Source organism: Streptomyces sp. NBC_00390 (genome assembly GCF_036057275.1).
GTDB lineage: Bacteria > Actinomycetota > Actinomycetes > Streptomycetales > Streptomycetaceae > Streptomyces.
The window spans coordinates 7,153,246-7,207,945 of record NZ_CP107945.1 but is presented as its reverse complement, the minus strand read 5'-3'; the positions used below and the strand labels follow the sequence as shown (position 1 = coordinate 7,207,945).

58 protein-coding genes (2 of these 58 running past the window's edge) are annotated in these 54,700 nt (G+C 71.5%); 31 read left to right on the top strand and 27 right to left on the bottom strand.

The annotated features are described in order from the left end of the window. From OHS70_RS32000 to OHS70_RS31985, 4 genes are all read left to right on the top strand, one after another. Positions 1-557: the 3' portion of an ABC transporter permease gene (locus tag OHS70_RS32000; protein WP_328403204.1), read on the top strand. 2,011 nt of this gene lie to the left of the window's left edge; the window shows 557 of its 2,568 coding nt (coding positions 2,012-2,568); its start codon lies beyond the left edge, outside the window; its stop codon occupies positions 555-557. A 91-nt stretch (positions 558-648) separates the two neighbouring features. Next, positions 649-1,077 (top strand): GNAT family N-acetyltransferase, encoded by a 429-nt coding sequence (locus OHS70_RS31995; protein WP_328403202.1) that lies wholly within the window; start codon positions 649-651, stop codon positions 1,075-1,077. Between the two features lie 161 nt (positions 1,078-1,238). Beyond that, positions 1,239-2,702 (top strand): hemolysin family protein, encoded by a 1,464-nt coding sequence (locus OHS70_RS31990; RefSeq protein ID WP_328403200.1) that lies wholly within the window; start codon positions 1,239-1,241, stop codon positions 2,700-2,702. Next, positions 2,699-3,712, top strand: coding sequence for a hemolysin family protein (locus OHS70_RS31985; RefSeq protein WP_328403198.1), 1,014 nt, complete (start codon positions 2,699-2,701; stop codon positions 3,710-3,712). The genes OHS70_RS31990 and OHS70_RS31985 overlap by 4 nt, the downstream gene beginning before the upstream one ends. A 374-nt stretch (positions 3,713-4,086) precedes the next feature. Here OHS70_RS31985 and OHS70_RS31980 read toward each other — a convergent pair whose 3' ends face one another. Then, entirely contained in the window at positions 4,087-5,100 is a 1,014-nt protein-coding gene (locus OHS70_RS31980) for a maleylpyruvate isomerase family mycothiol-dependent enzyme (RefSeq protein ID WP_328403196.1), read from the bottom strand. A gap of 59 nt (positions 5,101-5,159) precedes the next feature. Between OHS70_RS31980 and OHS70_RS31975 the strand changes: the two genes are divergently transcribed. From OHS70_RS31975 to mug, 3 genes are read left to right on the top strand one after another with little or no spacing between them, the layout of a single operon-like run. Next, positions 5,160-5,957 (top strand): SGNH/GDSL hydrolase family protein, encoded by a 798-nt coding sequence (locus OHS70_RS31975; protein WP_328403194.1) that lies wholly within the window; start codon positions 5,160-5,162, stop codon positions 5,955-5,957. 59 nt (positions 5,958-6,016) lie between these two features. Next, complete coding sequence (gene purB, locus OHS70_RS31970; RefSeq protein WP_328403192.1) at positions 6,017-7,459, top strand: adenylosuccinate lyase; 1,443 nt, start codon at positions 6,017-6,019, stop codon at positions 7,457-7,459. A gap of 17 nt (positions 7,460-7,476) precedes the next feature. Further along, a complete protein-coding gene (gene mug / locus OHS70_RS31965; RefSeq protein ID WP_328403190.1) occupies positions 7,477-8,034 on the top strand; it encodes a G/U mismatch-specific DNA glycosylase in 558 nt (185 codons plus the stop codon). Here the strand turns inward: mug and OHS70_RS31960 are convergent. Beyond that, positions 8,012-8,446 (bottom strand): hypothetical protein, encoded by a 435-nt coding sequence (locus tag OHS70_RS31960; protein ID WP_328403188.1) that lies wholly within the window; start codon positions 8,444-8,446, stop codon positions 8,012-8,014. The two genes, mug and OHS70_RS31960, sit on opposite strands and share 23 nt — an antisense overlap. A gap of 494 nt (positions 8,447-8,940) precedes the next feature. On the opposite strand from OHS70_RS31960, the gene OHS70_RS31955 reads away from it, so the two are divergent. Beyond that, positions 8,941-10,098 (top strand): ROK family protein, encoded by a 1,158-nt coding sequence (locus tag OHS70_RS31955; RefSeq protein WP_328403186.1) that lies wholly within the window; start codon positions 8,941-8,943, stop codon positions 10,096-10,098. A gap of 96 nt (positions 10,099-10,194) precedes the next feature. Here the strand turns inward: OHS70_RS31955 and OHS70_RS31950 are convergent, their stop codons facing one another. After that, on the bottom strand, positions 10,195-10,959 hold the full coding sequence (locus OHS70_RS31950; protein ID WP_328403184.1) for a GntR family transcriptional regulator: 765 nt from the start codon (positions 10,957-10,959) through the stop codon (positions 10,195-10,197). Positions 10,960-11,228: 269 nt separating this feature from the next. Next, positions 11,229-12,113 carry an RNA polymerase sigma-70 factor gene (locus OHS70_RS31945; protein ID WP_328403182.1) on the bottom strand — a complete coding sequence of 295 codons (885 nt, stop codon included), beginning with the start codon at positions 12,111-12,113 and terminating at the stop codon, positions 11,229-11,231. 159 nt (positions 12,114-12,272) lie between these two features. Between OHS70_RS31945 and OHS70_RS31940 the strand changes: the two genes are divergently transcribed. From OHS70_RS31940 to OHS70_RS31925, 4 genes are all read left to right on the top strand, one after another. After that, positions 12,273-13,103 (top strand): alpha/beta fold hydrolase, encoded by an 831-nt coding sequence (locus OHS70_RS31940; protein WP_328403180.1) that lies wholly within the window; start codon positions 12,273-12,275, stop codon positions 13,101-13,103. A gap of 301 nt (positions 13,104-13,404) precedes the next feature. Continuing rightward, complete coding sequence (locus OHS70_RS31935) at positions 13,405-14,982, top strand: alkaline phosphatase D family protein (RefSeq protein ID WP_328403178.1); 1,578 nt, start codon at positions 13,405-13,407, stop codon at positions 14,980-14,982. Positions 14,983-15,207: 225 nt separating this feature from the next. Further along, complete coding sequence (locus OHS70_RS31930) at positions 15,208-15,990, top strand: DUF7825 domain-containing protein (protein ID WP_328403176.1); 783 nt, start codon at positions 15,208-15,210, stop codon at positions 15,988-15,990. Between the two features lie 118 nt (positions 15,991-16,108). Then, on the top strand, positions 16,109-17,509 hold the full coding sequence (locus OHS70_RS31925; RefSeq protein ID WP_328403174.1) for a GNAT family N-acetyltransferase: 1,401 nt from the start codon (positions 16,109-16,111) through the stop codon (positions 17,507-17,509). Here OHS70_RS31925 and OHS70_RS31920 read toward each other — a convergent pair. Beyond that, positions 17,445-18,644 carry a trans-sulfuration enzyme family protein gene (locus OHS70_RS31920; protein WP_328403172.1) on the bottom strand — a complete coding sequence of 400 codons (1,200 nt, stop codon included), beginning with the start codon at positions 18,642-18,644 and terminating at the stop codon, positions 17,445-17,447. The two genes, OHS70_RS31925 and OHS70_RS31920, sit on opposite strands and share 65 nt — an antisense overlap. A gap of 59 nt (positions 18,645-18,703) precedes the next feature. Between OHS70_RS31920 and OHS70_RS31915 the strand changes: the two genes are divergently transcribed. The 3 genes from OHS70_RS31915 (at position 18,704) to OHS70_RS31905 (ending at position 21,829) form a co-directional block, all read left to right on the top strand. Beyond that, complete coding sequence (locus tag OHS70_RS31915; RefSeq protein ID WP_328403170.1) at positions 18,704-19,192, top strand: Lrp/AsnC family transcriptional regulator; 489 nt, start codon at positions 18,704-18,706, stop codon at positions 19,190-19,192. 48 nt (positions 19,193-19,240) lie between these two features. Beyond that, entirely contained in the window at positions 19,241-20,923 is a 1,683-nt protein-coding gene (locus tag OHS70_RS31910) for a DUF885 domain-containing protein (protein WP_328403168.1), read from the top strand. 120 nt (positions 20,924-21,043) lie between these two features. Further along, positions 21,044-21,829 carry an ATP-grasp domain-containing protein gene (locus OHS70_RS31905; RefSeq protein WP_328403166.1) on the top strand — a complete coding sequence of 262 codons (786 nt, stop codon included), beginning with the start codon at positions 21,044-21,046 and terminating at the stop codon, positions 21,827-21,829. 72 nt (positions 21,830-21,901) lie between these two features. On the opposite strand, the gene OHS70_RS31900 is transcribed toward OHS70_RS31905, so the two are convergent. Then, complete coding sequence (locus tag OHS70_RS31900) at positions 21,902-22,423, bottom strand: rhodanese-like domain-containing protein (protein WP_328403164.1); 522 nt, start codon at positions 22,421-22,423, stop codon at positions 21,902-21,904. 94 nt (positions 22,424-22,517) lie between these two features. Here OHS70_RS31900 and OHS70_RS31895 point away from each other — a divergent pair, with 94 nt between their 5' ends. Then, a complete protein-coding gene (locus OHS70_RS31895) occupies positions 22,518-22,964 on the top strand; it encodes an Lrp/AsnC family transcriptional regulator (protein ID WP_328403162.1) in 447 nt (148 codons plus the stop codon). 10 nt (positions 22,965-22,974) lie between these two features. On the opposite strand, the gene OHS70_RS31890 is transcribed toward OHS70_RS31895, so the two are convergent. The 3 genes from OHS70_RS31890 to OHS70_RS31880 all read right to left on the bottom strand — a co-directional run bounded on the left by OHS70_RS31890 (position 22,975) and on the right by OHS70_RS31880 (position 28,214). Further along, the gene (locus OHS70_RS31890) at positions 22,975-26,292 is read right to left on the bottom strand and encodes an AAA family ATPase (protein WP_328403160.1); all 3,318 of its coding nucleotides are present in this window, start codon (positions 26,290-26,292) and stop codon (positions 22,975-22,977) included. Beyond that, complete coding sequence (locus OHS70_RS31885) at positions 26,289-27,455, bottom strand: exonuclease SbcCD subunit D (protein WP_328403158.1); 1,167 nt, start codon at positions 27,453-27,455, stop codon at positions 26,289-26,291. Before OHS70_RS31885 ends, OHS70_RS31890 begins: the two co-directional genes overlap by 4 nt. 132 nt (positions 27,456-27,587) lie before the next feature. Next, positions 27,588-28,214 (bottom strand): YigZ family protein, encoded by a 627-nt coding sequence (locus OHS70_RS31880; RefSeq protein ID WP_328403156.1) that lies wholly within the window; start codon positions 28,212-28,214, stop codon positions 27,588-27,590. A gap of 62 nt (positions 28,215-28,276) precedes the next feature. Here OHS70_RS31880 and OHS70_RS31875 point away from each other — a divergent pair, with 62 nt between their 5' ends. Continuing rightward, entirely contained in the window at positions 28,277-28,684 is a 408-nt protein-coding gene (locus tag OHS70_RS31875; protein WP_328403154.1) for a CoA-binding protein, read from the top strand. A 64-nt stretch (positions 28,685-28,748) separates the two neighbouring features. Here the strand turns inward: OHS70_RS31875 and OHS70_RS31870 are convergent, their stop codons facing one another. Together OHS70_RS31870 and OHS70_RS31865 are read right to left on the bottom strand one after the other, a co-directional pair. Next, positions 28,749-29,303 (bottom strand): YbaK/EbsC family protein, encoded by a 555-nt coding sequence (locus OHS70_RS31870; RefSeq protein ID WP_328403152.1) that lies wholly within the window; start codon positions 29,301-29,303, stop codon positions 28,749-28,751. 44 nt (positions 29,304-29,347) lie between these two features. After that, positions 29,348-29,920, bottom strand: coding sequence for a helix-turn-helix domain-containing protein (locus OHS70_RS31865; RefSeq protein ID WP_328403150.1), 573 nt, complete (start codon positions 29,918-29,920; stop codon positions 29,348-29,350). 93 nt (positions 29,921-30,013) lie between these two features. On the opposite strand from OHS70_RS31865, the gene OHS70_RS31860 reads away from it, so the two are divergent. After that, the gene (locus OHS70_RS31860) at positions 30,014-30,880 is read left to right on the top strand and encodes an EamA family transporter (RefSeq protein WP_328403148.1); all 867 of its coding nucleotides are present in this window, start codon (positions 30,014-30,016) and stop codon (positions 30,878-30,880) included. Between the two features lies 1 nt (position 30,881). Here the strand turns inward: OHS70_RS31860 and OHS70_RS31855 are convergent, their stop codons facing one another. Next, positions 30,882-31,619 (bottom strand): acyltransferase, encoded by a 738-nt coding sequence (locus OHS70_RS31855; protein ID WP_328403146.1) that lies wholly within the window; start codon positions 31,617-31,619, stop codon positions 30,882-30,884. Between the two features lie 131 nt (positions 31,620-31,750). Between OHS70_RS31855 and OHS70_RS31850 the strand changes: the two genes are divergently transcribed. Next, positions 31,751-32,281 (top strand): gamma carbonic anhydrase family protein, encoded by a 531-nt coding sequence (locus OHS70_RS31850; RefSeq protein ID WP_328403144.1) that lies wholly within the window; start codon positions 31,751-31,753, stop codon positions 32,279-32,281. 37 nt (positions 32,282-32,318) lie between these two features. On the opposite strand, the gene OHS70_RS31845 is transcribed toward OHS70_RS31850, so the two are convergent. Both OHS70_RS31845 and OHS70_RS31840 read right to left on the bottom strand, forming a co-directional pair. Next, positions 32,319-32,984, bottom strand: a complete 666-nt coding sequence (locus OHS70_RS31845; RefSeq protein WP_328403142.1) for a DedA family protein — start codon at positions 32,982-32,984, stop codon at positions 32,319-32,321. A gap of 254 nt (positions 32,985-33,238) precedes the next feature. Beyond that, entirely contained in the window at positions 33,239-33,676 is a 438-nt protein-coding gene (locus OHS70_RS31840) for a DUF4442 domain-containing protein (RefSeq protein WP_328406056.1), read from the bottom strand. A gap of 109 nt (positions 33,677-33,785) precedes the next feature. On the opposite strand from OHS70_RS31840, the gene OHS70_RS31835 reads away from it, so the two are divergent. Beyond that, positions 33,786-34,808: a hypothetical protein gene (locus tag OHS70_RS31835; RefSeq protein ID WP_328403140.1), complete on the top strand. Its 1,023-nt coding sequence runs from the start codon at positions 33,786-33,788 to the stop codon at positions 34,806-34,808. A 77-nt stretch (positions 34,809-34,885) separates the two neighbouring features. Here the strand turns inward: OHS70_RS31835 and OHS70_RS31830 are convergent, their stop codons facing one another. The 3 genes from OHS70_RS31830 to OHS70_RS31820 form a co-directional block, all read right to left on the bottom strand. Further along, positions 34,886-35,740: a spermidine synthase gene (locus OHS70_RS31830; RefSeq protein ID WP_328403138.1), complete on the bottom strand. Its 855-nt coding sequence runs from the start codon at positions 35,738-35,740 to the stop codon at positions 34,886-34,888. 19 nt (positions 35,741-35,759) lie between these two features. Beyond that, on the bottom strand, positions 35,760-36,944 hold the full coding sequence (gene tuf / locus OHS70_RS31825) for an elongation factor Tu (protein ID WP_328403136.1): 1,185 nt from the start codon (positions 36,942-36,944) through the stop codon (positions 35,760-35,762). A 356-nt stretch (positions 36,945-37,300) separates the two neighbouring features. Further along, positions 37,301-37,999, bottom strand: a complete 699-nt coding sequence (locus tag OHS70_RS31820) for a DNA alkylation repair protein (RefSeq protein ID WP_328403134.1) — start codon at positions 37,997-37,999, stop codon at positions 37,301-37,303. Between the two features lie 49 nt (positions 38,000-38,048). Here OHS70_RS31820 and OHS70_RS31815 point away from each other — a divergent pair, with 49 nt between their 5' ends. The 5 genes from OHS70_RS31815 to OHS70_RS31795 all read left to right on the top strand — a co-directional run bounded on the left by OHS70_RS31815 (position 38,049) and on the right by OHS70_RS31795 (position 41,575). Further along, positions 38,049-38,753: a TVP38/TMEM64 family protein gene (locus OHS70_RS31815; RefSeq protein WP_328403132.1), complete on the top strand. Its 705-nt coding sequence runs from the start codon at positions 38,049-38,051 to the stop codon at positions 38,751-38,753. Between the two features lie 159 nt (positions 38,754-38,912). Next, positions 38,913-39,788 carry an undecaprenyl-diphosphate phosphatase gene (locus tag OHS70_RS31810; RefSeq protein WP_328403130.1) on the top strand — a complete coding sequence of 292 codons (876 nt, stop codon included), beginning with the start codon at positions 38,913-38,915 and terminating at the stop codon, positions 39,786-39,788. A gap of 63 nt (positions 39,789-39,851) precedes the next feature. Beyond that, complete coding sequence (locus tag OHS70_RS31805; protein ID WP_328403128.1) at positions 39,852-40,037, top strand: hypothetical protein; 186 nt, start codon at positions 39,852-39,854, stop codon at positions 40,035-40,037. Positions 40,038-40,115: 78 nt separating this feature from the next. Then, the gene (locus OHS70_RS31800; protein ID WP_328403126.1) at positions 40,116-40,331 is read left to right on the top strand and encodes a hypothetical protein; all 216 of its coding nucleotides are present in this window, start codon (positions 40,116-40,118) and stop codon (positions 40,329-40,331) included. Positions 40,332-40,396: 65 nt separating this feature from the next. Further along, complete coding sequence (locus tag OHS70_RS31795) at positions 40,397-41,575, top strand: methyltransferase (RefSeq protein WP_328403124.1); 1,179 nt, start codon at positions 40,397-40,399, stop codon at positions 41,573-41,575. 3 nt (positions 41,576-41,578) lie between these two features. Here the strand turns inward: OHS70_RS31795 and OHS70_RS31790 are convergent, their stop codons facing one another. Continuing rightward, positions 41,579-42,196, bottom strand: a complete 618-nt coding sequence (locus OHS70_RS31790; RefSeq protein WP_328403122.1) for a flavin reductase family protein — start codon at positions 42,194-42,196, stop codon at positions 41,579-41,581. 67 nt (positions 42,197-42,263) lie between these two features. Between OHS70_RS31790 and OHS70_RS31785 the strand changes: the two genes are divergently transcribed. Together OHS70_RS31785 and lnt are read left to right on the top strand one after the other, a co-directional pair. Next, entirely contained in the window at positions 42,264-42,722 is a 459-nt protein-coding gene (locus OHS70_RS31785; RefSeq protein ID WP_328403120.1) for a nuclear transport factor 2 family protein, read from the top strand. 174 nt (positions 42,723-42,896) lie between these two features. Next, on the top strand, positions 42,897-44,543 hold the full coding sequence (gene lnt, locus OHS70_RS31780; RefSeq protein WP_328403118.1) for an apolipoprotein N-acyltransferase: 1,647 nt from the start codon (positions 42,897-42,899) through the stop codon (positions 44,541-44,543). Here the strand turns inward: lnt and OHS70_RS31775 are convergent. Next, entirely contained in the window at positions 44,458-45,372 is a 915-nt protein-coding gene (locus tag OHS70_RS31775; protein WP_328403116.1) for a Gfo/Idh/MocA family protein, read from the bottom strand. The genes lnt and OHS70_RS31775 overlap by 86 nt on opposite strands. Before the next feature lie 41 nt (positions 45,373-45,413). Beyond that, the gene (locus OHS70_RS31770) at positions 45,414-46,646 is read right to left on the bottom strand and encodes an FAD-dependent monooxygenase (RefSeq protein WP_328403114.1); all 1,233 of its coding nucleotides are present in this window, start codon (positions 46,644-46,646) and stop codon (positions 45,414-45,416) included. An 81-nt stretch (positions 46,647-46,727) separates the two neighbouring features. On the opposite strand from OHS70_RS31770, the gene OHS70_RS31765 reads away from it, so the two are divergent. From OHS70_RS31765 to OHS70_RS31755, 3 genes are all read left to right on the top strand, one after another. Further along, positions 46,728-47,357 carry a TetR/AcrR family transcriptional regulator gene (locus OHS70_RS31765; protein ID WP_328403112.1) on the top strand — a complete coding sequence of 210 codons (630 nt, stop codon included), beginning with the start codon at positions 46,728-46,730 and terminating at the stop codon, positions 47,355-47,357. Between the two features lie 40 nt (positions 47,358-47,397). Continuing rightward, positions 47,398-47,910 (top strand): DinB family protein, encoded by a 513-nt coding sequence (locus tag OHS70_RS31760; protein ID WP_328403110.1) that lies wholly within the window; start codon positions 47,398-47,400, stop codon positions 47,908-47,910. 95 nt (positions 47,911-48,005) lie between these two features. Next, positions 48,006-48,464: a hypothetical protein gene (locus tag OHS70_RS31755; protein ID WP_328403108.1), complete on the top strand. Its 459-nt coding sequence runs from the start codon at positions 48,006-48,008 to the stop codon at positions 48,462-48,464. Positions 48,465-48,485: 21 nt separating this feature from the next. Here the strand turns inward: OHS70_RS31755 and OHS70_RS31750 are convergent, their stop codons facing one another. The 7 genes from OHS70_RS31750 to OHS70_RS31720 form a co-directional block, all read right to left on the bottom strand. Then, a complete protein-coding gene (locus tag OHS70_RS31750; protein ID WP_328403106.1) occupies positions 48,486-48,959 on the bottom strand; it encodes a hypothetical protein in 474 nt (157 codons plus the stop codon). Between the two features lie 123 nt (positions 48,960-49,082). Next, on the bottom strand, positions 49,083-49,766 hold the full coding sequence (gene ung / locus OHS70_RS31745; protein ID WP_328403104.1) for a uracil-DNA glycosylase: 684 nt from the start codon (positions 49,764-49,766) through the stop codon (positions 49,083-49,085). 83 nt (positions 49,767-49,849) lie between these two features. Then, the gene (locus tag OHS70_RS31740; protein ID WP_328403102.1) at positions 49,850-51,430 is read right to left on the bottom strand and encodes an ABC transporter substrate-binding protein; all 1,581 of its coding nucleotides are present in this window, start codon (positions 51,428-51,430) and stop codon (positions 49,850-49,852) included. Between the two features lie 127 nt (positions 51,431-51,557). Further along, positions 51,558-52,319: an SDR family oxidoreductase gene (locus OHS70_RS31735; protein ID WP_328403100.1), complete on the bottom strand. Its 762-nt coding sequence runs from the start codon at positions 52,317-52,319 to the stop codon at positions 51,558-51,560. A 17-nt stretch (positions 52,320-52,336) separates the two neighbouring features. Further along, positions 52,337-53,098: a 3-oxoacyl-ACP reductase FabG gene (gene fabG, locus OHS70_RS31730; protein WP_328403098.1), complete on the bottom strand. Its 762-nt coding sequence runs from the start codon at positions 53,096-53,098 to the stop codon at positions 52,337-52,339. A gap of 203 nt (positions 53,099-53,301) precedes the next feature. Next, positions 53,302-53,685: a DUF3037 domain-containing protein gene (locus tag OHS70_RS31725; RefSeq protein ID WP_328403096.1), complete on the bottom strand. Its 384-nt coding sequence runs from the start codon at positions 53,683-53,685 to the stop codon at positions 53,302-53,304. Continuing rightward, complete coding sequence (locus tag OHS70_RS31720; protein WP_328403094.1) at positions 53,682-54,536, bottom strand: HipA family kinase; 855 nt, start codon at positions 54,534-54,536, stop codon at positions 53,682-53,684. The genes OHS70_RS31725 and OHS70_RS31720 overlap by 4 nt, the downstream gene beginning before the upstream one ends. A 101-nt stretch (positions 54,537-54,637) precedes the next feature. On the opposite strand from OHS70_RS31720, the gene OHS70_RS31715 reads away from it, so the two are divergent. Next, a protein-coding gene (locus tag OHS70_RS31715) for a Rieske (2Fe-2S) protein (protein ID WP_328403092.1) crosses the window boundary here: on the top strand, positions 54,638-54,700 show its 5' end (the start). It continues 387 nt past the right edge of the window; the window shows 63 of its 450 coding nt (coding positions 1-63); the start codon lies at positions 54,638-54,640; its stop codon lies beyond the right edge, outside the window.

Below are 54,700 nucleotides of genomic sequence, written 5' to 3'. Positions count from 1 at the left end.
TGCCGGGAGGCCAGGAGGCGGCGGTCTACGTCAATGCGGCGGACGGGAGCGACCCGGCCGAGCTGCGCAAGGGGCTGGAGTCGGCGCTCGACCCCTATCCGCAGGTGCAGGTGCGGGACCAGGCGGACTACAAGGAACTGGTCCGACGGCAGATCTCGGTGATGCTCTATCTGGTGTACGCGCTGCTGGGTCTGGCCATCATGATCGCCGTGCTGGGCGTGGTGAACACGCTCGCGCTGTCGGTGGTCGAGCGGACCCGCGAGATCGGGCTGCTGCGGGCCATCGGGCTGTCCCGCGTCCAGCTCCGGCGGATGATCCGGCTGGAGTCCGTGGTGATCGCCGTCTTCGGTGCGCTGCTGGGACTCGCGCTCGGTGTGGTGTGGGGCGTGGCCTTGCAGCAGGTGCTGGCGCTCGAGGGGATGGCCGGGTTCGCCGTGCCGTGGGTGACGATGGTGGCCGTCGTGGTCGGATCGGTCGTGGTGGGCCTCGTCGCGGCGGTGCTGCCCGCCCTGCGGGCCTCCCGGATGGACGTGCTGACCGCCATCGCGCACGAATAGCCGCCGCGCCGCGGTGAGTTCAGGGGCGGGGGCCGTCTCGCAGTGCGGAACCCACTGGCCGGTCCGGGCCGACAGGTGCTTGGCTCCGGTCATGACCGACCTGCACCTGCGCACCGCCCAGGCCGCCGACGCCGAGGCCGTCCTCGCCTTCTGGAAGGAGGCTGCCGAGGGCACGAGCATTACCGACGACGTGGACGGAGTGGCCCGGCTCATCGCACGCGACCCCGAGGCACTGATCCTGGCCGAGCGCGACGGCCTGCTGGTCGGCTCTGTGATCGCGGGCTTCGACGGGTGGCGCTGCTCCCTGTACCGCCTCGCAGTGCTTCCCTCCCACCGGCGGCAGGGGATCTCGGCGGCCCTGCTCGACGCGGCGGAGCGGCGGTTCCACGCGGTGGGCGGCAGGCGCGGCGACGCCATGGTGCTGGAGGCGAGCGAGCTCGCTCATCAGGCGTGGGCGTCGGCCGGCTACCACCGCGAGGACCACTGGCGGCGCTGGGTGAAGCCGTTCGCCCAGGCGTAGCAGGCAGGCACCGACCGGACCGCTTTACCGACCCTTTACCATGGGTGGATCATTCACTTCCGGCATGAAAGGTGTGAGCGTCCGCCCATGGGCGAGCCTCCCAGTAGCAGATATCGAGCGATCCTCCTCCCGCTGTCCGACGATGGGACGGAGGTGGACCGATGACCGAAGTGCTCCTGCTCTTCGTGGCTGTGCTGCTCGCGCTCGCCTGCGGAGGCTTCGTCGCGGCGGAATTCTCGCTCACCACGGTCGAGCGCGGTGAGCTCGAACGGGCGGTCGAGCGCGGCGAGCGCGGTGCGAGTGGCGCGCTGAAGGCCGTACGCAGCCTCACCTTCCAGCTCTCCGGCGCCCAGCTCGGTATCACCGTCACCAATCTGGTGGTGGGCATGCTCGCCGAGCCGTCGGTCGCCAAGCTGATCCGCGGGCCGCTGGAGGCACTCGGCTTCTCGGCCTCGGTCGCCTCCTCGGCCGCGCTCGTGATCGGCACGGCGCTGTCGACCGTGGTGCTCATGGTCGTCGGCGAGCTGGTCCCGAAGAACTGGGCGATCTCCTCGCCGCTGGCCGTCGCCAAGGTGGTGGCCACCCCTCAGCGGGTCTTCACGGCTGCCTTCCGGCCCCTCATCACCCATCTCAACAACACGGCGAACCGCACCGTGAAGCGTCTGGGGCTGGAGCCGACGGAGGAGCTGGCGTCCGCGCGCAGCCCCAAGGAGCTGATCGCGCTGGCCAGGCACTCCGCCAAGGCGGGGGCGCTGGAGGCGGACACCGCCGAGCTGTTCGTCCGCACCCTCCATCTGGCCGAGCTGACAGCGGAGAACGTCATGACCCCGCGGGTCCAGGTCACGGCGCTCGACGTGCTCGCGACCGCGGAGGACGTGGCCAACGCCACGCGGGCGACCGGACTGTCGCGCTTCCCCGTGTACCGGGGCAGCCTCGACGCCGTCGTCGGCATCGCACACATCAAGGACGTACTGGCGGTCCCGGCCGAGCATCGCCCCCGGCACCGGGTCTCGGAACTGCTGCGCGAGCCGCTGCTCGTACCGGAGACGCTGACCGTGGACCGGCTGCTCGACCGGCTCTCCGGCAGGTCGACGATGGCGGTGGTCATCGACGAGTACGGCGGCACGGCCGGTGTGGTCACGCTGGAGGACATCGTCGAGGAGGTCGTCGGCGAGGTGCGCGACGAGCACGACCCGCACGAGACACCGGATCTGGCTCCGGCGGGCAAGGACACGGACGGCCGCAACCTGTGGTCGGCGGACGGGGCTGCCCGCACCGACCAGCTGGCCAGCATCGGACTGCGGGTGCCGGACGGCCCGTACGAGACGCTGGCGGGACTGGTGGCGACCGAGCTGGGACGTATCCCGGTCCAGGGCGACCGTCTCGACATCGACGGGTGGCAGCTCGACGTGGGGGACGCCACGGGCCGGCGGGCTGCACGGGTGCTGTTGCACGCGCCGCTGAAGCCGGTGCAGGACACGGCAGCCGGGACGGACCGGTCCGAGCGCGGCGGCCGCTTCGGGCGGGGCGGGCGCATCGACCGGGCGGGTGCCGCGGACCAGGCGGACGGGACCGGCGGAAGCGACGGGACCGGACGCGGGCGCAGTGAGGAGGCCGGACGATGATCGCGGTCCAGCTCTTCATCGGTTTTCTGACGCTGGTCGTCAACGCCTTCTTCGTCGGCGCCGAGTTCGCGCTGATCTCCGTGCGGCGAAGCCAGATCGAGCCGGAGGCACAGGCCGGCAACCGGCGCGCACGCAGCGTGCTCTGGGCCCTGGAACATGTCTCGGTGCTGCTGGCCGCCGCCCAGCTGGGCATCACGGCGTGCACCCTCGTGCTCGGCATCGTCGCCGAGCCGGCCATCGCCCATCTGCTGGAGCCGGTCTTCGACGCGCTGGGCGTCCCGCACGGTGCGGTGCACCCGATCTCGTTCGTGATCGCTCTGTCGCTGGCGACCTATCTGCACATGCTGCTCGGCGAGATGGTGCCGAAGAACATCGCACTCGCGGAGCCGGTGCGCAGCGCGCTGCTGCTGGGCCCGCCGCTGGTGGCACTGGCCAGGGCCCTGCGCCCGGTGATCTTCTCGATCAACGCGATGGCGAACGGCCTGCTGAAGCTGTTGCGGGTGGAGACGAAGGACGAGGTGTCCGCGACGTTCTCGGACGACGAGCTGGCCTCACTGGTCCGTGACTCCGGCGACGCCGGACTGCTGGACGACCGTTCGGCGGCACGGCTGCGCGACGCACTGGAACTGGGCCGCAGGCCGGTACGGGATGTGGTGATGCCGGTCGAGCGCGTGGTGTACGCGCGCGCCGGGACCACCCCGGAGCAGTTGGAGCTTCTGTCCGCCGAGTCCGGGTTCTCGCGCTTTCCCGTCATCGACGACGACCGGCGCATCCTGGGCTACCTCCACGTCAAGGACGCCCTGGACGCCGCTCCGAGGGACGAGCCGTTCCCGGTCTCGGCGCTGCGCCCGATCGCCCGCGTCCGGGCGACCAGCCCGCTCGACGACGTGCTCACCGCGATGCGCCGCAGCCGCACCCACCTGGCGGCGGTGCTGGACGAGGAGGGCCGGCCGGAGGGCCTGGTGACGATGGAGGACATCCTGCGCGAACTGGTCGGCCGGCCCGACTGACCGGCGGCGGGGCCCGGGACCGTCCTGCTCCGGGCCGCTGCCTCCGGGGAACGGTGTGTCCGCCGGGCGCCATGAGGCCGGCGCCCCGGATGTCTCACCGCGGAGTACGGGGGTAATCGGCGGCCTCACCGATCTCACTCCCGAGGACAGCGGCCGTCGCTTCGGCGGCCCGCACCGACGAGGACATCGGACGTCCGGACGTTCGGGCGGTCGAACGCCCGGACGTCCGCCGAACAGACCCGGGACCACCGGGACACGGGGGCGCCCGTCCGAACATCGGACCGGATGCTCACGCGCCCGGTCGTCAGCCGGGGGCGGGGGCGAGGGCCCTGCCTGCCCGGCCCGTCATCGCCTCCGCGTCCGGTGCGCGGGTACTACAGCGCCGTGGCCGCCACCCACGCGTCCAGAAGGGCGCGGTCGCCGGCGACGGCGAACCGGACGTCGTCCGGGCGCATGCGGCCGTAGGTGAGCAGCAGCAGATCGGCGACCGGCGCCTGGACGCACACCGCGGCGGCATCGGCCGCGGGGCCGCACCTGGTCCAGGCGTACCCGGCGCTGCCGAACGTGATCGTCCAGCCGCCGCCGGTGTCGGTGGCCGACAGGTGCAGCGAGCCGTCCGGCAGCCTGGTGACGGGCTCGGCGATCCGGCCCAGGTGCGGAAGGTTCTCCAGGAACTCGTCGATCCCGTCAGCGGCGGTGCCGGCCGGGATGCCGGGTTCCCGGCCGAGGGCGAGTTCTGCGTCCGCGAGGTGGATCTGCGCCTCGAACAGCAGCCGCCGCGGGAAGAAGGCCACCCGCTGCTCGGCGCCGTGGGACCACATCGGGGTCTCCGGGTCCACCTTGCGCAGGGTGCGCAGCGTCGCCTCGGCGCTGCGGGCCAGCCACTCCGGGTACGCCGCGGGGTGATCGGGCAGGTCGAGGGGTATGTCCCGTGACCAGACCCGCTCGGCGGCCCGGGTCCGTACGAGGTGCTCCATCCAGCGGTGCGTGGTGCCGTGATGCTTCACCAGGTCCGCGAAGGTCCAGCCGGGACAGGTCGGCACCGGGGTCGCGGGGTCCACGTCCCGTACGGCCTCGACGAAGCGCCGCACCAGGTCCTCGACGCCGTCGCAGTACAGCTCGTGCTGATCGTCGTCGAGGCCGAAGCCCTCGGGAACCTTCAGCAGATCGTCCCGCCAGGCGCCCTCCGGGTGGCGTGCCGCCACCTCGCGGAAGAGTCCGGCCAGTTCACGCCGGTCGGCGGGCGGGAGCCGGTCGAGCAGATACGCGGTGGTCTCCAGCCACTTCACCGCGGTGTCCGGGTCGAGCACATCGTCGTCACAGGTATCGATCGAGGTCACCACATCGGCCAGTGCTTCGGCCAGAGCGTGGAGCAGTGCATCACTCACAGGACTCCCCTCCCGGTACGGAACCGACGGACCTTACCGCGCGGTACGATCGCTCCGCCATGGAGATGAATGCCAACTACACCAGTTTTGTCGCGGTCGGTGACTCGTTCACCGAGGGGATGTCCGACCTCCTTCCCGACGGTTCCTACCGAGGGTGGGCCGATCTGCTCGCAGCACGGCTGGCCGCGCGGTCTCCGGGCTTCCGTTACGCCAATCTCGCCGTGCGGGGGAAGCTCATCGGCCAGATAGTCGACGAGCAGATCGACACGGCGGCCGCCATGCAGGCGGATGTGGTCACCCTCGTGGGCGGGCTGAACGACACGCTGCGGCCCAAGTGCGACATGCCACGGGTGTGCGGGCTGCTGGAGGAGGCCGTCGAGAGGCTCGCACCGTCGTGCGGACAGCTGGTGCTGATGCGCAGCCCGGGCCGCAGCGGCCCCGTACTGGAGCGCTTCCGCCCACGCATGGAGGAGCTGTTCGCGCACGTCGACAAGCTCGCGGCCCGGCACGGTGCGCGGGTGGTGGACCTGTACAGGTCGTCGGCGCTGAGCGACCGGCGGATGTGGGACGTGGACCGGCTGCATCTGACAGCGGAAGGGCACCGCCGTGTCGCCGAGGCGGTGTGGCAGACGCTCGGGCACGAGGCCGAGGAGGACTGGCAGGCACCGCTGACGCCCGCCGTCCCGGCGAGGTGGGCCGAGCGGCGCGGCGCCGACCTGCGGTTCGCCCGCCAGTACCTGGGGCCCTGGATCGGCCGTCGGCTGACGGGGCGCTCCTCGGGCGACGGACGTCCGCCCAAGCGGGCCGAACTGCTCCCGTACGAGCCGCCGCTCGGCCTGGACGAGGCGCGTTCGTAGCAAGGTACGAATGGGGGCGGGGCGCTGGCCTGCAGAAATCGCCAGTAGAATCTGGACACGTGACTGCTGTGTCTGCGAAGCCTCGCATCCCCAATGTCCTGGCCGGCCGCTACGCCTCTGCGGAGCTCGCCGTCCTCTGGTCCCCCGAGCAGAAGGTCAAGCTGGAGCGCCGGCTCTGGCTCGCGGTGCTGCGTGCCCAGAAGGACCTCGGGATCGAGGTGCCGGATGCCGCCCTCGCCGACTACGAGCGGGTGCTCGACCAGGTCGACCTGGCGTCGATCGCCGAGCGCGAGAAGGTCACACGCCACGATGTGAAGGCGCGCATCGAGGAGTTCAACGCGCTCGCGGGCCATGAGCACGTGCACAAGGGCATGACCTCCCGCGATCTGACCGAGAACGTCGAGCAGCTGCAGATCCGGCTCTCGCTGGAGCTGATGCGCGACCGTACGGTCGCCGTGCTGGTCCGTCTCGGCAAGCGGGCGGGCGAGTACGCGGAGCTGGTCATGGCCGGCCGCTCGCACAATGTCGCCGCGCAGGCCACGACGCTGGGCAAGCGCTTCGCGACGGCCGCCGACGAACTGCTGGTCGCCTACGACCGTCTCGAGGACCTGCTCGGCCGCTACCCGCTGCGCGGCATCAAGGGCCCGGTCGGCACCGCCCAGGACATGCTCGACCTGCTCGGCGGAGACACGGCGAAGCTGGCGGAGCTGGAGCAGCGCATCGCCGGTCACCTGGGCTTCGCGCACGCCTTCACCTCGGTCGGCCAGGTCTACCCCCGGTCGCTGGACTACGACGTCGTCTCGGCGCTCGTGCAGCTCGCCGCGGCGCCGTCCTCGGTCGCCAAGACCATCCGGCTCATGGCAGGGCACGAACTTGTCACCGAGGGCTTCAAGCCCGGCCAGGTCGGTTCCTCCGCCATGCCGCACAAGATGAACACCCGCTCCTGCGAGCGTGTCAACGGCTTGATGGTCATCCTGCGCGGCTACGCCTCGATGACCGGCGAACTCGCGGGCGACCAGTGGAACGAGGGCGATGTGTCCTGCTCCGTGGTGCGCCGGGTGGCACTGCCGGACGCGTTCTTCGCCTTCGACGGTCTGCTGGAGACGTTCCTGACCGTGCTCGACGAGTTCGGCGCGTTCCCCGCCGTCGTCGCGCGCGAACTGGACCGCTACCTGCCGTTCCTCGCCACGACCAAGGTGCTGATGGGCGCGGTGCGCGCCGGAGTCGGACGCGAGGTCGCGCACGAGGCCATCAAGGAGAACGCGGTCGCGTCCGCGCTGGCGATGCGTGAGCAGGGCGCGGAGCGCAACGAACTGCTCGACAAGCTCGCCGCCGACGAGCGGATCCCGCTGGACCGGGCGCAGCTGGACGCGCTGATGGCCGACAAGCTGTCGTTCACGGGCGCGGCGCGCGATCAGGTCGCCTCGGTGGTCGCCCGGATCGAGGAGATCGCCAAGCAGCACCCGGAGGCAGCGGGCTACACCCCGGGCTCGATCCTCTGAGCCGCGGTGGACGCCGGGTGACACCCGAGGAACTCGAGGCCGCCCGCGACCGCGTCGTCGACGACGTGGTCGCGGACGGCCTGACGGTGCTGTTCTGCGGGATCAATCCCGGCCTGATGTCGGGGGCGACCGGCCATCACTTCGCCCGGCCGGGCAACCGGTTCTGGCCGGTGCTGTACCTGTCGGGTTTCACGCCGCGTCAACTGGCGCCCGCAGAGCAGCGCGAGCTGCTGGACCACGGGCTCGGCATCACGAATGTCGTCGCCCGGACGACGGCGCGCGCCGACGAACTCAGCGACGAGGAGCTGCGCACGGGCGGGCGGCTGCTGACCGAGAAGGTGGCGCGGCTGCGGCCCCAGTGGCTGGCGGTCGTCGGCGTGACCGCGTACCGCACGGCGTTCGGTGAACGGACGGCGCGGATCGGACGCCAGGAACGCACGATCGCGGACACGAGGATCTGGGTGCTGCCCAATCCCAGCGGCCTCAACGCGCATTGGACGGCGCAGGCGATGGCGGAGGAGTTCGGCCGGCTGCGGACCGCGGCCCAGAGCCCTACGGAGGGTCGATCTCGGTGACGACAGCGAGCAGCTGATACGGCTGCCGGTCGTCCGCGGCCCGGCGCGAGAGCCCGACGGCTATCCAGTGGCTCTCCACGCGCCACAGATACACGGACGCGGCGCTGTGGCTCAGCTCGTCCCACGGCGCCGCGACGTCCTCCCCCGCGGCGCCGCGCACCGACGCCGACCACAGACTGATGAGCTGCGCCTCCCCCCAGCGTCCGCTGAGCGCCCCGGCGAGCGCCTCGCACTCGGCCTCGTACTGCTCGACGGCCGCCTCCCGCCGGACGGCCACGCCGTCCGCGGCCGTGCGCAGTGCGGCGAGGTGGTAGCCCGGGCCACTGTCGCCGAGCTCCGACCGACCGCGCTCGGCCGGGAACGGCCGGGAGCGCAGCAGGTCGATCGCCGCGAGATGCTGTGCAGTGGTCATGCGGCCAGTAAACCGGCCCGCACCGACAATTGGCACACCGTCAGTGGTCCGGGGCACCGGCCGGCTCCCGTCCGCGAGGCGCGCCGGACACACCGCCGGTGAAGGGAGTGCTCCCGTGCCCCTTGCCGGACGAACGGCAGCGCCCACGCGGCGTACTCCGTCCCGGCGATCGCGTCCCGGCGGCCGCCACCAGCCACGAACCCTCGGGGCCACAGCGAAGATCAACAGCCATCGATGGGGCGACCTGCCCAGGACCGCCTGCCCGTGGGAACAACCAGCGGCCTGATCGTCGCAGAGGTGCGTGCGTGGCGCCGCGAGCCATGGGCGTGGGTGGACCTCACCTGCGCCGGGAGCGCACGGCGGGGCGGATCGTGCCGGGCGGTCTCCCATGGCGGCCGCCGGGCCCGGCGCAACCAGGCCCGGCGGCCGGTCGCCGCCATCGTGCCGGGGCGAGTACGATCCGCACACACGCGCACGAGCTGGGAGGACACACGGTGGGGCGGCTGACCGGCGGGGATCCTTCGCTGTTGCGGCGGATCAATTCCGCGGTGGTACTCCATTCCCTGCGGGGTGCCGAGTCCACCACGCTCACCGGCCTGACCCGGATCACCGGGCTGTCCCGGCCGACCGTAGAGGGCGTCGTCGAGGGGCTGATCGAGGCCGGGCTGGTCGTCGAGTGCGTGCCCGAGGAGGGCGGGACGCGTCGCCAGGGCCGGCCGGCCCGGCGGTTCAGGTTCCGCGCCGAGGCCGGGCATCTGCTGGGCATCGAGATCGGATCCCATCGCGTCGCCGCCCTGCTCTCCGGCCTCGACGGGCGCATCATCGGCGCCGGTTCGCGCGAGGTGTCGGAGACCGCCGACGAGGACGAGCGGCTGGAGCGCGTACGGGCGGTTGTCGCCGATGTGCTGCGCCGGTCCGGCGTCGCGCGCAGCAGTCTGCGCGCGGTAGGGGTCGGCTCCCCCGGGATCGTCGAGTCCGACGGCACCGTGCGGCTGGGGACGGCGCTGCCCGGCTGGACCGGACTGGCGCTGGGTGAGCGGCTGCGCCGGTCGTTCCGCTGCCCGGTGCTCGTGGAGAACGACGCCAACGCCGCCGCGGTCGCGGAGCACTGGAAGGGCGCGGCAACGGACTCGGACGACATCGTGTTCGTACTCGCCGGTCTGAGCCCCGGCGCCGGCTCGCTGATCGGCGGGCGGCTGCACCGGGGTTACGGCGGCGCGGCGGGCGAGATCGGGGCGCTGCACCTGCTGGGCCGCGGGGCCACCCCCGAAAGACTGCTGTCGACCACGGACGAGCCGCTGCATCCGCTGGACGAGCAGGCCGTCGCAGACGTCTTCGCGCTGGCCAAGGGCGGCGACGAACAGGCCGTCGCGGCAGTCGACCGGTTCATCCAGCGCCTGGTGCACGATGTGGCGGCGCTGGTCCTGGCGCTCGATCCGGAGCTGGTGGTGGTCGGGGGCTGGGCGGCCGGGCTGGACGGTGTACTGCCGCCGCTGCGCAGCGAGCTGGCCCGCTACTGTCTGCGGCCGCCTCGCGTGGTGCTGTCCCTGCTGGGCGAGGCGGCCGTGGCGACGGGTGCGCTGCGGCTGGCGCTCGACCATGTCGAGGAGCAGCTGTTCGCGGTCGAGGGAACGGTGACGGCCCGCCGCTGAGCTCCTTCGCCCGGAGCGACGGGCCGTGCGGGCCTGGGGCCTCTCGAACGTGCCAGGGTTGGTGAGCCCGGCACGAGCCGGGAGAAGCGCAGTGGGTCAGGAGGCGCGGCGTTCCTGGTCGTGGTGGCTGATCTGCAGGTCCCCGAGGTCACCGAAGGTGAGCCGGCAGGTGTCGGCCCGGTAGGTGGCCACCGAGACGGCCGCCGTGCGGCCCTCGGCGAAGTAGCGGGTGGTGACGACCAGTACGGGCGCGCCGGGCAGCCGGTCCAGTTCCCTGGCGTCGTCGGCGCGCGCCGAGCCCAGTTCCACAGCGCGGTCCTGGCCCTCGAGGCCGAGCCGCTGGAGCTCGCGCAGAACGACGCGGGCGAGCGCGGGGCCTGACGGTGCGTCGATGGCGGGCAGCGCGGGCACCGAGGCAGCGGGGACGAAGAGCAGCTCGGCGGCGACGGGCTGGCCGTGGATCATACGCACCCGGCGCACGGTGTGGGTGGCCTCGTCGGCGTCGGTGTCGAGCATCCGTGCCACGGCGACGGGCGGGACCGCGACGGTGCACTCGGCGGCCTGCCAGGCGTCGGTGTCGGAGCCGGGCCACTCGTGCTGGGAGGTGGACACGTCCACGCCCATGCGCGGCGGTGCGACGGTCGTGCCGACACCGCGGCGGCGCTGGAGCCGGCCTTCCAGCTCGAGCTGCTCGAGTGCCTGGCGCAGTGTGGCGCGGGCAACTCCGAAGCGCGCGGCGAGGTCACGTTCGTTGGGCAGGATCTCGCCGACGGTGAAGTCCGAGTCGAGTGCTTCACCGATCACGGTCTTGAGGTGCCAGTACTTCGGTTCCGGCACCGATTCCAGCTGCGTGGTCCCCACCCTGATCCTCCGCAATGGCCGTGTCCCCGGCGGCTTTTACGCGCCCTTGTTTATTAAAGGTTCCTGCACTATCTCTGCGACCATAGGACGGCCCACCCCCTTGGTCAAGACCAATCCTGCCGCCGTCACGCAGTGGAACGGAACGGATTCGCAGAGCGTTTACAGGACGTTCGTGACCGGGCGGAACGGACGTCGCGAAAGGCCCCGCATCCACCGCGGACACGGGGTCCCACACGGCCTGACGTGCGGTGAGGACGGAGGCGGGCCGGCTAGAGCGAGGCGACGGCGCCGAGCTTGTCAGGGTTGCGGACGATGTAAACGCACGTGATGCGGCCGTCCTGAATCTCCACCTGCATGACGGTGTCCGGCTTCCCGCCCGACAGGACGAGCAGTGCGGGAGCGCCGTTGAGTTCGAGCACGCGGATCTCGGCGTCGGGAACCGGCTGGTGCGCCACCGCGAAGAGGAAGCGTCCGACCTTGTCCACGCTCTCGAGGACGCGCAGCGGGGCCCTGGCCTTGCCGCCGCTGTCGCCGACCAGGCGCACGTCGGGGGCGAGCAGCTTCAACAGCTCGCCCAGGTCGCCGCCCGACGCGGCGGCGAGGAATCGCTCCGTCAGATCCCGGCATGCGGCGGGGTCGACGTCGTGGCGATGCGTTCGCTCCTCGACATGCTTTCGTGCCCGCCCGGCGAGCTGGCGCACCGCCGCCTCGGAGCGCTCCAGCATGGTGGCGATCTCCCCGTACGGGAAACCGAAGGCCTCCCGGAGCACGAACACCGCCCGCTCCAGCGGTGAGAGTGACTCCATGACGACCAGAACGGCGAAGGAGACGGTCTCGGCGAGCACCGCGCGTTCGGCCGTGTCGGGGACAGCGGGACCGAAGTCCGTGGCGATGGGCTCCGGCAGCCAGGGGCCGACATAGGCCTCGCGCCGCGACTGGACGTGCCGCAGCCGGTCGATGGCGAGACGGGTGGTGATCCGGACAAGGTAGCCGCGTGGCTCCCGGACCTCGTCGCGCTGCTGCGCGGACCAGCGGAGCCAGGCTTCCTGCACCACGTCCTCGGCGTCGGCGACGCGGCCGAGCATCCGGTAGGCCACCCCGGTGAGAACGGGACGGTGCTCTTCGAAGACGTCGGTCAGGGTGTCGGTCGCCATTCCTCCATCCCAGCCGATGCGGCATCCGCTGTCCAGGCGGATCGGGTGCCTCGCCCGGCGCAGTGGCGAGCGACGCACTCGTGGCCTCTTGAACTGGAAGCTACCGAACGGTAATTGTTACTGACAGTGCGTCTACGACCAAGGGGCAGGGGCAGCAGAATGGCCAGAGAGATCTCGTTCTCCATCGAGACGGCACACGGCAGCCGCGAGCTGACCGTCAACTACGAACGGCGCGGCTCGGGCGAGCCGCTGCTGCTGCTGCACGGGATAGGGCATCACTGGCAGGCCTGGGAGCCCGTGCTCGGGATCATCACCGCCGAGCGCGATGTGATCGCCGTCGACCTGCCCGGCTTCGGCATCTCCCCCGCGCTGCCCGACGGTGTGCCCTACGACCTGTCCTCCGTGTCCGCGGCGCTCGGCTCCTTCTGTACGGCTCTGGGCATCGACCGGCCGCATGTGGCGGGCAACTCGCTGGGCGGGTTGCTTGCGCTGGAGCTGGGCCGCGAGAAGCTCGTCAGGTCGGTCACCGCGCTGTCCCCGGCGGGCTTCTGGTCGGAGGCCGAGCGGCGCTATGCCTTCGCCACGCTGCGGGCGATGCGGCTGGGCGCGCAGTCGCTGCCGCTGCCGCTGATCGAACGGCTGTCCCGTACGGCCGCAGGACGGACGGCTCTGACGGGCACCATCTACGCGCGGCCGGGCCGGCGCTCACCGGAGGCCGCCGTCGCCGAGACGATCGGGCTGCGCGACGCCACGGGCTTCCACCAGACCCTGGCCGCAGGACGCAGTGTGCTGTTCACCGACGACATCCCCGACCTGCCCGTCACCATCGGCTGGGGTACGCGGGACCGCCTGCTGGTGCGCCGTCAGGGCATCAGGGCCAAGCACGTCATTCCCGGCGCGCGGCTGATCCGGCTGCCCGGCTGCGGCCATGTCCCGATGAACGACGACCCGGCACTGGTGGCCCGCGTCCTGCTGGACGCCAGCAGCTGAGGCGGGGGCCGTACGGCCACGGTGCGGGACCGGACTGCAGGGCGGCGGCGAGCGGTCGCCGTTGACGGCCCGGCCGATACTCGCCAGGCGCGTCCGAGTGCTCCGGCACGCGTGCCGGAAGCCTCCGGGAGCGCCCGGGGCGTGCGGCTCACGGCACGGGCGGCGGGCACGGCACGCCGGGGGACCGCTCGTTGCCCCAACCTCCTCTTCCGGCTGTTCACTTGGGGTTCGTGTGGCGGCCGTGGCCGGGCACTAGGCATGGCACGGCACACGATCCGCCACACCGCCTGGAGGCGCAGCGATGTCGCACACCCCACCGAGATCCGCCCCCGCCCGCCGCTCTGTGCTCAAGGGCACGGTCGCCGCGTCGGCCTCCCTGGCCCTGCCCACCGCGGCGGGCGCTCCCGCTCTCGCGCTGTCCGGGCGGCCGGGCGCCGCCTGGGGTGTGCAGACCGGCGATGTCACCGCGTCGTCCGGACTGGTGTGGGTGCGCTCGGACCGTCCTGCCCGGATGATCGTGGAGACCTCCGCGACGGAGTCCTTCCGGCACGCCCGCCGCTGGCGAGGCCCCCTGCTGGGTCCCGGGAGCGACTTCACCGGGACCACCGCGCTGCGCGGGCTGCCGGCCGGTGCGCAGGTGCACTACCGCGTGGTGCTCACCGACCCGGACGATCCCCGGCGCACCGGTGAACCGGTGTACGGGACGTTCCGCACCGCCCCCGCGCGACGCCGCGACGGCGTGCGGTTCCTGTGGTCGGGGGACATCGCGGGCCAGGGCTGGGGCATCAACCCGGACATCGGCGGCTTTCGCGCGTTCGAGGAGATGCGCCGCCTCGATCCGGACTTCTTCCTGTCCAGCGGCGACACCGTGTACGCGGACGGGCCCCTCGTGCCGAGCGTGACGCTGCCGGACGGGCGGGTGTGGCGCAACCTCGTGACCGAGGAGAAGTCGAAGGTCGCCGAGACGCTCGCCGAGTACCGCGGAAACTTCAGGTACAACCTGCTCGACGACAACGTCAGGCAGTTCAACGCCCAGGTGCCGACGATCGCGCAGTGGGACGACCACGAGGTCCGCAACAACTGGTACCCGGGCCAGATCCTCGACGATCCGCGGTACACGGAGAAGGATGTAGACGTGCTGGCGCGGCGCTCGATGCAGGCGTTCGGCGAGTACTTCCCCGTGGGCACCCTCTCGCCGCGCGGCAGCGAGGGCCGCATCCACCGGGTGGTGCACCACGGCCCGCTGCTCGATGTGTTCGTCCTCGACATGCGTACGTACCGCAACGCCAACTCCCCCGGGCGCCAGGCCGACGACACCGTGGGAATCCTGGGCGCGGAGCAGCTCGCCTGGCTGAAGCGGGAGCTCGCCCGCTCGCGTGCGGTGTGGAAGGTGCTCGCCTCCGACATGCCGCTCGGGCTCGTGGTGCCGGACGGCGCGGCGAACTTCGAGGCTGTGGCACAGGGCGATCCGGGTGCGCCGCTCGGCCGGGAGCTGCAGATCGCGGAGCTGCTCCGGTTCGTCAAGCACCGCAGGATCACCGGCACACTGTGGCTGACCGCCGATGTGCACTACACCTCGGCCCAGCACTACGCGCCGGAGCAGGCTGCGTTCAAGGACTTCGCACCGTTCTGGGAGTTCGTCTCGGGTCCGCTTGCGGCGGGAGGGTTCCCGGCCAATGCACTGGACGCGACGTTCGGCCCTGAGCGGGTCTTCGTGCGGGCTCCGCAGCGCGCGAATGTGTCGCCGATGGAGTCGCCGCAGTATTTCGGCGAGGTCGACATCGACGGTGACTGCGGTGAGCTGACGGTGCGGCTGCGGGCAGAAGGCGGAGCGGTGCTGTTCAGCAAGACCCTGCAGCCGGGGCGGGTGGGCCAGTAGGACGGGCTCGTCGTCTTTGCGCCGGCCCCGCGGCATTCGAGCTCCGTACGGCAGGGCCGATACGCGGGCCGGCGGAGCCCGACTGCCCCGAGCAGGTCATGCTCCGTCAGCCCCACGCCGCGCCGAGCCGATGAAGAACGGTCAGCAGCGGAACTCGGCACCAAGGAGGCGGACTGGCTTGCCAACTGGCTCACCGCGCCGGAGCCCGTACCGACCGTGCCGCGCGTGGGCATCGACGGCGGCCCGGCCTCGTCCGGGCCCGAGGACCGGCACGAGGGGGCGCGGCAGCTGATCCACGAGACCCGGGAGCGGTGGTCGGTACGCCGTGAGTTCCCGGCTTCGCTGCACTGGCTGACGTGGGCCCAGGACATCTCCCGGACCGACTGCTTCCACTGGGCCGCGGTGGATCTCCGCTGGCCGGCCGTACTGCCGCAGGACCGGGAGACGCTGGCCGCGTGGCAGCTCCGCAGTGTGCTGGCGACCGCCGTCGACGAGATGCGGGGCAATGCGTCCTGCCTGCCGCCGCTCGCCGAGGCGGAGGGCCACGCGGGACCCGCACTGCACCGGCTCCTCGCCTGCGGTCTGGGCGCCCGGCACGGCGAGGACCGGCTGTCGGCAGTGGACGCGCTGCTGGTGCTCGCCGCCCGCGGCCAGCTCGACAGCGCGCTGCTGGGGCGGGAACTCGCCGAGCTCGCACTGCAGGGCACGATCAAGCTCAACCGGCTCGCCGATGCCGCCCGAGCTGCCGCCGTCACCGGTGCGTACGCGACGACGTGGGCGGTGCTGGCGGCCCTGCTCCCGCCGCTGCTGGGCGCCGCGCCCGGGCCGCGCGGACTGGCAGGGATATTGGGCGTGGCGGCGGAGTGTACGGAGCAGTGCGGTGCGGCTGTGGCATGCGAGGCCGCGAGTGCCGGCCTGATGGACAGGCTCGCCGCACTCGCCGGGAAGCGGGCTTCTTCCGACCTCGTGCGGCAGGCCTCCCGGCTCCTGGTTGCGTTGGGTCACTGAGGCGAACGCCCCACGCCAGAAATGGCCAAAAACTGTCCATAGCAGGCCAGATACTGGCTTAACCCATCAGTCACAAAGCGTTCGTGATCACGCAACACCGCTGGGCCACAGTGAAGCCATGACAGATGTGACTTCTGGGAAGAGTGCCCGCCGTTCGCACCACTGGCGGCGGGATCTCGTCGAACTGGCCGCCATGTTCACCGCCGTCGCGGTGGCCGACGCCATCGCCAACCTCGTCGGGCACGGCCCCGACGGTCCGTTCCTGCTCGTCGCCTCCGCGGTGACGCTCGTCGCCACGGCGGCGTTCCACACGTGGTGGGCACGCCGCCACAGCCATGCGCCCCCGCCGGGGACACCGGCCGCCGGTGAACCCGGAAAGGCGGAAACCACCGGCTCCGCCCACGCATCCGCCGGCACCGGCCCGCGGGAGACCGTGCTGTGGCGCATGCGCACCACGGTGCGGGACACGCCCGGCAGTCTGGCGGCCCTGTGCACCGCGCTGGCCGGGCAGGGCGTCGACATCCTGACGCTGCAGACCCACCCGCTGGCCGACGGGACGGTGGACGAGTTCCTGCTGCGCGCCCCTGCCGGGCTCCAGGCGCCTGACCTCACCCACGGGATCGCGGAGGCCGGAGGCCGTGACACCTGGATCGAACGCGCCGATGCCCACGATCTCGTCGACACCCCCACGCGGGTCCTCGGACTCGCCACCCGCACGGCGCTGGATGCGGCAGAACTGCCGCTCGCTCTACGGCAGTTGCTCGGACGCTGCACGATACGCTCCCGCCCCGCCCTCTCCCTGACCGGCCGGCCCACTGGTGAACTGCCCCCGGTGGAGGGTGTGCTGGAGGAGACGGTGATGCATCTGCGCGACCCGAACGGCGGCGCGCTCACCGTCGAGCGACCGTATCTCCCCTTCACCCCCACCGAGTTCGCCCGGGCCCGCGCCCTGGTCGAGCTCGATGCCCGCCTGGGCCCCCGTATCCCGCGCAGCCACGATGTCCTCACCCTCCCCGAGGGCAACAAGATCATCGTGCGCCGCGCCGACCAGAGCGACGTCGAATCCGCCCTGGCCATGCACGAGCGGTGCTCCGAACGCACGCTGAGCCTGCGCTACCACGGCCCGGTCGGCGACGCCGACCGCTACCTGAACCACCTGCTCAGCCCGCGCTACGGGCGCACGCTCGCGGTCCAGACGGCGTCCGGGCAGCTGGTCGCCCTCGGCCATCTGCTCTGGGACGGCGACGAGACCGAGGTGGCGCTGCTGGTGGAGGACGCCTGGCAGCGGCGCGGTATCGGCTCCGAGCTGCTCGGCCGGCTCGTGGGACTGGCCGCCGAGGCGGCCTGCGCGAGCGTGTACGCCGTCACACAGGCATCCAACACCGGCATGGTGGCGGCCATGCGCGGTCTCGGTCTTCCGCTGGACTACCAGATAGAGGAGGGGACGATGGTGGTCACCGCACGACTCGATACGGCTCCCGCACGTCCGGCGTCCCGTTACGAGCAGATCGACCGCTGAGCGCCTCGGTCAGATCCCGCCACAGGTCCTCGACGTCCTCGAGCCCGACCGACAGGCGCAGCAGCCGGTCGCTGACTCCCGCCGAGCGCCGGTCACCCTCGGCCACGATCCGGTGGCTGATGGAGGCCGGGTGCTGGATCAGGGTGTCGACGCTGCCCAGGCTGACCGCGGGGGTGATCAGGCGGACGCCGGCGATCACGTCGTGCGGGTCCGCGTAGACCTCGAACGAGACCATCGCTCCGCCGATGCTCGGGTAGTGGACCCGGGCCACGCGGGGGTCCGTGGCCAGCCGCCGCGCCAGGTCGGCGGCGGTCGCGGACGCCGCCTTGACCCGCACGGGCAGCGTGGACAGACCGCGCAGCAGCAGATATCCGGCCATGGGATGCAGTACGCCGCCGGTCGCGAAGCGCACCTGGCGGAGCTTGCGCGCGAACTCCTCGTCACAGGCGACCACGCCGCCCATCACATCGCCGTGGCCGCCCAGGTACTTGGTGGCGCTGTGCAGGACCAGCCGGGCACCGTCCTCCACCGGGCGCTGGAGGACCGGGGTGGCGAAGGTGTTGTCCACCAGCAGCGGGACCGAGCCGCAGGCGTGCCGCACCGCCCGCAGGTCGACCTCGGCGAGCGTCGGATTGGCCGGGGTCTCCACCATCACCAGGCCGGTGTCGGGACGCAGCGCGTCGGCTATGCCGGCCGGGTCTGCCCAGGTGACCTCGGTCCCGAGCAGCCCGGCGTTCAGCAAATGGTCGCTGCAGCCGTACAACGGCCGGACGGCGACCACATGGCGCAGCCCCATGCTCGCCCGCACCATAAGCACAGCGGTCAGGGCCGCCATGCCGCTGGCGAACGCGACCGCGCTCTCGGCTCCCTCGAGCGTGGCAAGCGCAGTCTCGAACCGGGCCGTGGTGGGGTTGTCCAGCCGGGCGTAGACCGGCGGGCCCTCGAGCCTGGCGCCGGTTTCGGCGAAGGCGTCGATCCGCTCGGCCTCGGCTGCGGCGTCGTACGACGGGTAGGTCGTGGACAGATCGAGCGGCGGGGCGTGCACTCCGAGCAGGGCGAGATCCTCGCGGCCGGCGTGCACGGCGTGGGTGGCCAGGGCCCGGGGTACGGGAGTGGCCGAAGCTGCGTTCTCCATGGCCGCACTGTGAACAGCTACCGGAAAGTAACGGTCCTGCACCGTGCTACGTTCGATGAATGGCCGAATCTGTCGCACTGGACCCGGTAGATCTGCACATACTCCGCCTCCTGCAGAACGACGCCCGGACCACCTACCGGGAGCTGGCGGCCGAGGTCGGTGTGGCTCCCTCGACGTGCCTCGACCGGGTCACGCGACTGCGCCGCTCCGGCGTGATCCTGGGTCACCGGCTCGCGCTGGATCCCGCCCGGCTGGGGCGCGGACTGCAGGCGCTGCTGCTGGTACAGGTCCGGCCGCACCGGCGTGAACTGATCGGGCCGTTCGTGGAACGCATCCGCGCCCTGCCCGAGTCCCGGGCGCTGTTCCATCTGACGGGCCCCGACGACTACCTGGTCCATGTGGCCGTGCAGGATCCGGCCGATCTGCAGCGCCTGGTTCTGGACGAGTTCACCTCGCAGCGTGAAGTCGCCCGCGTGGAGACCCGGTTGATCTTCCAGCAGTGGGACTGCGGACCTCTGCTGCCTCCGGCGTCGGCGACGGTCGACTGATCCACAATCATCGTGACGTGAGGGCCCGTCTCGTATCAGGATGAGCGCATGCCAGACACTTCACGCAGCGCGCTGCCCCGTCAGGTCGCCGACGCCTACGTCGACGCATTCATCGAACTCGACCCGATCACCGGCACGTATCTGGGAGACAAGAAGAGCTCCGGCTTCCTTCCCGACTACTCGCCCGCGGGGCAGGAGGCCGTCGCCGCACTCGCCCGCGAGACACTGGCCCGCCTGGACGAGGCGGAGAAGCTCCCGGGCGCCGAGAGCGGCGTGGAAAGGCGCTGCGGCCGGCTGCTGCGCGACCGGCTCACGGCCCAGCTCGCCGTCCACGAGGCCAAGGAGGGGCTGCGGACCGTCAGCAACCTGAGTTCGCCCGCCCATGAGGTGCGCTCCGTGTTCACCGTGACGCCGACGGAGTCCGAGGAGGACTGGGCGGCCGTCGCACAACGGCTGCGGGGGGTCCCGGCGGCACTGGACGGATACCGCGCATCGCTGGCGCTTGGACTCGAGCACAAGGTGTACGCCGGCCCCCGCGCGACGAACACGGTCATCGGGCAGTTCACGGAGTGGATCGGCACGGAGCGCAACTGGTTCGAGGAGTTCGCGGCGAGCGGCCCCGACGCGCTGCGCGCCGAACTCGACGAAGCCGCCCGCATCGCGGGCGAGGGGCTCGTCGCGCTGCGCGACTGGATGCGCGACGTCTACGCCCCCGCCGTCGCCGGTGCACCCGACACGGTCGGCCGCGAGTGCTACGCCCGCTGGTCGCGTTACTACAACGGCACCGATCTGGATCTCGACGAGGCGTACGCGTACGGCTGGGCCGAGTACCACCGGCTGCTCGCCGAGATGAAGCAGGAGGCCGACAAGATCCTTCCCGGCGCGGGCCCCTGGGAGGCGCTGGCCCATCTCGACGTGCACGGCAAGCACATCGAGGGCGAGGAAGAAGTACGCGTCTGGCTCCAGAACCTGATGGACGAGGCGATCGCAGCGCTGGACGGCACGCACTTCGAACTCGCCGAGCGGGTACGGAAGGTGGAGTCACGCATCGCCCCGCCCGGCGGCGCCGCCGCCCCGTACTACACCGGCCCCTCGGAGGACTTCTCCCGCCCCGGCCGCACGTGGCTGCCGACCATGGGCGCCGACCGCTTCCCCGTGTACGACCTGGTGTCGACCTGGTACCACGAGGGCGTTCCGGGCCACCATCTGCAGATCGCGCAGTGGGCCCATGTGGCCGACCAGCTGTCCCGCTACCAGGCGACGATCGGCGGCGTCAACGCCAACGTCGAGGGCTGGGCGCTGTACGCGGAGCGGCTGATGGACGAGCTGGGCTTCCTGCCCGACCCGGAGCGCCGGCTGGGCTACCTCGACGCGCAGATGATGCGGGCGTGCCGGGTGATCGTGGACATCGGCATGCATCTGGAGCTGGAGATCCCGAAGGACTCGCCGTTCCGTCCGGGCGAGCGTTGGACGCCGGAGCTGGCCGAGGAGTTCTTCAACGCCCACAGTGGCCGGCCAGCGGATTTCGTGGAGAGCGAGCTGACGCGCTACCTGTCCCTGCCGGGGCAGGCGATCGGCTACAAGCTCGGCGAACGCGCCTGGCTGCTGGGCCGGGAGAACGCCCGCCGCGCACACGGCGAGGCGTTCGACGCGAAGGCGTGGCACATGGCGGCGCTGTCGCAGGGATCGCTGGGCCTGGACGACCTGGTCGACGAACTGTCGAAGCTGTGACGACACTCGCGGTCTGACGCCCCGGCCCGGGGGCCTCCCCGCCCCCGGGCCCGGGCCGCCGCTCCCCGCCCGCGTAATTCGGTTCCGCCGGCCCGCCCCCGTGCCTCATCGTGTCGTGTCATGCGCACCCTTCACCTCTCCCCCAGAGTCACCGCGACCGGCTCCGCCCTGGCGGCGGCAGCCGTCCGGCGCGGCATGAGCGCGCGGACGCTGCACGACTGGCGCGTGCCCGAGGAGTCGAAGGGCGCGCCGGGTGCCTCCCTGTACGCGGGGCCGCTGTTCGCGGACGCCGTGGCCGGTGAGCTGGGCCTCGGTCTGCTGGAGGCGCCCGAGGACTGGCTGGCCTCACTGCCGTACGAACTGACCCGTCGCGAGATACAGTTCACCGCCATCGCTCATGCCCGCGCCCTGCGCAGGCCCGCCTTCATCAAGCCGCCCAACGACAAGAGCTTCCCCGCCCGGGTCTACGCGGACGGCAGCGGGCTTCCGGGTCCGGACGCCGTCGACGACGACATCCGGGTCCTGGTCAGCGACATCGTGTCGTTCACGGCGGAGTACCGGCTGTTCCTGCTGGACGGCGTCGTGGTGACGGGCAGCCGCTACGCCGTGCACGGCGATCTCGATGTCGCACCGCTCGACGCGGACCCGCGCCGGAGCGAGGTACTGGAATTCGCCGCCCGGCTGGACGGCACGAGGCTGCCGAGCGCGATCGTGGTCGATGTGGGTTCCGTGGACGGCGACTGGGCCGTCGTCGAAGCCAACGCGGCCTGGGCGAGCGGCCATTACGCCTGCGACGACGACCTCGTCCTGGACGTCGTCCTGCGCGCGGCGTGCCCGGCTGCCGAGACGCTCCCGTCGGACGCGCGCTATGTGCGCCCGTGCCCCTCGGTCGTACGCCAAGGGTGACGGCGGGGCCTTCGGCGGGGACGGGTTCCCCCGGTCCGCCCGGCTTCGGCGCCGCGGCTACCGCCCCGTGGCTCAGCAGCCGCAGTCGTCCGCCGCGACGGGCGCGGTGAGCGTGTCGGTGTCCCGCCGGGTCAGGCCTTCCCAGGTCTCGTACTCGAAGCCCTCGCGGGCCCAGTACTCGAAACCGCCGAGCATCTCCTTGACCCGGAAGCCCAGTTCCGCGAGGGCGAGCGCCGCGCGGGTGGCGCCGTTGCAGCCAGGGCCCCAGCAGTAGGTGACGACCGGGACGGACCTGTCGAGCAACTGTTCGGCCTGCTCAGGGATCAGCGCGGTCGGCAGGTGGACCGCGCCGGGGACATGGCCCTGGTCCCAGGACTCGGTCGAGCGGGAGTCCAGCACGACGAATCCGGGGTCGTCGCCGGCCGCGAGGGCGTCGGCGACATCGGAGACGTCGGCGTGGAAGGCGAGGCTCGCACCGAAGTAGGCGGCCGCGACGGCCGGGGAGGCGGGCGGGACACGGAGGACGGGGTTCCCACCCAGCCTGCTCCGATGGCCCCCACTGCCCTGATCTGCGGAAATCTGCGTCGTGGTCATGACTGAGAATCTATGGCCGTTGATCGTTTCCAGGAAGTGGGATTCCACGGGACCTGACTTGATCCGCCGGTGATTCCCCTGTTGTCTCTCCGGCATGACCGGATATTCACCGGACGCCACCGACTGGCGCATCCTCCAGGCGCTCCAGGCCCAGGGCAGGGCCAGCTTCGCCGAGCTGGCGCGGGCCGTTTCGATGTCGGCGAGCGCCGTCACCGAGCGGGTGCGCCGGCTGGAGGAAGTGGGGATCATCAAGGGCTACACGGCGGTCGTCGACCACGAGCGGCTCGGTCTGCCCATCCTGGCGTTCGTACGGCTGCGCTATCCGAACGGCAACTACAAACCGTTCCACGATCTGGTGGAGACGACGCCCGAGATCCTCGAGGCGCACCATGTGACGGGCGACGACTGCTTCGTGATCAAGGTCGCCACGCGCTCCATGAACCACCTCGAGGAGGTGTCGGGGAAGATCGGCACACTCGGGTCGGTCACCACCAGCATCGTCTACTCCTCGCCGCTGCCACGCCGCGCCATCGGCCGCTGAACGGCGCGCCTCACGCGCCGCCCCCGGCCGTACGGTGCCGCACCGTCGACCCGTGCCGGTCCTTCACGACCTCCAGCTGGGTGGGGATACGGCGGCGGAGATCGGCGACATGGCTCACGATGCCGACGCTGCGGTCCCGTTCGCGCAGCGAGTCGAGCACGTCCAGCACCTCGTCGAGCGTCTGGTCGTCGAGACTGCCGAAGCCCTCGTCGATGAAGAGAGTGTCCAGCCGCACTCCCCCGGCCTCGTCGGTCACCACGTCGGCGAGGCCGAGCGCGAGGGCCAGTGACGCGAAGAACGTCTCTCCTCCGGAGAGCGTGGCGGTGTCGCGCTCGTTGCCGGTCCAGGCGTCCACGACATGCAGTCCGAGACCTGCCCGCTTGCCACCGGTGCGGGCGTCGGAGTGGACGAGCGTGTAGCGGCCGGACGACATCCGCTCCAGCCGTACGGTGGCGGCTGCCGCGACCTGTTCGAGCCGCGCGGCGAGGACATAGGACTCCAGGCGCATCTTGCGCTCGTTGTCGGCGGAGGTGCCGGCGGTCAGCCCGGCGAGGCGGGCGACACGGTCGTACTCATCGCGCAGCGGCCCGAGCCGGAGGACTTCATGCGCCGTCTCGCGGGAGAGCCGGTCCAGCTCGGCACACCGTTCCCCGGCCGCTGCGAGCCGGGAGGCGGCGTCACGCAGTCCCTGCTCGGCGGCCGCGGCGGCGGCTCGGGCGGCCTCGGGCTGCGCGGCGGGGCGCTCGGCCGCGAGGAGGGCGTCGGGCTCGGCGAGACGGTCGGCGACGGCGGCGGCCTCGGTGCGCCAGGCGTCGATCCGCCGCTGCATGTCCCGTTGTTCGGCGTCCGTGACGACGGCGTTCGCCGCGGCGCCCGGAGTGTCGAACCCTGCCTCGTACGCGACATCGGCAAGCCGGTCGTCGGCCTCCTTGAGCCGCTCCTCGGTGCCCTCCTGTGCCCGTAGGGCATCGGAGGCGGCCGCGAGCAGCCCGGCGCGGCCCTCGAGGACCGCGGCGTGAGCGGCGACGCTTCCGGCGTCGCCGCGGGCACGTGCCAACTCGGCTGCCATGGCCGTCTGTTCCTGGTCGAGGGTCTCGCGGCGTGAGGTGCGGGCGGCGATACGCCGCTCGGCCTGCTGCTGGGTGTCGACGCGCTCGCGGTGCTCACGCTCGATCCGCTCGAGCGCTTCCTGGGCAGCGTGCCTGCCGGACGCGGTGCGATGAGCCTCGGCGTGCTCCCGCTCCAGTTCCTCGACGGCGGAGCTCAGTTCGCCGACGGTCGGGTCGGCGGCGGTGTGCGCGCCGCCGTCCGCGGCCGCTGCGGCGCGGCCGTGCGTCGCGCGCCCCTCGGCGTGCGTCCCCGCCGCAACGACCTGCTCGACGGGGCCACTCGCTCCCGGTTCCCCGGCACCGCGGGGCCCCGGCACCCCGGCGCCGGGGTGCAACGGCCCGCCACGACCGCCGTCGTCCAGCAGCAGACGGGACACCGGCGCGGCGTCCGCGGCACCGACCGCTTCGCGCCCCAGGCCCGTCCCCCCGGCGGCCGGTCTCCGCCGCGCAGGTGCCGCCGCATCGACGGCTCCCGGTGCAACCCCCCGCGCGCGGGCCGCCGCGGCCGCACCTGCCTCTCGTACCACGGCCAGATCGCGAGCGGCTGCCGCCTTCGCCTCCTCCGCCCGCACACCGGCGGTGTACGCCTCGTCCTCCGCCGCGCGGTCCACATGGCCCGAGCCCGCACGGGCGGGGGCAGGATGGTCCGCCGAACCGCAGACGGCGCACGGCTCGCCCGGCACCAGCGAGGACGCCAGCTCCGCCGCGATTCCCCGCAGTCGCCGCTCCTTGAGGTCCAGCCACGCCGCCCTGGCCTCATTGGCCCCGTCGTGCAGGATGCGCAGCCGGTCCGCCGCCCGCTCGGCGCGGACCGACAGCTCATCGCGTTCACGCGCGGCGTGCAGCCGGTCGCGGGCGGGTTCGAGGCGACCCGCGAGATGTTCGGCGCGGGTCGCGGCCTCCTGAGCCGCCGCGACGCGGTCCTGGTGGCGGCGTCTCAGGCCCTCCCAGCCGGCCAGCCAGACGGACGCCTCCTGCAGGATGTCGTCGTCCGCCCGCGCCTGGCGCTCCAGATCCGCCCGCTCGCGGTCGATCTCCGCGCTGCGCTGCTCCGCCCGCCGGGCGGACTCCAGGCCGCCGAGCTCCTGGCGCAGCGCGCGCTCGCGATCCGTGAGGTGCTCGGCGCCCGCTTCGGCCAGCTCCTCGGGCAGCCCGGCCCGGGTCCGCTCGCGCTCCACGGCCGCCGCGCGGTGGGCGCGTTCGGCGTCATCGCGCAGCCGCAGCGCGGGTACGACGAGCTCCGCCTTGCGGGCCCGCTCCAGGCGTGCCACGAGCCCCTCGTGCTCACGGCGGCCTTCCTCGATCGCCTCCGCGCGCCGCCGGGCGTCCGCGTGCCGCTGCTGCAGCCGGTCCCGTTCACGCTCGTCGTCGAGAGCACGCCTGGCCGCCGCCTGCCGGCTCTCCGCGGCGGCCAGGCCGCACTCGGCCGTGCCGAGCCACTCCCTCGCGTCCACGCGGGCGATCGCCGCCCACTCCAGGACGCCCGCGGCAAGCCCCGGGTCACCGGGCTGCTGCCCAGGCAGCGGCCGGTCCCCCGCCACCGTGCCCGCGGCCTGGGCCATACGGTGGGCGAGTGCGAGCAACCGCTCGTCACCGGCCTTCACCTGGTGCTCCGCGGCGCGCCGGCGCTCGGCGAGCCGTTCTTCGACCGCCGCGAAACGCCGCGTGTCGAAGAGCCGCCCGAGGAGCCTGCCGCGCGCTTCGGCGTCCGCCCGCAGGAAGCGCGCGAAGTCGCCTTGCGGAAGCAGCACGACCTGGCAGAACTGCTCCCGGCTCATCCCCACCAGCTGGGTGATCTCCTCGCCGATCTCCTGGTGGGACTTGCTCAGGGCCTGCCACTCGCCGCTCGTGGCGTCGTACTCGCGCAGCAGGCTCTGGGCGCGCTCGGTGACGAAGCCGGTGCCGCGCGCCTTCGGGCGGGGCTGTGCGGGACGGCGCGTGAGCTCCAGCCGCCGTCCGCCGACGGTCAGTTCGAGGCACACCTCGGTGGGGGTGCCGACCGTGGCATGGTCGCTGCGCAGCACGGCGCCGGGGCTCTGCCGCGCGCCCGGCACCGCTCCGTACAGCGCGAAGCAGACCGCGTCGAGCACGGACGTCTTGCCGGCGCCGGTCGGTCCGTGGAGCAGGAAGATCCCGGCGCCGGCCAGCGCGTCGAAGTCGACTTCCTGCGTGGCGCCGAACGGTCCGAAGGCGGTGACGGTCAGTCGGTGCAGCCTCACCCGGCCACCTCGCGCACACCCGCGTCGACCCGTACGTCGTCGAAGGCGCCCCGCAGCACGGCGCGCTCGTGGTCGTCGGGCCCGGTGCCGCCGCGCACATGCGCCACGAAGTCCTCCGCGATCTGATGGTCGCTGCGGCCGCGCAGCCGCTGTGCGTAGGAAGCGAGGGTGTCCTGGTCCGCGCGCTCCGGTTCGAACACGAGGCTGAGGGTGTGCGGGAATCGTTCGGCCATGCGCGCCATGGGCTCGGCCGGACGCAGCGCGTCGGTGAGGGTCGCCTCGACGAACGACTCCTCGTGGCGGGCGAGCGCCGGGTCGGCCAGGAGGTCCTCCAGCGTGCCGCGCAGCCGGGCGAGCGGCCGGGGCCGGGGACAGTCGACACGTTCGGCGGCCAGACCGCCCCCGGCATCGAGGTCCACCAGCCACATGGTCTTGCGGTGGTGGGTCTCGGAGAAGGAGTAGGCGAGAGGTGAACCGGAGTAGCGCACGCGCTCGGTGATGGTCTGGCAGCCGTGCAGATGCCCCAGGGCCACATAGTCGACGCCGTGGAAGACCTCTGCGGGCACGGCGGCGACCCCGCCGACCGTGATGTCCCGTTCGCTGTCGCTCTCCTCACCGCCCGCCACGAAAGCATGGGCCAGCACGACGGACCGGGTGCCCGCAGGCCGGTCGGCCAGGTCCTCCCGTACGCGCTGCATCGCCGCGGCCAGCACCGTCTCGTGCCGGGCCTTGTCCGCCTTGAACTCGTCCTTGACCAGGGCCGGTTCCAGATACGGCAGCCCGTAGAAGGCGACCTCGCCGTCGGCATCGGCCAGCACCACGGGTGTGGCGCAGCCCGCCGGGTCGGTGCGCAGATGGATGCCCGCCCGCTCGATGAGTCCGGCGGCCACGCCGAGCCGGCGCGCCGAATCGTGGTTCCCGGAGATCATCACCGTGGGCACGTCCGCCGCCGCAAGCCGGTGCAGCGCCTCGTCGAACAGCTCCACGGCCGCGAGCGGCGGCACCGCTCGGTCGTACACGTCTCCTGCGACCAGCACTGCGTCCACGTCACGCTCGCGTACCGTCGCCACCAGGTGGTCGAGGAACGCGGCCTGGGCGTCGAGCATGCTCACCCGGTGGAACGACCGCCCCAGGTGCCAGTCCGACGTATGCAGGAATCTCATGATCCAGGAGCGTATCGGCGTGGTCCGACATCGCGGGCTGCTTCGCCGATCCCCGCCTTACACGCCCTCACCGCAAGCACCCCCGCCTCAAGCACCGTCGCCTCACACACCTGGACGCCGGGCATCGTCGCGTCAGGCATCTCCGTAGGCCTCGCCGCCGAGCTCGAGTCCCGCTGTCCCGGCCGTGACATCGGCCAGCCAGGCGCGGAAGGCGTCCACGTCGGAATCGGGCAGGCCGATCTCGATGGCCACCGCGTCGGCGTACCGCACCTCGCGCACCTGCCGCCCGGTCGCCCGCAGGTCGTTCTCGAGTTTCCCGGCCCGCTGGTGGTCGACCGTCACGGTGGCGAGCCGGTAGCGCTGCCGGGTGAGAGTGCCGAGCACGTCCAGAGCTTCGCCGACCGCTCCCCCGTACGCCCGGATCAACCCGCCCGCACCGAGCTTCACTCCGCCGTAGTACCGGGTGACGACAGCTACGACATAACGGACTTCACGCCTCATGAGCATCTGCAGCATCGGCACCCCCGCCGTGCCACCGGGCTCACCGTCGTCACTCGCCTTCTGCACGGCGGCACCCGCTCCGATGACGTACGCGAAGCAGTTGTGTGTGGCGGTCGGATGCTCCTTGCGGATGCGCGCGATGAACTCCTGCGCCTCCTGCTCGGTGGCGGCGGGGGCGAGCGCGCAGATGAAGCGCGATCGGTTGATCTCGGTCTCGTGGACGCCCTCGCCGGCGACCGTCCGGTACTGCTCCTGCATACGGCCACCCTATGCGGCGCCCGGAGGGGAATTCTCCGCCGGGCCGGCCCGTTCCTCCTGGCATGTACGCAGACGCAGAGACGCTCCGTAGGATCCTGACCGCCGGCGGCGACACCTGGGCCGTGGTGGGCCTGTCCAACAACGAGTCACGGGCGGCACACGGCGTGGCCGATGTGCTCCAGCGCTATGGCAAGCGCATCGTGCCGGTGCATCCGAAGGCCGAGACCGTGCACGGTGAGAAGGGGTACGCGACACTCGCCGACATCCCCTTCGACGTCGACGTGGTGGATGTCTTCGTGAACTCCGGCCTCGCCGGGGAGGTCGCCGACGAGGCCGTCGCGATCGGCGCGAAGGCGGTCTGGTTCCAGCTGGGCGTGATCGACGTGGAGGCCTACGACCGGACGCGCGCGGCCGGTCTCGACATGGTCATGGACCGCTGCCCCGCGATCGAGATCCCGCGCCTCGGCTGACCCGCCAGAGCCCCGGACCCAGCCCCGGGACCACAGCCTCGGGATCGGCCCCCGAGGCCCGGGGTCAGACGCCGAGGCCCTCGACGGCCACCGCGCCCGGCAGCCCGACGAACGCCTTGCCGGGCACGATCAACTTGCCGCGCCTGCGGCCGCTGCCGATGAGCACCCATTCCGCGTCCACCACCGCGGAGTCCACCAGCAGCGGCCAGCCGGCAGGCAGCCCGATCGGCGTGATGCCGCCGTACTCCATGCGGCTCTCGCCCGTCGCGACGTCCATGGCCGCGAACGACGCCTTCCGGACGCCGAGTTGCCGGCGTACCGCGCCGTTGACGTCGACGCGTGTGTGCGACATGACCAGGCAGGCGGCGAGCGTCGTCTCCCCGCCGCGCTTCCCCGCGACGATCACGCAGTTGGCGGACTGCTCGAGCAGTTCCCCGCCGTAGTGCTCCACGAACGCCGCCGTGTCGGCGATCTCCGGGTCGGTGTCGACGTAGATCAGCTGCTCGGCGGGGACGTCCGCGCTCCAGGCGCGCAGCGCGTCGGCGACCGGGGCCGTGAGTTCGTCGAGGCAGTCGGGAGCGGGCCTGGCATGCTCGAAGTTTCCGATGGGTGCGCGCATGAGACGCACGCTAACAGCCCGCCCCGCCCCGGCGTCGGGACACCTCAGCGCACGGGCGGCACCGAGACGGCCATCGTCATCTCGGCCGCCTCCTCGCCGTCGTTGCGGTACGCGTGCGGGACATTGGCCTCGAAGGTGGCCGAGGTTCCCGCGGGCACGGTGCAGGACTCCCCGTCGACGACGAGGGTCAGCACACCGGCGGTGACGTGCAGCAGCTCGGTGGTGCCGTCCGGGTGCGGGTCGGAGGCACTCTGGTCACCGGGCATCAGTCGCCAGGCCCACATCTCCAGTGGCCCGCCGCTCTCGCTGCCGATCAGCAGGGTGGTGTAGCTGCCGTTGGAGGTGGACCACATCCGCACGGCCTGGTCCGGCGGGACGATGCGGACCTGGGCGCCCTGCTCGTAGTCGAGGAGGGTGGTGATGCTGACACCGAGGGCGTCGGCGAGCTTCACCGTGGTGCCGACGCTCGGGTTGGTGCGCGCCTGCTCGATCTGGATGATCATGCCTCGACTGACGCCCGAGCGGGCGGCGAGGGCGTCCAGCGTGAACTTCCGCTCGCCGCGCCAGTGCTTGAGATTGCGTGCGAGCGACTGCGTGAGCTGGTCGAGGTCCGACACGTTCCGTCCAATATTCTCAATGGCAGAGTTCAATACATTGCACTATCGTGTGGTGCACCGCATCGTTCACTGCACTGTACTGCGAGGCCACCCATGACCGCACTGTTCGCCCTGGCCACCAGCCTGCTCTGGGGACTGGCCGACTTCGGGGGCGGACTACTGACGCGGCGCACGCCGGCGCTCACCGTGGTCGTCGTCTCACAGTCGATCGCCGTGCTGGTGCTCGGCACGATCGTCGTGGCCACCGGCGGATTCGCCGAGGCCGGCCCGCAGCTCTGGTACGCCGTGGCGGCGGGAGTGGTCGGCCCGGTGGCGATGCTCTGCTTCTACAAGGCGCTCGCCCTCGGTCCGATGGGTGTCGTCTCACCACTCGGCTCGCTCGGCGTCGCCGTACCGGTAGGCATCGGACTGGTCCTCGGTGAACGGCCGGGGCTGCTGCAGTTCGCCGGTATCGCGGTGGCCGTCATGGGCATCGTGCTCGCGGGCGGCCCGGAGCTTCGCGGCGCACCCGTACAGCGGCAGGCGATCATCCTGACCCTGGTGGCCGCCTTCGGGTTCGGCGCCGTACTGGCTCTGATCGCCGAGGCCTCGACCACCATCACCGGCCTGTTCCTCGCGCTGTTCGTGCAGCGCGTCACCAATGTCACCGTCGGCGGCGCGGCGTTGTACGTCTCGGTGAAACGCGGCGCCCGGGCGCTGCCCGAGGGGGGCGGCCTGCGGATGCTCCTGACCGCGCTTCCCTCGCTCGCGTTCGTCGGCCTGGCCGATGTCGCGGCGAACGGCACCTACTCCATCGCCGCACAGACCGGACCGGTCACGGTCGCCGCCGTGCTGGCCAACCTCTACCCGGTGGTCACGGTCCTCGCGGCGCTCGTGGTGCTCAAGGAGCGGCTGCGTACGGTCCAGGCTGCCGGTGCCGGACTGGCACTGGTCGGCACCGTACTGCTGGCCACGGGATAGTTCAGCTCTCCTCGAGCTCGGCGAGCGCCACCAGCTGCGCAGGGGTGACACCCTCCGGGATCGGCCGGGGCGTCGGCGTACGCAGCGGCGGCTGCCAGCCGCGTTCCTCGTCCCAGCTGCGCACCACGCGGGCGGGTGCGCCCGCGACCACCGAGTGGTCGGGGACCTCTCCCCGTACGACCGCACCCGCGGCGACCACCACATTGCGGCCCAGCCGCGCGCCGGGCAGGATCACCGCGCCGGTGCCCAGCCAGCAGCCCGGACCGATCTCGACAGGATCGGTGCGCGGCCACTGACGGCCTACGGGCTCGTGCGGGTCGTCGTAACTGTGGTTGGTCGAGGTGATGTAGACGTACGGCCCGCAGTACGTGTTGGAGCCGATGGTCACGCGAGTGTCCGCGATGACATGGCTGCCGCGCCCGAGGACCACCCCGTCGCCCAGCGTCAGGATCGGGTCGGGGCCGAGGTCCAGGCCGGGCATCATCCCGGCCGTCAGGGTCACCTGCTCGGCGATGATGCAGTGGTCGCCGAGCTCGATCCAGGCTTCGCCGAAAACGGTGCCCTGCGGAAAGGCGAGCCGGGTGCCGGGGCCGAGGCGGCGGAACCGCAGCCGCCCGGGATGCTCGGCAGTGATGGCGCCCGCCTCCTGCACCACGCGCCAGCCACGGTGGACCGCACGCGCGAGAACGCGCCGGCCCCAGGCGGCCGGCGACGAGAACGTGTTTCTGTTCTTGGGCACCCGCACACGGTAGTCGCCGCCGGCCGGCCGGCCTGGCGCCGCATGCTGTGATCTTCACCCCACCGGCCCCACCCGCCGACGGGTCGCCTACGGTGCTCGTACGCACGACCGGAGATCACCAGGGAGAAGGCATGGCGGAGCGGGCATTGATCGCAGGTGTGGGCAGCCGGAAGCCGAAGGTCGACCCGGGGTCGTTCACCGCTCCGACGTCCGTGGTGGTGGGCGATGTGACGCTGGCCGCCGGGTCGAGCGTCTGGTACCAGACGGTGCTGCGCGCCGACTGCGGTCCGATCGCGATCGGACCGGACAGCAATGTCCAGGACAACTGCACGGTGCACTCCGACCCCGGTTTCCCGGTCACGGTCGGCGCACGGGTCTCGGTCGGTCACAACGCCGTCCTGCACGGCTGCACCGTCGAGGACGACGTACTCGTCGGCATGGGCGCCACCGTCCTCAACGGCGCGCACATCGGTGCCGGTTCACTGATCGCGGCGCAGGCGCTCGTGCCCCAGGGGATGCAGGTGCCCCCCGGCTCGCTGGTCGCGGGCGTGCCCGCGAAGGTCAGGCGGGAGCTGACCGCCGAGGAGCTGGAGGGCATCAGGCTGAACGCCGCGGCGTACGTGGACCTGGCCCGGGAGCACCGCTCCGCGCAGGGGGACTGAGGCGCGGGCAGGCCGGGCGCGGGGGACCGGGCGGCCGTCAGTCGTTGGCGGTCACGGTCTCCCGCTCGGCCGCCACCGGCTGCTCGGCGGGCGTCTGCGCGGCCGCCTTCTTGGCCCGGTTCTTCAGGACCAGCATCGAGGTCACGCCGATCGCCACCGCGAGGACCAGGCCCAGCCAGGAGAACCGCTTGAGCCAGGCCTCGGCGACGATGCCGAGGGAGTAGATGACGGCCGTCGTGCCGCCGGCCCACAGGATGCCGCCGAAGACATTGGCGATGGCGAACTTCCAGTACGGCATCCGCAGCACGCCCGCGAGCGGTCCGGCGAAGATCCGCAGCAGGGCGACGAAGCGGCCGAAGAACACGGCCCACATGCCCCACTTCTCGAACGAACGCTCCGCCATGGCGATCTGCGCGTCGCCGAAGTGCTTGGGGAACTTACCGCCGAGCCAGGCGAGCAGGGGCCGGCCGCCCTTGCGGCCGATGGCGTAGCCGATCGAGTCGCCGATGATCGCGCCCGCCGAGGCGCACGCGCCCAGAACGTAGGGGTTGATCTCACCGTGCTGGGAGGCGAGCAGCGCCGAGCTGACGAGGACGATCTCACCGGGCAGCGGAATACCGAGGCTCTCGAGCCCGATCACCACGCCCACCAGCAGGTAGACACTGATCGCCGGGACGTTCTCGAGCCACTCCTGGACGTGCAAGGCCGGTTCCTCCCGAAGATCGCGTGGGCCACGGCCCGGTGTGCACCCCCGTCGGCACACGACGGGCAGCCTACCTGGTCGCACCGGCAGACGGCCGGTGCGCCGACGGCGGCACCGGCCGCCCGGGGGTGCGGGACTCGGGCCCGCACCCGCACGCCCGGGACTCGGGTCACGGCCTCTGCCGGGCCGCCCGTGACGCACGCAAGGGCCGCCCCGTCACCTCGGGGGTGTCGGGGCGGCCCGGTCCGTGTGCGTCAGGCGTTGGGGCGCAGCGTCCATACGATGGTCATTTCGCCGGTCACCGCGCCGTCCTCACGCTGGATGGCGATGTTCACCGAGAACTCGGGGCGCTCTCCGGCGTCCAGCTCCTTGACGACGTCCGCGACCGGGCGGCCGAGCGTGGCGGTGGCGGTGACGACGCCCATGGCCAGCTTCTTGTAGCCGATCTCGGCCTTGACGGCGAGCGGTACGGCGCGCGAGAGCTGGTCGCCGAAGGCGGCGAGGACGATGGCCCCGCTCGCGGACTCGGCGAGGGTGAACATCGCTCCGGCGTGCGGTCCGCCGACATGGTTGTGGAAGTCGGCCTGGTCCGGCATGCGGACGACCGCACGCTCGGCGGTCGTCTCCAGGAACTCGAGGTTGAGGGTCCGGGCCATGGGCACGGTGGCAGCGAGCATCTCGCCGACGGACATCTGATCAGCGCTCATACCGGTATGTTACCCATGAGTAGCACTCGGGGGAATCCCCCTGTTCGGGGGTGGACGTGGAGCGAGGCGGGGCGCACCTCTATCGTTACTCGCCATGTGGCCAGGAGAGCAGCCGCCCGGGGGCGAGCAGAACCCGCAGAACCAGAACCCGTACCAGCAGCAGGGGTACCAGCAGCCCAATCCGTACCAGCAGCCGGGATACCAGCAGCCCAACCCGTACCAGCAGCCGGGATACCAGCAGCCGACCGCGCCGCAGTACGCCGTGCCGGGGCAGATGCCCGGCGCGCCCCAGCCGCCGCAGAACGAGCGCAGGAAGACGACGATCGTCGCCATCGTCGCCGCAACGGCCGTGGTCGCCACCGCCGTTGTCACCGGTGTCATCGTCCTGAAGGACGACGGCAAGGGCACATCGGCCAAGGGCGGCGGTCAGCCGGCCGTGTCCACGTCGCCCTCGTCGAGCGGGGCCCCGGAGCCGGGCACGTCGCCGACCGCCAACCCGCGGGGCGGTGAGGACGAGAAGCCGACGATCGAGGGCTGGAAGGTCGTCACCAACCCCAAGCACGGTACGCAGTTCGACGTTCCGGCCGACTGGGAGGTCGCGGGGTCCGGCGTGAGCGTCGGCTTCGACGACGAGAAGAAGAACGACGGGACGCCGGCCGCCATCATGGGGGCCCCGGCGGAGTACAAGAGCAAGTGGTGCACGCTCGACACCGACAAGGACGGCCGCAAGGAGGAGTGGGACCTGGCCACGACGGGCACGAAGGGTGCCTCCGGAGCCAAGGACACCGCCGAGGCCGCTCGGGGAACGGCGTACCAGTGGGCGTGGGCGGCGTACGCCCAGACCGAGGAGGACAAGGTGAAGGTCTCCCCGGCGAAGGAGTACACCACCAAGTCCGGCCTCCAGGGCAGTGTCGCCACGGCCACGGCCAAGGGCGTCAAGAAGACGAACAAGTGCGAGACGGACGGCAAGGCGATCGCGTTCGGCTTCAAGAACGAGAAGGGCGACTTCAAGAGCTGGGTGCTCTACGCCAATGCCGGCATCCCGGACGAGGTCCCCGACGAGACCATCCAGAAGATCCTCAGCACGGTACGCGTGGTCGCCGCCGAGACGGGCTGAACCGGTCCGAGCCTCGCTCACGGCCCGCGGTGACGGAACACGATCGACTGTCCGTCACCGCGGGCCGTCGGCCTGTCTCAACCCACGCTGAACGCCCCGTCCGGCGGCTCCGGCGAGGCCACCGCGTCGTCGTCCTCGACCGCGGCCGCGTCACCGATCAGCCGCACGAGCGCACGGCCGTGCTCGACGCGCGCCGGGAAGGCGTCGGCAGCCGTACGGCGGGCCAGGGCGGAGGTGTCGAGGGGAGCCTGCGAGGCGAGCAGCACGGCATTGCCGAACCTTCTGCCCCGCAGCACCGACGGTTCCGCGATCAGTGCAAGCTCGGCGAAGACCTCGGCGAAGGTGGCCAGTTGGGAGCGGAGGAAGGTGAACGGCGCACCGTCCGCGAGATTGGCCGCATAGATGCCCGCCGGCCGCAGCACCCGCTCCGCGGCGCGCGCATAGGCCAGCGATGTGAGGTGGGCGGGGACGCGCGAGCCGCCGAAAACGTCGGCGATCAGGACGTCCGCCGAGTCCGCCGGCGCGGCCTGTGTCCAGGCCCGCGCGTCCGCCGCGTGGACGCTGATCCCCGCGTCCTCGGACAGCGGCAGCTCCTCGGTGACGAGCGCCAGCAGGCCGCGGTCCACCTCGACCACCTCCTGCCGCGAACCCGGACGTGTGGCCGCGACATAGCGCGGCAGGGTCAGCGCACCGCCCCCGAGATGCAGCACATCGAGCGGGGCGCCCTCCTCGGCCGCGACGTCGAGGACATGGGCGAGCCTGCGCGCGTACTCGAACTCGAGGTGCGTGGGCTCGTCCAGGTCGACGTACGACTGCGGGGCGCCGTCGACGGTCAGCAGCCAGGCCCGTTCCCGGTCCACGTCGGGCATGAGCTTGGCGGTGCCGCCGTCGACGGCCCGCAGGACGGGGATCTGCTCGTTCACCCGTCCCATTCTGCCTGCCGGCCGGGCCTCAGAGCAGGCCGGTGACCGTCCCCGCCCCGACCGTGCGCCCGCCCTCGCGGACGGCGAAACCGAGACCCGGCTCCAGCGGTACGTCACGGCCGAGTTCGACGGTCAGCGTGACCGTGTCACCGGGCCGGGCCACCGCCGTCGCGCCGAGGTCGATGTCACCGACGACGTCCGCGGTGCGGATGTAGAACTGTGGCCGGTAGCCGGTGGAGACCGGGGTCGTCCGGCCGCCCTCCCGCGCCGAGAGCACATAGACCTGCGCCGTGAAGCGCCGGCTGGGCACCACACTGCCGGGGGCCGCCACCACATGCCCGCGGCGTACCGCGTCACGCGGCATCCCGCGCAGCAGCAGCGCGACGTTGTCCCCGGCCTCGGCGGACTCCATGGGCTTGCCGAACGTCTCCAGTCCGGTGACGACGGTCGTCTGCGGACCACCGTCCGCGCCGAGCACCTCCACCCGGTCGCCGACCCGCACGATGCCCCGCTCGACGGCACCGGTGACCACCGTGCCGCGACCGGTGATGGTGAGCACGTTCTCCACCGGCAGCAGGAAGGGGGCCTGCGTGTACCTGACCGGCATCGGCACATAGGTGTCCACGGCGTCGAGCAGCGCCTCCATCGCCGCGGTCCAGCGCGGGTCGCCCTCCAGCGCCCTGAGCCCCGACACCCTCACCACGGGTGCGGCGTCGCCACCGTACCCGTGGGCGGTGAGCAGCTCGCGGACCTCGAGCTCGACCAGGTCGGTGAGCTCGTCGTCGCCGGCGTCGGCCTTGTTCAGGGCGACGACGATGTGGTCGACGCCCACCTGGCGGGCGAGCAGGACATGCTCGGCGGTCTGCGGCATGACGCCGTCGAGCGCGGATACGACGAGGATCGCTCCGTCGAGCTGGGCCGCGCCCGTGACCATGTTCTTGACGTAGTCGGCGTGACCCGGCATGTCCACGTGGGCGTAGTGACGCGTCTCGGTCTCGTACTCGACGTGCGCGATGTTGATGGTGATGCCCCGCGCGGCCTCCTCCGGCGCCCGGTCGATGCGGTCGAAGGAGACGTACGAGGTGCCGCTGCCGGCGCGCTCGCTGAGGACTTTGGTGATGGCGGCGGTCAGGGTGGTCTTGCCGTGGTCGACATGGCCCATGGTGCCGATGTTCAGGTGCGGCTTGGTGCGCACGTATGCCGTCTTGGGCATGGCTGGGACGGTTCCTTCCCGGAACTCGAAGCGTGAGGTGGACCCCTGGGCCGTGCCGACCCTCCCCCTGCGGGGTCCGCCGGACTGTCCGGGAAGGGTCAGCTTCGGGCGCCGCCGAAGGGCGCTGCGGCGACGGCGGCCGCGGCATCGGATGCTGCGGCGACGCATGCTGCGGCAAGGGCTGCCACGGCAGCGCCTGTCGCGGCCGTGGCGGGGAAAGCGGCAGCCTTCGGCGCGTCCGCGACTGCGGACGGCGCTGCGGGGAAGGCGTACCGGAACATGCCGCCCAGCTTCGCCTACGGCCCTGCCGCCGTCGAATGGTTTTCCCGGTACGGGAGTTCAGGCGGTCGCACCGGTCACAGGTTCTTGAGCGCTTCCCGGACCGACAGCGGAGCGAGCCGGTCCCGCGCGCCCTCGACGAACTCCCGTACCGCGTCCGGGTCGGTCTTCGCGTACTCGCGCAGAGCCCAGCCGATCGCTTTGCGGATGAAGAAGTCGGGATGTCCGGCGCAGCGCAGGCAGTAGCCGAAGAGCCGTTCCGCGTCGGTCGTCTCCCTGCGGCGCAACTGGTGCAGGAGTGCCGTCCTCGCGACCCACAGGTTCTCGTCGTCGATCCAGGCGTCCATCTCGGCCGTCAGCGTGGAGTCCGCCGCCACCAGCGGGCCGACGACATGCGCGGCAAGGATGTCGACGGTGTCCCACCAGGGCACCGTTTCGACGAGATGGCGGATCACGGGCAGAAAGCCGGACGAGCAGCGGCCGACATGGCGGCGCAGATAGTCGGCCGCGAAGTAGCGGTACTCGCGCTCCGGCAGTTCCCAGCAGCGCAGGGCGATCGCGGCGCAGTCCGCCTCGGCGGGCCGCCCGGTGCCGTCGAGGACCGTACGGGACAGGGCACGGCGCTCGGGGGTCGGGATGCCGAGGAAGGGGGCGACGCCTTTCATGTACGCGGCGGCCTGCGCGGCCCTGGCCGCGTCCGCCCCGGTGGGGTACACGGCGGTGAGCCGGTCCATGACGGTGTCGGCGAGATCGCTGCGCGGGACGGCATACGTCATAGGGCTCACATTACGGCGATCACACCTGCCCTTCGGTTAGTCTCCCCGGATGCTCGACCCCGTCCCCAGGCCCGCATCCGGTCTCGCCCTGCGCTGCTCCAGGGCGCTGCTGTCGCCGTGGTCCCGCCTGTCGCTGCTCGTTGCGGTGCTGGCCGCCGCGGCGGTGACGGTGCTGACGTACGAGCCGCAGCGTCTGCTCTCGGGAGGCTGGCCGCCCCAGTTGAGCGGTCCGGCGGCAGTGGTGCTGTTCGGTGTGGGATACGGCGTGTGCACGGCGGCCTTCGTGCCGCGGCCGCTGCTGAACCTGGCGGCGGGCGCGTTGTTCGGCTCGCAGGCCGGCCTGGTAGCGGCGCTGGCAGGGACCGTACTGGGAGCTGGTATCGCCTTCACGCTGGGCAGGGTGCTGGGGCAGGAGGCCCTGCGGCCGCTGCTGCGGGGGCGCTGGCTGAAGGCGGCGGACGGGCAGCTGAGCCGCCACGGATTCCGTTCGATGCTGGCCGTGCGGCTGTTCCCGGGCATCCCGTTCGCCGCGGCCAACTACTGCGCCGCGGTGTCACGCATGGGTTATCTGCCCTTCCTGCTCGCGACGGCCATCGGTTCCGTCCCCAACACCGCGGCCTACGTCATGGCCGGCAGCAGCGCCGCTTCCCCGACATCGCCGGTCTTCCTCGCCTCGATGGGCTTCATCGCGCTGTCCGCTGCCGGCGCGGCCGTCGTCGCGTGGCGCAAACGCCACTGTCTGCGCAAGGCCTGACGCCGGCTGCGGATCCTGTAGGACCTACGGAAAAGCGGGTTGTCCACAACCCGCACGAATGCCGGACAGCCGTTGACGCTACGCTGCCACGCGACGGCCGCATGATCGCGGCCCCACCCGTACGTTCCGACCTGACCAGCGCTTGGACGGCTTTGCTTCATGTCGTGGTTCGAATCATTCATCCTCGGGCTCGTCCAGGGGCTGACGGAGTTCCTGCCCATCTCGTCGAGTGCGCATCTGCGCCTCACGGCGGCCTTCGCAGGCTGGCAGGACCCGGGCGCGGCCTTCACCGCGATCACCCAGATCGGTACGGAGACGGCCGTGCTGATCTACTTCCGCAAGGACATCGCCAGGATCCTCTCGGCGTGGTTCCGCTCGCTCACCGACAAGGAGATGCGCAGGGACCACGACGCGCAGATGGGCTGGCTGGTGATCATCGGCTCGATCCCGATCGGTGTGCTCGGCGTCACGCTCAAGGATCAGATCGAGGGCCCCTTCCGCGATCTGCGGCTGATCGCCACGACGCTGATCGTCATGGGCATCGTGCTCGGCATCGCAGACCGGCTGGCCGCGCGTGACGAGGACGGCGGCAAGCACCGCGCGGTCCGGGAGCGCAAGACCCTCCAGGAGCTGACGGTCGGGGACGGCCTGATCTACGGCCTCTGCCAGGCGATGGCGCTGATCCCCGGAGTGTCGCGGTCGGGCGCGACGATCAGCGGCGGTCTGCTGATGGGCTACACCCGCGAGGCGGCGGCGCGTTACTCGTTCCTGCTCGCCATCCCTGCCGTACTGGCCTCCGGGCTCTTCGAGCTCAAGGACGCGGGCGAGGGCGGCCATGTGTCGTGGGGGCCGACCATCTTCGCGACGGTCATCGCCTTCGGCGTCGGCTACGCGGTGATCGCCTGGTTCATGAAATACATCACTACGAAGAGCTTCATGCCGTTCGTGATCTACCGCGTACTCCTCGGTATCGCGCTGTTCGTGCTGGTCGGCACGGACGTACTGAGCCCGCACGCGGGTGAGTCGGGTCACTGACCCCCGCCAGGCGGCGGCCGGGCGGTGGAGACCACTGTCGGTGCGAGCCCGTAGCCTTGAGTCATGTCCGCCTCTCCCAGCGAGTCCCCTTCTTCCGCTTCCTCCGCGTTGTCCGCCGCCGAGCTGAACGCCCGGATCCGTGAGCTGTGGGCCGACGGCGAGCTGCCCGAGGACCGGCGGCCGGAGTACGAGGCGCTGGTGGTGGAGTGGGCCGCTGCGGCACGCGAGGACATACAGCCCGCAGCGTGACCCCGGAGTCCGCCGGGGCCGCTGCACGCGGCCCGGGTTCCGGCTGCGATTTCCGCCGCGCCCGTGCACTCTGGGTGCATGGCCTGGCAGGCGCCGATCGTGGTGCATCCGCCGTCTCCCGGAGGCGGGCGGCGCGTCGCGGTGCGCGGTGAGATCGTCGGGCTGGCCCGCAGCGACACGGATCTCGTGGAGTTCCTGCGCCGGGCAGGGCTCGAGGACGCCGACATGATCCTCGACGATCCGCACCTGGTGGAGTGGCGCGGCGGCGGGGCCCACCAGGGGTACGCCGCCTGAACCCTCCCCGGCCCGTGCACTCCATGGCCCGGCCCGCTCCGGCGCTCGGCTAGCCTGAGTGCACGATGAACCGTTTGACCACGTCCTGGGGCGCCTTCGACCTCGCCCGATTCCCCGAGGACCCCCGCGACCCGCTCCGCGCCTGGGACGCCGCCGACGAGTATCTGCTGCGGCATCTGCAAGGCATCGACGGCGCCCCACCGGTGGACCTGTCCGGTGCCGTGGTCGTCGTCGGCGACCGGTGGGGCGCGCTGGCGACCGCGCTCGCCGCGCATCGTCCGGCCGGGTCCGAGCACCCCGTCGTACAGATCACGGACTCCTGTCTCGGCCAGGAGGCGACCCGGACCAATCTCGCGCGGGCCGGCGTCACGGCGGACCAGGCACGGCTGCTGTCGGCCAGGGACACGCCTCCCGAACGCGTCGACGTCCTCCTCGTACGGGTACCGAAAAGTCTGGCGCTGCTCGAGGACCAGCTGCACCGGCTCGCGCCCGCCGTCCACGAGAACACCGTCGTCGTCGGCACGGGCATGGTCAGCGAGATCCACACCTCGACGCTGAAGCTCTTCGAGAGCGTCATCGGTCCGACGCGGACGTCGCTGGCCGCGAAGAAGGCCCGGCTCATCTTCTGCGCACCGGACATGGGGCTCACCCGTGTGCCGAGCCCCTGGCCGCTGACGTATGCGCTGCCTAACGACATCGGTACGCTCGCGGGCCGCACGGTCACCAACCACGCCGGCATCTTCTGCGCGGAGCGCCTCGACATCGGCACCCGCTTCTTCCTGCGCAGCCTGCCGCGCCGCCGGGGCCACGACCAGGTCGTCGATCTGGGGTGCGGCAACGGCGTGATCGGTACGGCGGCGGCGGTGGCCAACCCCGAGGCCGAGGTGACCTTCGTCGACGAGTCGTTCTCCGCGGTGGCTTCGGCACGGGCCACGTTCGGCGACAACGCCCCGGCCGGCGCCACGGCACGGTTCATGGTCGACGACGGCATGTCCGCGCTGCCGGACGGGTCGGCAGATCTTGTGCTCAACAACCCGCCGTTCCACTCCCACCGGGCGACGACCGACACAACTGCCCGGCGGATGTTCGCCGATGCCCGCCGGGTGCTGCGTCCCGGTGGCGAGCTGTGGGTCATCGGAAACCGCCACCTCGGGTACCACGTGCGGCTGCGGCGGCTCTTCGGGAACTGCGAAGTGGTCGCCAGCGACCCCAAGTTCGTCGTGCTGCGGGCGGTCAGAGGCTGAGTCTCAGCCGGCCTGCCCGCGGCCCTGCCACTCCGTGTAGGGAACCCGGCTGATCTCGCGCACCTCGCCGAGCGTCCCCCACTCGTCCTTGCCGAGCCGCGACAGGGGCGCGAGACGGGCCACTTCGGGATGACCGTCCGTCATGACCGCCGCGTCGACGGCCGCGTGCACCACCCGGCCGAAGACGACGGTCGAGTCGCCGAGGCGCACGGTGCTGTGCAGTTCGCACTCCAGCGCCACCGGCGAGGCGGCGACCCGCGGCGGCTTCACCCGCAGGCTCGCCTCCCTCTCGATCCCCACCGTGTCGAACTCGCTGATGCCGCGCGGAAAGTCGGTCGCGGTCGCGTTGATCTGTTCGAAGAGCGGTTCGGGCGCGAAGTTGACCACGAAAGCGCCGGTGTCCTCGATGTTGCGCAGCGAGTCCTTGCGTCCGACCGAGGTGAACTGGACCACCGGCGGCTCCACGCACGAGATGGTGAAGAAGGAGTGCGGCGCGAGGTTGTCGGTGCCCTCGGCCGACGTGGTGGAGACCCAGGCGATCGGCCGGGGCACGACGGTGGCGGTCATCAGCCGGTAGAAGGTGTTGCGGTCGCAGCGGGCGGGATCGAAGTCGATGCGCATGAGGGCAGTATGGCTCGCCGGTGCAATGCTCTTGGCATGTAACACCGCCTGCCCCGACACTGACCCGATGACGCAGCGCGTGGATCTCGCGACCGTGATGGACCGGCTGGCCATCGACGAGGTGGTCACCGGTTACGCGGTGGCCGTGGACGACGGCGACTGGGGTGCCTACCGGGCCCTGTTCACTCCTGAAGGGCGGGCCGACTATCGCGCCTCCGGCGGCATCGAGGGGCCCGCGGCAGAGGTCGCCGACTGGCTGGCGCAGACGATGCAGCTGTTCCCAGTGCGCCAGCATCTGATCGTCAACCGGCGGCTGCGCCTGCAGGATCTGGGCGGCTACCCGGGTGACGGCGCCGAGGTGCAGGCGGACTACATCAATCCGATGCGGTTGGAGTCGGGCGAGGACTTCGTATCGGGCGGGCGGTACACGTTCGGACTGCTGCGCACGGATTCCGTCTGGCGGCTGAGCTCGGTCGTGATCCAGGAGAAGTGGCGCCGGGCGGGCGGTGCGTTCGGCGACAGCTGACCCGCCGGCACGTGCGCCGGGGCGTCCAAGGCGCTCTGTCCCCCACCCGGTCCTTCGCGCACACTGGTGGTGAACGGGCCGTTGATCTCGGGCAGGTCCCCTCTCCCGAGGTTCTGGGGCCTGGCCGGCGGCGGGCGGAGGTCGCGCCTGCGAGGCGGGACGAGGAGGCGCGGCATGCGGATTCCGGTCGGCCTGCGGGTGCGTCAGCGGTGGCGCGGTCGCTCGGAGCGGCTGCTGGAGTCACCCAGGTGGCGGAGCGGGGCCGCGGTTGTGGCCGGCGCTCTGCCGGCGCTCGCCTTTCCCGAGCCGTCGCTGTGGTGGTTCGCCCATGTCGCGCTGTTGCCGTGGATGCTGCTGGTGCGCACCGCGCCCACCTGGCGGCGGGCCGCGGTCGAGGGGTGGCTGGGCGGCATGGGGTTCATGGTCGCCATGCATCACTGGCTGCTGCCGAGCCTGCATGTGTTCCTGCTGGTGATCGGTGCCCTGCTCGGGCTGCTGTGGGCGCCGTGGGGCGTTCTGGTGCGGTCGATGCTCGGCGGCACGCCGTCGACGGCCCGGGCGGCCGCGGCCGTCGCCGTGATCCCTTCGGGCTGGCTCATGATCGAACTTGTCCGGTCCTGGGAGGGCCTGGGCGGCCCCTGGGGGCTGCTCGGGGCCAGTCAGTGGGAGGTGACGCCCGCGCTGCGCCTGGCCTCGGTGGGCGGTGTGTGGCTGGTGAGCCTGCTGGTGCTGGCGGTGAACACCGCGGGCGTGCTGCTGGTGGCGGTGCCCGCGGCGCGGACTCCGGCTCTGGCGGGGACGGTCGTGTGCGCTCTGGCCGTGACGTCGGCGTGGATATGGGCACCGCAACCGAAGGAGGCGGGGCGCGTCCGTATCGCGGTGGTGCAGCCGGGCGTCGTGAACGGCATGGACAGCGTGGAGCGCCGGTTCGACCGCGGCGAGGAGCTGACACGGCAGGTGCGGGGCAGCGATGTGGATCTCGTTGTCTGGGGTGAGAGCAGTGTGGGGGCGGATCTGGGCCGGCGGCCGGATCTCGCGGTCCGGCTCGCGGAGCTCTCGCGGGCGGTCGGTGCCGAGGTGCTGGTGAACGTGGACGCCAGGAGCGAGGGCACGTCCGGACAGGCCGGAATCTTCAAGAGTTCCGTCCTGGTGGGTCCGAGCGGTGTGACCGGGGACCGCTACGACAAGATGCGCCTCGTCCCGTTCGGCGAGTACGTCCCGGCACGTGCCGTGCTGGGATGGGCCACGTCGGTGGGCAAGGCGGCCGGCGAGGACCGGCTGCGGGGCGCCGCACCGGTCGTGATGACGATGCCGGCCGACGGGCAGGGCGGACCCGGCGGGCTGCGGCTCGGGCCGCTGGTCTGCTTCGAGTCGGCTTTCCCGGACATGAGCCGGCACCTGACCCGGGCCGGCGCGCAGCTGCTGATCGCGCAGTCGGCGACCTCGTCGTTCCAGGGGAGCTGGGCCCCGGAGCAGCATGCCTCGCTGGCGGCGCTGCGGGCGGCGGAGAGCGGCCGGCCGATGGTGCACGCCACGCTGACCGGGGTGAGCGCGGTGTACGGGGCGGGCGGCCGGCAAGTGGGCCGGTGGATCGGCACCGACACCAGCGGCGCGGTCGTGTACGACGTCCCGCTGGCGGACGGCACGACGCTCTACGTCAGATACGGCGACTGGCCCGTGTACGCCGCGCTGGCTGTGCTCGTGGCGCTGGGTGCGGCGGGGGCGACGCGCTCGCTCAGGCGGCCTTCCCGGCCAGCTCAAGGGCCCGCAGAACCACCCGTTCGCACAGCTCATGGGTCGCCAGCGCGTCCTGTGCGCTGAGCAGCTTGCCCGCACGGACGGCGTCGAGGAACGCGAGCACGGTCTGCTCGATGCCGCGCTGGCGGGCGACCGGCACCCAGTCGCCGCGCCGCCGGATGCTCGGCTGCCCCTTGTGGTCCACGATCTCGGCGAGATTGCGGACCTCGCGTTTGGCGTCCGCGCCGGACACCTCGAGGATCTCCTCGGCGGAGCCGCTCATCCGGTTCATGATGCCGATCGCGGTGAAGCCGTCACCGGACAGCTGGAGCACGACGTGGTGCATCAGGCCGTCGACGATCCGCGCGCGGACATCGGTGTGTTCGACGGTTCCCGGTACCAGGAAGCGCAAGGTGTCGACGACATGGATGAAGTCGTCCAGGACGAGCGTGCGCGGGTCCTCGGCGAGTCCGACGCGGTTCTTCTGCATCAGGATCAGGTCGCGCGGGTGCTCCAGGCACTGTGCGTAGCCGGGGGCGAGCCGGCGGTTGAAGCCGACGGCAAGGCTCGTTCCCCGTTCCTCGGCAAGTGCCACGAGCCGCTCGGAGTCGGCGAGTTCGTACGCAAGGGGCTTGTCGACGTACGTGGCCACGCCGGCCTCGAGGAGCCGGGCGACGATCTCGGGATGCGCGGCGGTGGAGGCGTGGACGAAAGCCGCATCCAGGCCGTGGCCGATCAGCGACTCGAGGTCGGTGTGGCATCGGGCGGCGGGGATGTGATGGGTCCGGGCCACCCGGTCGAGCGTGGCGGGTGTACGGGTCTGCAGGTGCAGTTCCATGCCGGGCACGGTGGTGAGGACGGGCAGATAGGCCTTCTGCGCGATGTCGCCGAGCCCGATGCAGCCGACCTTCACAGGTGTCTCCCTCGCTCACTGTGCGGGAACGGCTGCCGGCCTCAGTGCTGTGCGGGCCGTTCCGTGTGCACATCCTTCGCTCCGGCAGCATACGTGCGCTGCGGCGGCCGCCAGTCGGCGATGCCGTCGAAGGTGCGCAGCACCGGACCGGGTCCGAGGCGGGAGACGACGGACATCACGGTGTTGCGGACCGCCACGGCCGGGGGGCTGGTGAGCGTCATCAGGCGGACCACGCCCGCCGCCTTGCGGACGACCGCGGTGGTGCGTGGGAGCCGTTCGGCGCTGTACGCGGCGAGGGCGGCGCCGAGTTCGCCGCCCGGGGTCACATGGTGGGCGAGGACGATCGCGTCCTCGATGGCCTGGTTGCCGCCCTGGCCGAGGGTCGGTGCCATGGCGTGGGCGGCGTCGCCCAGCAGCGCGGTCCGGCCACGGTGGAAGTCTGGGAGCGGTTCGAGGATGTGGTGGACGTCGTTGCGCAGGATCTGGCCCGGGTCCGCGGCGGCGATGACCGCGGGGATCGGGTCGTGCCAGTCGCCGAACCGGCGCAGCAGTTCGGCCTTTTCGCCGTCCGCGGCGTGCTGTCCGGCGGGCGCGGCAGCCGCCCCGTACGCGTAGATCCTGCCGTCCTTGAGCGGGTGGGTGCCCCAGAGCAGTCCCGCTCCCCAGGTCTCGTGGGGTTCGAAGGGCTTCCCGGGTGCGGGAACGACGACCCGCCAGGTGGTCAGTCCGGCGTAGGACGGACCGGGATGCCGGGGGAAGAGGGCCCGGCGTACGCCGGAGTGGATACCGTCCGCGCCGATCACGAGGTCGGCCTCGAGTTCGCCGTCCGCAGTGGTGATGCGGGCGGGCCGGCCGCCGGCAGTGCCGGAGTCCGCCAGTTGTGCGGGGCAGCCGGTGCGTACGGCTCCGGCAGGCAGCCGGGAGGCGATGGCGTCGACGAGGACGGCGCGATGCACGAGTACCAGGGGTCCGCCGAACCGCTCGGCAGCCGCGGCACTGCTGGTGCGGGCGAGCCACCGGCCGCCGGGGGTCCGCATGCCGCCGTCGCCCTGCCAGGCGGCAAGGCCGCGGATCGCGTCGCCGAGACCGATGACATCGAGGGCACGCTGAGCATTGGGGGCGAGTCCGATGCCGGCACCGACGGGCTCCAGCGACGGCGCGCGTTCAAGGACGGTGACCTGCCAGCCGATCTGGTGCAGGGCCACGGCGGCGGTCAGTCCGCCGATTCCGCTGCCGATGACGACGGCGCGGCCTGCGGCACGTGTTCCGGGCATGGTGGCCCTTCCATTGCTGACTACACCTGTAGTGACACCAACATCGTACTACAGCTGTAGTGCAGGCGATAGGTTGGAGCCATGGCCACACGCAACGCCCCGAGCGCCCCACGCACCGAACTGATCGCCGATGCCGCACTGCGCCTCCTGGCGGAGCGCGGGATGCGCGGGCTGACTCATCGGGCGGTCGACGCGGCCGCCGGTCTGCCGCAGGGCTCGACGTCCAACCACGCCCGCACCCGCCAGGCACTGCTGGAGACGGCGGTGCGCAGGCTGGCCGAGCGCGAGGCGGCCGTACTGGCCATGGACGAACTGCCGCCCGCACTCGGCGGCGAGGCCGGGGGCGGGGGCGGGGGCGACCTCCTCGATGCGCTCGCCCTCGCCCTGCACCGGTATCTGACCACTCACCGCGCACTGCTCGTCGCCCGCTACGAGCTGGCCCTCGAGGCGAGCCGCAGGCCGGAGCTCCGGGAGTTCTACGACCGGGCCGGCAGCCGCTTCCGGACTCCGCTCAACGCACTGATGGCCGCATCGGGTTCAGCGGAGCCGGAACGTCACGCGCTCTCCTTGATCGCCTGGTGCGAGGGGCTGATGTTCTCCTGCGCGGTGGGCTCCTACCATTCCGCCGTCCCGAGCCGCGAGGAGCTGCGCACCGGCTTCGGCGAGCTGCTGCGCGGCATGCTGGGCACGGGAACCGGCCCTCGGGCATAAGCGCTGGCGGCACGAGTGATCATGCACGAGGATGGCCGCCATGACCACGACAGAGCGCACCGAACCGTCCACCACCGCCGCCGAACGCGACATGCTGGAGGGCTGGTTGGAGTACCACCGGGAGACCCTCATGCTCAAATGCGCGGGCCTCAGCGACGAGCAGCTGCGCACGGCGGCGCTCCCGCCGTCCGCACTCACGCTGATGGGCCTCGTGCGGCACCTGGCGGACGTCGAGCGCTACTGGTTCAGGGAGATCATGGCCGGTGAGAACGTATCGGCCCTCTACTACAGCGAGGAGGACCCGGACGGGGACTTCCGCGTCACCGACGAGACCACCTGGGTGCAGACGCAGGAGGCCTGGCGCGCCGAAGTCGCCGCTGCCCGCGCGGCCGCAGCGCCGCTGGGGCTCGACGATCTGAGCGGGGCGAAGAGCGGTAGCGGCAAGTCGTTCAACCTGCGCTGGATCATCACCCACATGATCGAGGAGTACGCCCGCCACAATGGTCATGCGGATCTCCTGCGCGAGCAGATCGACGGTGCCACCGGCGAGTGACCGCTCCCGCCCGGTGCCGCCGGGCGTCACCCGTGCGGGCCATTCTCGGCCTGTGATGCTGAGGAACGTCCCGCTCACACAGCAGAGTTACGCGGGTGCACCCGACGAAGACCACAGCGAAGGTTCTGGTGGGGATGGCGGCCTGGGCCGCGACCGGCTGCGTTTCCGTGGAAGCGCAGCCGGGCCCCTTGCCGCCGTCCGTAGCCGTCACGGGTACGGAGCACGTGAAGGCGCCGCAGATCGTGGAGGGCCCGGCGCGCGAGGCCCTGGAGGCGGCGCTGCCGCACGCAACGCCCACGCCCCGGCCGTCACGGACGCACGGGCCGCCGGCCCCACGGACCCCCGCGGCGGAGCCTGCGGCCCGGCCGAGCGTACCGACGGTCCCCGATGCCCCCGGTGGACCCGGTGTCCCGGACGTCCGGCAGTCCGCCCTGCCGTCCTTCCGCCCGCTGCCGCTCGGCCGCAAGGACCTCTGCACGCTGGGCGAGGAGTACGGCGGCGTGCGGCCCGACAGCCCCCTGGCGGGATTCTGCCGGGATGCCTACGGGCATTGAGCGCAGGGGGCCACTGCGGCGTCAGGGAGCTCCCAGCGAGCGCTCCAGGCGGTCGATCGCGGCCCGGACGCCGGTTCCGTAGCCGTCGTCCCCCAGTGCGTCCGTCGCGGCCCTCGCCAGGTCGAGGTGGACCCGTGCGGCCTGACGGCGGTGCAGCTTCGCATAGTCGGTGGCGAGGTTGAGATGGAGAGCGGGGTAGAAGGCCCGCACCGCGAGCGCCTCCTGGTGGCGGGCGAGCCGCTCCTCGCTCAGCCCGTCGGCCGCCGACAGGGCCCGCAGATCCCAGGCGAGCTCGTCGCACGGGTCGTCCTGGGTGTCGGCCATGTAGTGGGCGAGGGTGCAGCGGTGCAGCGGGTCGCCGTCCTCCCCGATCTCCGACCACAGCAGCGCGAAGCGGTTGCGCGCCTCTTCCCGGTCCCCGCCGTGCAGCAGCATGACCGCTTGCCCGATCCGGGTCATGACGGCGTCCTCCGACGCCTCCCTCTGCTCCGTCACTGCGGCCTCCCACGTCAAAGCGGCGCTTCGCCCTCGCAGGGTCCGACGCTAGCCGCAGGTCCGGGCAATGCCGGACAGGCTCGGGCACGGGCCCGAGCCTGTCAGCCGGGCGAGCGAACGCACTCAGCCGAGGTCGGGGATCCGCCAGTCGATGGGGTCGTGGCCCTGGGCGGCGACCGCCTCGTCGATCTGGGTGAAGGGACGGGAGCCGAAGAACTTCTTGGCCGACAGCGGCGAGGGGTGCGCGCCCTTGACCACCACATGCCGCTCCTCGTCGATGAGCGGCAGCTTCTTCTGCGCGTAGGCGCCCCACAGGACGAAGACGGCCGGGTCGGGCCGGGAGGCGACCGCGCTGATCACCGCGTCGGTGACCTTCTCCCAGCCCTTGCCCTTGTGGGAGTTCGCCTCCCCGGCCCGGACCGTCAGCACCGCGTTGAGCAGCAGGACGCCCTGCTCGGCCCACGGCATCAGATAGCCGTTGTCCGGGATGGGGTGGCCGAGCTCGGCCTGCATCTCCTTGTAGATGTTGCGAAGTGAGGGCGGGGTCCTGACGCCGGGCCGCACGGAGAAGCACAGACCGTGCCCCTGTCCCTCTCCGTGGTACGGGTCCTGGCCGAGGATGAGCACCTTGACCCGGTCGTACGGAGTGGCCTCGAGGGCCGCGAAGACCTCCGCCCGGGGCGGGTAGACCGGACCGTTCGCCCGCTCCTTCTCGACGAACTCGGTGAGCTCCCTGAAGTACGGCTTCTGCAGCTCTTCGCCGAGGACGCCGCGCCAGGACTCGGGCAGCATGTCGGTGTCGGTCACGTCAACAACCTCCGGTAAGCGATCAGTTCTGAGATCTCGTCTCCGAGATCTCAGAACCTACCTGCGGCCACTGACAATGGTGGCTACCAGCTTGCCTTCCGGTACAGCTCCCACATCTGCATGACCGTCTGCGGGTCGAGGGCGCGCTCGCCGCCGCCGATCTCCTCGCTGGCCGCGACATACAGCTTGCCCTGCCACACGGGCAGCAGGCGCACGTCCCGGCCCAGGATCTTCTGGGCCTTCTCGAACTGGCCGGCGACCGCGCCGCGGTCGCTCTCGCGCCGGGACTGCGGCAGAAGCTGCTCGGTGATCTCGGGACTCTCGTACGGGGTACCCAGCGCGTTCTTCGCGCCGACGAACGGTGCGACGAAGTTGTCCGGGTCCGGGAAGTCGGGGAACCAGCCACGGCCGAAGACCGGGTACTCGCCCTTCTGGTACCCCGCCTGGAACTCCTCCCACGGCTTGCCCTGGATCGTGATCTTGAACAGGCCGGATGCGTCCAGCTGGCGCTTGAGCTCGGCGAACTCCGGAGCGGTCGCGGAGCCGTAACGGTCCGTGGTGTACCAGAAGTTCAGCGGCACCGGCTCGGTGATGCCGTCCTCCCGGAGGATGTCGCGCGCCTTGGACACATTCGGCTCGCCGTAGCGGTCGAAGAACTCGGTGGTGTGCCCGGCGATGCCCTTGGGGACCATGGAGTACAGCGGCTCGGCCGTGCCCTGGTAGACCTTGTTGACGACGGCGCCCCGGTCGATGATCTGCGCGATCGCCCGGCGCACGGAGAGCTTGCCGGCGTACCGGTCCTTGGGGTTGAAGACCAGGTAGCGGATGTCGGCGCCGACCGACTCGACGAGCTGGAGGTGGTCGTTCTCGGGGCGCTTCTCCTGCAGCTCGACAACCTCCTCCGCGGTCAGACCGCGGTAGGTCGCGTCGATCTCCTTCTCCTTCAGGGCCGTGGTCATCGCCTCGGATTCCTTGAAGTAGCGGATGGTGACGGCGTCGTTGCGGACCTTGGCGAAGCCCTTGTACTTGTCGAACTTCGACAGCTCGGCCCGGTCGCCCGCGTTGTACGAGTCGAGGACGTACGGCCCCGAGCCGGTGAGCTTGCCGTCGTCGCGCAGTTTGTCGGCGGGATACTGCGAGGGCGGGACCAGCGACATCGCGGGCGTGGCGAGAATGAACGGGAACGTGGCGTCGGGCGCGTTCAGACGGAACGTGATGGTGCGGTCGCCGGACGTGTCGATCTTGTCGAGGGACCCCAGCAGACCGTTGGGACCACCCTTCTGATCGATCGTCCGGATCCGGTCGATGGAGTGCTTCACGGCGGCCGCGTCCAGCTTGTCGCCGTTGGAGAAGGTCAGCCCCTCGCGGAGCTTGCACTCGAAGATCTGATTGCCGGTGTCCGTGAATCGGCAGCCCTCGGCGGCGTCCGGCTGCGGAGCTGTGGTCCCGGTCGGGAAGCTCAGCAGCGTCTGGAAGACATTCCGGTACAACTCCCATGAACCGTCCCAGGCGGCGGCCGGATCGAGAGCGCTCGGCATGCTTGTGGTACCGACGGCTATCTTCTGTTCACGGTCGGTGTCCTCATCGGAGAAGAGGCCGCATCCCGCCAGCAGAGACATGGACGCTAGGGCTGCAGCGGCCTGCAGACAGGTCCGGTTGAACACGTGCACGCTCCTCGTTCAGCCATGGGTCGGCCGACCATACCGCAGCGCCCCGCCTGGTCAACCTATGGGCCTGGCGGGGCACTTGGATCATTCAGGAACAAACCGGCTCAGGACGGGCCGGAGGGCGTCAGTGGACTCCCGCGTTGAGGAAGATACCCCCATCGACGACCAGTGTCTGGCCCGTGACCCAGTCCGACTGGTCGGAGGTGAGGAACGCGGCGGCGCCACCGATGTCCGAGGGCACCCCGAGCCGCCCCAGCGGGTAGGCCGCGGCGGCCTCCGCTTCCCGGCCCTCGTACAGGGCTTCGGCGAACTTGGTCTTGATCACCGCGGGGGCGATCGCGTTGACCCGGACGCCCGGCGCCATCTCGTGCGCGAGCTGGAGGGTCAGATTGACCATGGCCGCCTTGCTCATGCCGTAGGCACCGATGAAGGGCGAGGCGGAGACTCCGGCGACCGATGCGATGTTCACGATCGCGCCGCCGTTCTCCTTCTGCCATGCCTTCCAGGTCTGCTGGGCGAAGCCCAGCGCCGAGATCACGTTCGTCTCGTAGACCTTGCGCGCGACACCGAGGTCGAGCTCGGCGATCGGGCCGAACACCGGATTCGTACCGGCGTTGTTGATCAGGAAGTCCACCCTGCCGAACGCGTCCATCGCGGCCTCGACGGCGGCGGCCTGGTGGGCCTCGTCGTGGGCCTTGCCCGCGACGGCGATCACCCGATCGGCACCGAGCTGCTCGACCGCCTCCTTGAGGGCCTCCTCACCGCGTCCGGTGATGACCACCTTGTCGCCACGGGCCACGAGCGCCTCGGCGATGCCGTACCCGATGCCGCGGCTCGCGCCGGTGATCAGCGCGACCTTCCCGCTCTCCGCCACCTGTGCAGTCATGATCGTCGTACTCCGATTCAGTTGAGCGGGCCGCCGGCCACGTACATGACCTGGCCGGAGACGAAGCCGGCGTCGTCACCGGTGAAGAAGGCGATCGCGTTCGCCACGTCCTCGGGACGGCCGACGCGCTGGACCGGGATCTGGGTGGCGGCGGCGGCCTGGAAGTCCTCGAAGCCCATGCCGACGCGGGCGGCGGTCTGGGCCGTCATCTCGGTGACGATGAAGCCGGGGGCGACGGCGTTGGCGGTGATGCCGAACTTGCCGAGCTCCTTGGCGAGGGTCTTGGTGAAGCCCTGGAGACCGGCCTTGACCGCGGAGTAGTTGGCCTGGCCGCGGTTGCCCAGCGCCGAGGACGAGGAGAGCGAGACGACGCGGCCGAAGCCGGCGTCCACCATGTGCTTCTGGACGGCCTTCGCCATCAGGAACGCGCCCTTGAGGTGCACGTTGATCACGGTGTCCCAGTCGGACTCGCTCATCTTGAACAGCAGGTTGTCGCGGAGCACACCGGCGTTGTTGACGAGGATCGTCGGCGCGCCGAGCTCGGCGGCGACCCGTGCCACCGCGGCCTCCACCTGGGCGTTGTCGGACACGTCGCAGCCCACCGCCAGAGCCTTGCCGCCGGCCGCGGTGATCTGCTCGACGGTGTCCTTGCAAGCGGCCTCGTCGAGGTCGAGTACGGCCACGGCGCGGCCCTCTGCCGCCAGCCGTACGGCGGTGGCGGCGCCAATGCCGCGCGCCGCCCCGGTCACGATGGCCACGCGCTGCTCGGTGGTGGACATGCTGGTTCTCCTCGTCCTTGAAGTCCTTGAAGCCCTTGTTTGCCCTGGGTCGCAACCCTGGAACCCTCTGCCGCGGCGGCTCGCTGCTCATTTACTGAGCAACCGCTTAGTACCTTCGGCAGACGTGACGCTAGAAGCCCTGGCACACGGTGTCAACGCCGCCAGGCGCGTCCGGCACATGTCACATCAACTGCGGCACTTCCTCAGCGCACCAGCACATCGAGCAGACGCTCGACCTCGGCCTCCGGATCGGCCGTCAGCCCGGTGTGCACAGGGCCCGGCTGGACCACCGTCGAACGGGGTGCGATCAGCCAGCGGAAGCGCCGCCCGGCGTCGTCACGCGCCGCCTGGCCCGCGTCCTCGCCGCCCCGGCACACCCCCTCGACCGCGTGCAGCGCGGCCCTCACTCCGGTGACATCCGCGTGCGGGTCGAGAGCCGTCAGTTTGTTCTCGTCCAGATGAGTGCGGGCGGCCACGAACGACTTGGCACGGCAGTAGACGACCACACCCGCGTTGAAGAACTCGCCGCGCTCGACGCGTGGCACGACGCGCAGCACCGCGTACTCGAAGACGTCACGGTCGCTCACAGGTTGCTGTCCTTCTTGCTCTTCTTGGCCGGGTGGGGCCAGGGGGTCAGCTGCTCGGTCAGCCAGCCCGGCGCCTGCGAGGGCCTGCGCCCGGCCCGCGGCCCGAGGCCGATGCGCTCGTGGATGTCCGCGGCACGCGGCAGCAGCGCCTCGACATAGGCCCGGCGCAACGCGTCCGTGGACTCGAAGCCCGGCTCGTCGACCAGCCACTCGTCGGGTACGTCGGCGGCCACCTCGGTCAGCAGTTCCTCGGTCACCTGCGGCGCCAGCTCGGCGGCGGCAGCGGCGATGTCCGGGCCGAAGGGGGCCAGGGCGTGGTCGGAGGCGTCGTAGGGCTTCGCGGCGGAGGCTGCGACCCCCGGCCAGTTGTGGTGCCAGATCATGGTGGCGCCGTGGTCGATGAGCCACAGATCGCTGTGCCACACCAGCATGTTGGGGTTGCGCCAGGAGCGGTCCACGTTGTTGATCAGTGCGTCGAACCAGACGACCCTGCCGGCCTCGGCCGGGTCCACCTCGTACGCCAGCGGATCGAAACCGAGCGACCCCGGCAGGAAGTCCATCCCGAGGTTCAGCCCGCCGCTCGCCTTGAGCAGCTCCTGCACCTCCTGGTCGGGCTCGGAGAGACCGATGACGGGGTCGAGCTGGATGCTGACGAGATCGGGCACCCTCAGACCGAGCCGACGGCCGAGTTCGCCGCAGATGACCTCGGCGACCAGAGTCTTGCGGCCCTGTCCCGCGCCGGTGAATTTCATGACGTACGTACCGAGGTCGTCGGCCTCGACGATGCCCGGGAGCGAACCGCCCTCACGCAAGGGCGTGACGTAGCGGGTCGCCGTGACTTCAGAAAGCATTACGCCACAGTAATCCTTGAGGGTTTGAACGAGCGTGGCCTGCGGCTCGTACACCATCGTGAACCGGCCGGGCGTGGGCCGGCAGCGGACAGGGAGCCAGTATGACCGGATCGCAGGAGAACTCCCGGACCGTGGCGCGCCGAACGGTCGTGGCCGCGGTGGGC

What these genes read in the sequence shown, in the direction of transcription:
- OHS70_RS31920 (WP_328403172.1), bottom strand. Translation starts at nt 18,644, where the DNA reads ATGGAGAACGCAGCTTCGGCCACTCCCGTACCCCGGGCCCTGGCCACC.
- OHS70_RS31945 (WP_328403182.1), bottom strand. Translation starts at nt 12,113, where the DNA reads ATGGCGACCGACACCCTGACCGACGTCTTCGAAGAGCACCGTCCCGTT.
- OHS70_RS31960 (WP_328403188.1), bottom strand. Translation starts at nt 8,446, where the DNA reads ATGACCACTGCACAGCATCTCGCGGCGATCGACCTGCTGCGCTCCCGG.
- OHS70_RS31905 (WP_328403166.1), top strand. Translation starts at nt 21,044, where the DNA reads ATGCGCACCCTTCACCTCTCCCCCAGAGTCACCGCGACCGGCTCCGCC.
- OHS70_RS31860 (WP_328403148.1), top strand. Translation starts at nt 30,014, where the DNA reads ATGACCGCACTGTTCGCCCTGGCCACCAGCCTGCTCTGGGGACTGGCC.
- OHS70_RS31815 (WP_328403132.1), top strand. Translation starts at nt 38,049, where the DNA reads ATGCTCGACCCCGTCCCCAGGCCCGCATCCGGTCTCGCCCTGCGCTGC.
- OHS70_RS31940 (WP_328403180.1), top strand. Translation starts at nt 12,273, where the DNA reads ATGGCCAGAGAGATCTCGTTCTCCATCGAGACGGCACACGGCAGCCGC.
- OHS70_RS31735 (WP_328403100.1), bottom strand. Translation starts at nt 52,319, where the DNA reads ATGACTGCACAGGTGGCGGAGAGCGGGAAGGTCGCGCTGATCACCGGC.
- OHS70_RS31800 (WP_328403126.1), top strand. Translation starts at nt 40,116, where the DNA reads ATGGCCTGGCAGGCGCCGATCGTGGTGCATCCGCCGTCTCCCGGAGGC.
- OHS70_RS31880 (WP_328403156.1), bottom strand. Translation starts at nt 28,214, where the DNA reads ATGCAGGAGCAGTACCGGACGGTCGCCGGCGAGGGCGTCCACGAGACC.
- OHS70_RS31820 (WP_328403134.1), bottom strand. Translation starts at nt 37,999, where the DNA reads ATGACGTATGCCGTCCCGCGCAGCGATCTCGCCGACACCGTCATGGAC.
- OHS70_RS31995 (WP_328403202.1), top strand. Translation starts at nt 649, where the DNA reads ATGACCGACCTGCACCTGCGCACCGCCCAGGCCGCCGACGCCGAGGCC.
- OHS70_RS31805 (WP_328403128.1), top strand. Translation starts at nt 39,852, where the DNA reads ATGTCCGCCTCTCCCAGCGAGTCCCCTTCTTCCGCTTCCTCCGCGTTG.
- OHS70_RS31850 (WP_328403144.1), top strand. Translation starts at nt 31,751, where the DNA reads ATGGCGGAGCGGGCATTGATCGCAGGTGTGGGCAGCCGGAAGCCGAAG.
- OHS70_RS31765 (WP_328403112.1), top strand. Translation starts at nt 46,728, where the DNA reads ATGGCCACACGCAACGCCCCGAGCGCCCCACGCACCGAACTGATCGCC.
- OHS70_RS31990 (WP_328403200.1), top strand. Translation starts at nt 1,239, where the DNA reads ATGACCGAAGTGCTCCTGCTCTTCGTGGCTGTGCTGCTCGCGCTCGCC.
- OHS70_RS31795 (WP_328403124.1), top strand. Translation starts at nt 40,397, where the DNA reads ATGAACCGTTTGACCACGTCCTGGGGCGCCTTCGACCTCGCCCGATTC.
- OHS70_RS31885 (WP_328403158.1), bottom strand. Translation starts at nt 27,455, where the DNA reads ATGAGATTCCTGCATACGTCGGACTGGCACCTGGGGCGGTCGTTCCAC.
- OHS70_RS31720 (WP_328403094.1), bottom strand. Translation starts at nt 54,536, where the DNA reads ATGCTTTCTGAAGTCACGGCGACCCGCTACGTCACGCCCTTGCGTGAG.
- OHS70_RS31840 (WP_328406056.1), bottom strand. Translation starts at nt 33,676, where the DNA reads ATGTCCGTCGGCGAGATGCTCGCTGCCACCGTGCCCATGGCCCGGACC.
- OHS70_RS31925 (WP_328403174.1), top strand. Translation starts at nt 16,109, where the DNA reads ATGACAGATGTGACTTCTGGGAAGAGTGCCCGCCGTTCGCACCACTGG.
- OHS70_RS31870 (WP_328403152.1), bottom strand. Translation starts at nt 29,303, where the DNA reads ATGCGCGCACCCATCGGAAACTTCGAGCATGCCAGGCCCGCTCCCGAC.
- OHS70_RS31910 (WP_328403168.1), top strand. Translation starts at nt 19,241, where the DNA reads ATGCCAGACACTTCACGCAGCGCGCTGCCCCGTCAGGTCGCCGACGCC.
- lnt (WP_328403118.1), top strand. Translation starts at nt 42,897, where the DNA reads ATGCGGATTCCGGTCGGCCTGCGGGTGCGTCAGCGGTGGCGCGGTCGC.
- OHS70_RS31985 (WP_328403198.1), top strand. Translation starts at nt 2,699, where the DNA reads ATGATCGCGGTCCAGCTCTTCATCGGTTTTCTGACGCTGGTCGTCAAC.
- OHS70_RS31810 (WP_328403130.1), top strand. Translation starts at nt 38,913, where the DNA reads ATGTCGTGGTTCGAATCATTCATCCTCGGGCTCGTCCAGGGGCTGACG.
- OHS70_RS31785 (WP_328403120.1), top strand. Translation starts at nt 42,264, where the DNA reads ATGACGCAGCGCGTGGATCTCGCGACCGTGATGGACCGGCTGGCCATC.
- OHS70_RS31975 (WP_328403194.1), top strand. Translation starts at nt 5,160, where the DNA reads ATGGAGATGAATGCCAACTACACCAGTTTTGTCGCGGTCGGTGACTCG.
- OHS70_RS31760 (WP_328403110.1), top strand. Translation starts at nt 47,398, where the DNA reads ATGACCACGACAGAGCGCACCGAACCGTCCACCACCGCCGCCGAACGC.
- OHS70_RS31835 (WP_328403140.1), top strand. Translation starts at nt 33,786, where the DNA reads ATGTGGCCAGGAGAGCAGCCGCCCGGGGGCGAGCAGAACCCGCAGAAC.
- OHS70_RS31875 (WP_328403154.1), top strand. Translation starts at nt 28,277, where the DNA reads ATGTACGCAGACGCAGAGACGCTCCGTAGGATCCTGACCGCCGGCGGC.
- OHS70_RS31790 (WP_328403122.1), bottom strand. Translation starts at nt 42,196, where the DNA reads ATGCGCATCGACTTCGATCCCGCCCGCTGCGACCGCAACACCTTCTAC.
- OHS70_RS31830 (WP_328403138.1), bottom strand. Translation starts at nt 35,740, where the DNA reads ATGGGACGGGTGAACGAGCAGATCCCCGTCCTGCGGGCCGTCGACGGC.
- OHS70_RS31895 (WP_328403162.1), top strand. Translation starts at nt 22,518, where the DNA reads ATGACCGGATATTCACCGGACGCCACCGACTGGCGCATCCTCCAGGCG.
- OHS70_RS31935 (WP_328403178.1), top strand. Translation starts at nt 13,405, where the DNA reads ATGTCGCACACCCCACCGAGATCCGCCCCCGCCCGCCGCTCTGTGCTC.
- tuf (WP_328403136.1), bottom strand. Translation starts at nt 36,944, where the DNA reads ATGCCCAAGACGGCATACGTGCGCACCAAGCCGCACCTGAACATCGGC.
- fabG (WP_328403098.1), bottom strand. Translation starts at nt 53,098, where the DNA reads ATGTCCACCACCGAGCAGCGCGTGGCCATCGTGACCGGGGCGGCGCGC.
- OHS70_RS31915 (WP_328403170.1), top strand. Translation starts at nt 18,704, where the DNA reads ATGGCCGAATCTGTCGCACTGGACCCGGTAGATCTGCACATACTCCGC.
- OHS70_RS31770 (WP_328403114.1), bottom strand. Translation starts at nt 46,646, where the DNA reads ATGCCCGGAACACGTGCCGCAGGCCGCGCCGTCGTCATCGGCAGCGGA.
- OHS70_RS31900 (WP_328403164.1), bottom strand. Translation starts at nt 22,423, where the DNA reads ATGACCACGACGCAGATTTCCGCAGATCAGGGCAGTGGGGGCCATCGG.